This window comes from Gilliamella sp. ESL0250 (genome assembly GCF_013345045.1).
Lineage (GTDB): Bacteria > Pseudomonadota > Gammaproteobacteria > Enterobacterales > Orbaceae > Gilliamella > Gilliamella apicola_H.
The window spans coordinates 1-57671 of sequence record NZ_JAAEDV010000011.1; the positions used below are offsets into that span (position 1 = coordinate 1).

The following is a 57671-nucleotide window of genomic DNA, read 5'->3' on the forward strand; positions in this document are numbered from 1 at the left end:
CTCGCTCAAAATTAACTAATCAAACAGCTAACTTTGCAAAAATTTACATAAAAGAAGCGGTGCAATGGATGCTTGATGATGGGCTGGCATCACGTATTGATGTTTCAGTAAAGCGAACCGATTTAACTGTTTTAGTTGCTACTATCAATATTTATAAAACAGATGGGAGTAATGAAGAATTTAGGTTTGACAACTTATGGAGTGATATTAATGTCTAGTGGATTTTCAAGACCAACATTACCGGATTTAATCACAACTATACGCAATGATTTGTATGCGCGCCTAGCTATTGATGATGAGTTGATTTCATTACGGCGTAATGACCCAGAGGTATACGGACGAGTTATAGCGGGGGCAACACATGTGTTATTAGGCTATATTGAAAATATGGCCAAAAATATTTTACCTGATCAAGCAGACGAAGCTTGGTTGATCCGACATGGAAATATGAAGCGTTGCTATAGAAAACAACCTACGCCTGCGGTTGGTTATATTCGATTTGATGAAGTGGCTGATGGCATTGTTATCAATAAAGATCAAAAAGTCAGGCGTCAAGTTGATCAGCGCATGTATACAGTTACCCAAACAACTACATCAGCAAATAATGTTTTAAGAGCACCTGTAGTATGTGACGAGGTAGGTAAAAAAGGGAATTGTGATGATGGTACCAGTATGTCACTGATCACCCCTGTTACTGGTCTATCATCAACTTGTTTTGCTGATTCTATTGAGTCAGGTGCTGATATTGAGGATTTAGAATCTTTTAGGAAACGAGTTATCGATAGATGGTATTACACACCTCAAAGCGGCGCAGATCAAGATTATGTACAGTGGGCAAAAGAGGTTCACGGTGTTACACGGGCTTGGTGTTATCGTCATTGGGCTGGGGCGGGTAGCGTTGGCGTGATGGTTGCAAATAGTGATCCGGTTAATCCCATTTTAGACAATACCACAATTCAACATGTCAAAAAACATATTGATCCGCTGGCACCGGTTGCTGGCTCTATGCTGATAGTGTTTTCACCAACACCCAAACCTATTAATTTTAAAATTATGGTCACACCTGATAACCCAAAAATTCGTTATCAAATAGAAGCCGAGTTAAAAGAATTTTTGTTACGCGAAGGGAGACCACAATCAACACTATTTAGATCACGTATTAGCGAAGTGATTAGTTCATCATTTGGCGAGTATGCCCATGAATTAGTTTACCCCGATAAAGATATATTTGTAGAAAAAAATCAGGTAGCGGTCTTCGGGGGTATTGAATGGATTTAGAAAAACAATACCGAAGCATGGTAGGGCACTTATTGCCTTACGGTCCAGCATGGGATAAATCAGAGCCAATCCTTTTATCGTTAGCATTAACACTATCAAAAACTCACGTTCGATTAGATGATTTAATGCAAGAAATCAATCCCAAAACGACGACAGAGCTGATAGATAGATATGAGCAAATTTGCGGATTACCGGATAGTTGTTACCCATCGGAGGTTCAAACGCTAACTACTCGGCGCAACCGTTTAGATTCTAAGATAAATTTGGTCGGTGGCATAAATAAAGCATTTTTTCTACAAGTCTTAAAAGCCAACGGCTATTTAGACGCCACGATTACAAACTATAACAATGATGTTTTTACCTGTGAATCAACATGCCAAGACTATTTATACGATGAAGAGTGGCGTTTTTATTGGATTGTAAACATACCTCACAATTATCAAATAACAGAAATGACCTGTAATGATGGATGCGATTCACATTTGAGAACGTGGGGGGATAAGCAAATCGAATGCATAATTGAAAAATTATGCCCATCACATACTTATGTAATTTTTAAATACGGAGCAATCAATGCATAGAATTGACACATCTACTGCCCAAAGAGATAAGTTTGGTCAAGGGAAAAATGGCTTTACTCGCGGTAATCCACAAACAGGCACGCCAGCAACGCAACTAGACTATCTATATTGTGATGCCATTCAGGAAGAAATTGCTAATGCGATTGAATCAGCAGGCATTAAACTTGATAAATCAAAGCATGACCAACTCGCCACAGCAATTAAGGAATTTGTCAAAAAAGGTAGCGTAAAGCTCAACTCATCAACTAACAGCTCATTAGAAACAGAAGCTGCAACGCCGTTGGCTGTTAAGAAAGCAAATGATCTAGCGACCACGGCACATAATATTGCCGAATTAGCAGTCCGACGTGGCAACGAATTTCCATTTCGCGGAAATCTGGGCGGCCGACATTTAAATAACATTGGTGCAACATCCCACGGCGTTTATTTTCAAAATTCATATAACGAAGCACTGATAGAACGCGGCTACCCTGTGCGTGATGCGGGCGCATTAACTGTTTTAAAAACAGATGGTGATGGTGAGAGTTGTGCACAAATATATACGTTATATAAATCGGGGAGGCAATTTATCAGAAACTACAGAGGCAACAGTCAAAATGGTTTTTGGGATAGTTGGGTTGAACAAATTACAACAGCAAATATCAATGATTATTTGCCAGTCGGCATCCCTCAACCATGGCCAACTACCACGCCGCCAGACGGCTGGCTAAAATGCAACGGTTGGAAATTTGATAAAAATAAATATCCGAAGCTAGCGCAAGTGTACCCGTCGGGTAATTTGCCAGATTTACGAGGTGAATTTATCAGAGGATGGGATGACGGCAAAGGTACAGATTCTGGGCGCGGAATATTGAGCTGGCAGGGAGATGCGATTAGAAATATTTGGGGTGAAATATCGCCGATTTCCGAAACTTTTGCATCAGAACCCATAGCTACTGGCGCATTTAAATATTTTGAAAAACATGCTGGTCACACGCCGACAAGCATCGACGTGGGAAGTGTTGGTGGTGTTGTATTTGATGCGTCAAATATAGTACCAACAGCCAACGAAAATAGAGTGCGCAGTATAGCGTTTTTATATATAGTTAAAGCAGAATAAAGGAGATTTATATAATGAAATATCAATTAACACCGAAAATAGCACAGTTTGACAAAGACGGTTTTGTAACAACTGAGGGCTGGGCATTAATTTATAACACAGACGTTATAACTGGCGAATTTATGAACGCAACATACGAATATGTTGCCGAGGGGATCGGTTTGCCCGATCATGTGTGTTTAGACGCTCCGAATTCAGTTGATGATGAGCACGCAATCGTTAGAGTCGGCGATACGTGGACATACCCCTCAGATCATCGCGGTAAAAAAATCTACTCAACAGAAAATGGCGCAGAATCAACAGTAACAGAAATCGGCGACATTCCGAATAATTACACGCTATTAAAACCGTCTAGCGAGTTTGACACATGGAATGGTGAGGCGTGGGTGTTAGATAAAAACAAACAGCATCAGCATTATATAGCTGTAGCAACAGCACAAAAAAAACAGCTATTAAGCGAAGCTACCACGCAGATTGATTACCTACAAGACGCAATTGATACAGAAATAGCAACAGACGAAGAAAAAGCATTGTATTCAGCGTGGAAAAAATACAGAGTTTTGCTAAATCGTATTGATGTCGAAACTGCGCCAGATATCAAATATCCAGAAAAACCACAATAACATCACGTCACAACACTATCAATCTTCAAACTTACAATACTCAACAGCGTCATGTAGCATCACAAAATCGGCGATATCATAGCTGTTGATGCTGTGGCATATTTGTGTCAACACCATTCTTTATATGAATTTAAGCTACTTTATATTGCGTCACAATTAAATATCGCAAGAGGTGCAACGCTTTGTTTTTAAATAAAATTACTTTTTAGCGTCCTGCCTGTCACGCAGGGGGTCGCGGGTTCGAGCCCCGTCCGTTCCGCCAATTCATTAAATCTTATCTAAATCTATTTATTACCAGTAAAAATAAATAAAGCAAGATTGTATAAATTTATTGTTGAAAATAGAATTACAGGGAAGATTACCCTGTAACGTTTTATGTTTTTTTCAACTATTCATTCTTATTCAAAAGGCTTTTCTTGATTTCTATCGCAAGGAGGGGGTTCCACATAGCACCCGTTGCACTCATAACAGCATCAGCACCACTTTTTATAAATTGATGATAATGTTCACTAGAACCAACTCCACCGACGCCCACTATAGCAAATTTTAGATCCATCTGTTTACGATATTTAGCTAAACGACTCACCATATCTAAGCCAGCCCAACGAATTGCGTCACCACAAATTCCACCTTCTTTTCTATTTTCACCTAAAGCCGGGTGACCTTTAGCATCAACGGGTTTAGCCGATAATGTGTTGATGGCGCTTAAACCGTCAATGATAGATCCGACACGAGTTAATAAAGAAATAATCTTTTCATCATCAGGAAAATACGCTAGTTTTAAAATAAGTGGACGATCAGGCACAGCAGTTTTAATAGCATTGACTACTCGTTCAACTTTATCTACATCAAAGCAAAGTAGTTTGCTTGCTCCTTCGTTTGGACAACTTAGATTTGCTTCAAGAATAGGTGCATTGGTTTCTTTAACTAATTTTGCCGCTAAAGCATAATCTTTTTCTATTTCTCCATTACCTTGTGTTCCTTGAAAACTACCTATAACACATTGTCCATTGCCAGCCGATTTTACAGCGTTAGCCATATCGGGTTGCCAAATATCAGGTGAAAATGAAGGCACGCCAAATGAGTTGGTAATTGATAATGGCTGATTATAATTGGTATCAGCTAATACTGTATCTAGATTGCATGATAATTTATCTTTAGGATGAACAGATAAAACATTAGGTAAAGGATGGCATTTATGTAGCTTAGTTCTGACCGTTTTATATACACATAAGTCAAATCCATAAGCAAAAGCAGCTTTAATATAGTTTGCATTTAATAGTGGACCTGCGGGCATACCGAATGGTAAATTGACCTCAACATTTAAGAATTTTGACATTGTTGTTGGGATTTGTTGTGCTTTATCGAGTTGTGCAAAAAGCCCAAAGGGTCCTTGAGCATAATTATCTTCGTAGCTTATACTTGGATTATAAAAAGGTGTTAAAGATTTCATACTCTCTCCTGATTATGCATGTCTTAAAGTAAATTGATTATTAATTTGAAATAGTAAAAAAACAGTTTTTTAACCAAAAAAAATCCTCCATGAAGGAGGATTTAAAAATAGGGCAAGTAGAGAATAAACAGACAATTTTGATTTTAATTTGTTAATGGGTATTCCAAACATTCTAATATTCTCTTTTTGTTAACTGTAAGGCATTGTAGCTGATCAAATTTAAAATTCAATATGAAAATTTAAAAAATATGTAACTAAATAAAAAGGTTATAATATTATTTTTTAGATTTATAGCTATACAGTAAACACTTCAAACACAGTCAATTATAAAAAATAAGTAAAGTCTTATTTTATTTATATCGATAATTTTCTAATCAATTAATAAATCAAGAAAAATTTTTGTCGAAAAAATGATACACCAACTATTAATGAAATTAATGTAAGTGGAGAATGACTATTGGTAATGTTATCATTATTGAAAACTAAAAAGATTAAATGTTAGGTATATAAAAATGCAAAATGAAAATATTTTTAAATCGTTAACGCTACCCAATGGTGTTGAATTAAAAAACCGTATAATGATGGCACCAATGACAACATGTTCTGGTTTTTATGATGGTTCTGTTACACATGACTTGATCGAATATTATCGTGTAAGATCTGGTGAAATAGGGGCTATTATTGTTGAATGTGGATTTGTCGATAATAAAGGCTTAGCTTTTCCTGGAGCGATTGGTTTAGATAGTGACGATAAAATTGAAGGATTAGCTAAAATTGCTCAAGCTATCAAAGACCAAGGCTCTAAAGCAATTATTCAAGTGTATCATGGCGGAAGAATGGTTGAACCTAAACTCATTGGTGGACAATCTCCTGTGGGGCCTAGTGCAATTGCAGCTCCGCGTCCTAATGCTGCTATGCCAATTGAATTGACTACTGATGAAGTGGATGAAATGATTGATAAGTTTGGTCAAGCCGTGCGTCGAGCTATTCAGGCTGGTTTTGACGGGGTAGAGATTCATGGTGCTAATACTTATTTAATTCAACAATTCTATTCTCCTAATTCAAATCAAAGGAAGGATAAATGGGGCGGAAGCCGTGATAATCGTACTCGATTCCCGCTTGCTATTTTAGATATCACCCATGATATGATTAAACAATATGCAACACCTGAATTTATTGTTGGTTATCGTTTTTCACCTGAAGAGCTAGAAGTTCCAGGCATTCGTTTTGATGATTCCATGTATTTACTTGAAAAATTAGCTGACAAAGGGCTTGATTATGTCCATTTTTCAATGGGAACGACACTTAGACCATCTATTGTTGATACACAAGATCCAACCCCACTAATTAAAAAATATGTATCTATGCGATCGGCTACATTAGCAAAAATTCCTGTTGTGGGTGTTGGTAATGTTATTAACCTAAATGATGTTAATGATGCAATCAATAATGGTTATGACTTAGTCGCCGTTGGACGAGCTTGTATTGCTTATCCTGATTGGATTAGCCGTATTAAGAAAGGTGAAAAACTAGAACTGTTTATCAATAGTGATAAACGTGAAGAACTTAATATTCCTGAACCTTTATGGCGTTTTTCTTTGGTTGAAAGTTTGATTCGTGATGTTAATCTTAATGCTAAAAAATTTAAACCAGGTAATTATCAAGAAACAGTCAACGACGAATCTTATGAATTTCTTATTAATGTTGAATTAGGTAAAGACTTTATTAAGGATATGGCATTAGTGAATGCTAAAGAGTTAGATAATGATATCCTAGATAATTTTACTGTTATAAAAAATAGAATTATTGATTCCAATAGTCCACATGTTGATACGATTTCGGGAGCAACTACGCAATGTGAAGCTTTTAAAAAAGCAGTCACTAAAGCGATGGCAAAATCTAACAAAGAGGCGATTATTGCCGAAGGTGGCGATCCTAATGACCAATCTTTCGATGTAGTTGTAGTTGGTAGTGGTGGGGCCGGGCTAGCGGCTGCTATTCAAGTGCATGATCTGGGCGCTAATGTAGTAATTGTTGAGCAAATGTCTGTCATTGGCGGTAATACCAATAAAGCCTCAGCTGGTATGAATGCAGCAGAAACTAAGTTCCAAAAACTTAAAGGTATCAAAGACAGTAAAAAACTTTTCTATCAAGAAACGATGATAGGTGGAAAAAATAAAAATAATCCAGAGTTATTACATTATTTTGTTGAAAATGCACCAGATGCGATCAATTGGTTAGATGATAATGGTATTGAACTAAGTGGTATTACAACAACTGGCGGTATGAGTATTGATCGAACACACCGCCCAGAAAGTGGTGCAGCGGTAGGTGGTTTCTTAATTAGTGGACTAGTCAGAAATATCAATAAGCGTGGTATCGAAGTCATGCTTGATACAGCAGTTACTGAAATTGTCACCGAAAACCATAAAGTTATTGGCGTTAAAGTTTCAGAAGAAGATGGTTCAACTCATATGATAAAAACCAAAGCAGTCATTATTGCAACCGGTGGATTTAGTGCTAATACTGCAATGGTTGAAAAATATCGCCCTGATCTTAAAGGATTTGTCACCACCAATCATAAAGGTGCCACCGGCTCTGGTATTATGATACTTGAAAAGCTTGGTGCTGGAACCGTTGATATGGGAGAAATTCAAATCCATCCAACAGTTGAACAAACTTCTTCTTATTTAATTTCAGAATCTATTCGTGGTGGGGGCGCGATACTTGTATCGCAAGAAGGCCAACGATTTGTTAATGAACTTGACACCCGGGACAATGTATCAGCTGAGATTATCAAACTACCGGAACACTATGCTTATATCCTATTTGATCAACAAGTACGTGATGAAAACAGATCAGTTGAAGAATATGTTGCAAATGAACTTGTTACCCAAGCAAATACGATTGAAGAATTAGCTCAAAAGTTATCGATTAATGACAACACATTAACTAAAACTGTAAAACGATACAATCAGTTTGCAGCAACTAAACACGATGAAGATTTTGGACGAACAACGGGTATGCGTCATCCGATAGAAAAAGGGCCTTTCTATGCAATAAAAATTGCACCTGGTGTTCATCATACCATGGGCGGTGTAACTATCAATATTCAAACGCAAGTCTTAGATACTAATAAAAATGTCATTCAAGGTGTGTTTGCCGCAGGTGAGGTAGTGGGTGGTGTACATGGAGCAAACCGTATAGGAGGTAATGCTGTTGCAGATATCATTATTTTTGGTATACAAGCGGGCAAAAATGCTGGTGATTATATCAAAAGTTAACTTGTTATAACTACTTGAGCTTGTTTAGTATGGTACGTCCTAGCTATGAATATACTCAAACTTTAATGGGAACAACGGTTTCATTAACGCTATTAGAGCCTAATGAAGCCGCTGCATACGCTGTTTTTGAAACTATAAAAATGCTTGAGGATAAATTAACCGTTAATAGGTCGTTATCAGAAGTTATGTCAATTAATTTAGCAGCTGGCCAATACCCTGTTACAGTAAGCCATTCTGTGTTTTCTTTGATTGAACAAGCTCAAAAAGTCAGCCTACATTTCAATAGTTGCTTTAATTTTGCCATTGGTCCATTAGTTAAGCTTTGGAAAATTGGCTTCCAAGATTATCAAGTACCATCTACCAAGTTAATAAAACAACAATTATTGTTAACTGATCCTAAAAATATTGAACTGGATGCAAAGACCCATTCCGTATTTTTAAAAAAATCTGGAATGGAAATTGATTTAGGTGCAATTGCTAAAGGATATATTGCTGATGTCGTCAAATTGATTTTACAACAATATCAAGTGTATCAAGGTATCATTAATTTAGGTGGTAACGTATTAACACTGGGTAAATCTTCACTTAATGAAGACGGCTATTGGCATGTGGGGCTAAGAAAACCATTTTCAACTAAAAATAAGCTGTCTGGGATTATTAAAGTTATAAATAAGTCGGTTGTAACATCGGGTATTTATGAGCGCTTTTTTATACAAAACAGTCATCTTTACCATCACATATTTAATCCCAAAACAGGCTATCCACTAGACAATGAATTAGAAAGCGTGACAATAATTTCAGATTCTTCATTGGAAGGCGATATTTATTCAACTGTCTTTTATGGATGGGGACTTGATAAAAGTAGAGAGTATTTAAAAAAACATCAAAAATTATCAGCTATATTCTTGTTAAAAAATAAAACAATAACATTAATCAATACTGATAATTTTATTTTTCAACAGCTTGATACTCAATACACAATCAGCACAGATTATAATTAAAACTGGCATCAAAAAAACGAATTTACATTGATTTTATTTAAGTTTTTATGCTTTATTTGAGATGTTTTGCTCGAAATTTGTTAAAATATTAATTCTTTTGATGCTTTTATACAAGACAATAAACTTGTGCAAATCATGGAATAATGAAGTGGGTATCATAGTGTAACAAAATTAAATATTAACTTATTAAATACTATTTAAATTAAAAAGGAAGATACTATGAATATAGTAAAAAAACCGCCAGTAAAATGGCTTCCACTCATAATTATTGCGGCAATCTCAACAATACTCTGGTTGTTTGTAACACCGCCAACTGGTATTAGCCAAGAAGGTTGGCAAACCAGTATTATTTTTGTTGCAACAATCGCCTGTATTGTGGCAGAAATAATGCCTATTGGCGCAATTGGTCTGTTTGCGATCACGATTTTTGCTGTATTAAGACCTTCTGGTGCTACAACTGCGACTGAATCTATAAAAATTTCGTTAAGCGAATTAAACAGCAGCCTTATTTGGCTGATTGTTATTGCTTTTATGATTGCTAGGGGCTTTATCAAAACAGGATTAAGTAAACGCATTGCTTATTATCTTGTTAAGATTTTGGGTAAAAATACATTGGGATTAGCTTATGGTTTATCTGTCACTGATATCGCGTTGGCGCCAGCTATTCCAAGTACCACAGCTCGAGCTGGAGGTGTCATATATCCAATAGCAGAAGCTTTAGCCATCAATTTTAACTCTAATCCAAAAGATGAATCAAGAAATCGCATTGGTACATTTTTAATGTTAACGATTAGTCATGTGAATGATATCACCTCTGCAATGTTCTTAACAGCATTTACCGGAAACTTATTAGCTGCTAAATTAGTTACAACATCACTAGGTATTACATTAGGCTGGGGACAATGGTTTATTGCAGCAATTGTGCCATGTTTAGTTTCATTTATTGTGATCCCTCTGGTTATTTATTTCTTAACTAATCCAGAACTAAAAAAAACACCAGAAGCACCAAAGTTAGCTGATGAAGAATTAACAAAAATGGGACCAATAACCATTAACGAAGTTGTTATGGGAGGAACTGTACTGCTATTATTAGTATTTTGGATTTTTGGTAAAAACTTTGGTATAGATTCAACGACTACAGCCTTTATTGGTTTGACTATATTGATCTTAACCGGAGTATTAAGCTGGGATGATATAAAAGGTGAAAAAGCTGCTTGGGACACATTAATTTGGTTTGCGGCATTATTAATGATGGCGGGCCAAGTGAATAAACTTGGCGTAACAAAATGGCTGGGCGATACAATAGGTAGCGCGGTGCAAGGTCATTTAGGTGAAAGCAGTTGGATATTTGTAATAATCGTTTTATGTGTTGCTTATGTTTATTTACATTACTTCTTTGCCAGTGGAAACGCGCATATTGCTGCATTATTTCCAGTTTTCTTATCGATTGCTATTGCGCTTGGTGTACCAACTTTGATTGCCATTTTTGCTTTAGTCATTTGTACTAATTATTTTGGGTCAATAACACAGTTTGCAAATGCTAGGAATCCACTATTATTTGCTGAGGGGTTTGTTCCTGTAAAAACTTGGTGGAAAGTTGGTTTTATTTGTAGTGTTGTAAATCTGCTCATTATATTTACTATCGGTATTTTATGGTGGAAGGTTATTGGCCTTGGTCAATTATAATTAAAAAACTATCTTACAAACTATTGTATATACCGCCACATTGATTGGCGGTATTTATCTGTATATCAATTTTTATTGCTAGCAAATTACAATTGATAGTTTCCAATCGTCAATCACTTCCCAATATTTTTGTTCTTGAGCTAAATCAAGTAATATCAGTTTATTATTTTCAACAAATTCTTGATTAATTTCTAAAGTGATTTTGGCTAGTTTATTTTCTAATAATTTTAATTGAAATGCCTGTAAATCAATGTCGGCATTCCGTTGATTATTTATGAGAATAGACAATCTTAGAATTTGCATCAATGATATTATATGTTTGTATTCAAACAGGCTAAAATAAGATAATTCATCAATATTGATCGATTTTCTATGGTAGCGAACAAGGGTAGATAAAAGTAATTGTTGTTCTTCATTGAATCCTGGCAGATTACTATTTTGCAAAATATAACTTGAATGTTTATGAATTGAAGAAAAGTTAATCTTTAAACCTACCTCATGGAGCTGAGCTGCCCAGTATAAAATAGATTCAAGATTGGGGGGAATAGTAATCGGTGCTTGCTTTTGCCATTGTGAAAATAAATATTTTGCAGTTTTAACAACTTGTTTTGCATGGCGTTGATCTATGTTGTAATGTTCTGAAAGTGATTGTGCGGTGTTTTTCCTAATATCTTGGTAATTAGGTCCATCAATCAACTCATAAAATACCCCCTCTCGTAATGCACATGGGCTAAATTGTAAAGTCTGTAAACCTAGCGCACTAAAAATACCACTAAATATAGCTAACCCGCTGACAAATACTTTTTTTCTTTCTTTGGACAAAGAGGGGTAATTAATATCGTTAAAGGTTTTAAATTCCAAAACATAACTAATTAAATCATCGAGCCTTTTAGGAGTGATAATGCCATCACTGACACCAAGATCTAACAAGATATGATAAATAGACTTAATGGTTCCAGACGTACCAAATGCAGCTGTAATATTCATTTTTTTAAGTCTACTGATCATGCTCTCTATTTGCTGTTCAGCGGCAAGTTTTGCTTGTTGAAATGATACTGCGTCAATTGTCTGCTCATAAAAAAACTGCTTGGTATAAGTTACACATCCCATGGGACGACTAGCAACAATTAAAGGGGTTAAATCATTCCCTTTGCCTATCGCAATTTCAGTAGATCCACCACCAATATCTATCACAAGTTTTGTATCGGTTGGTGATGTTGATTCTGCTGTCATGGTGCCTAAATAAATAAGACGAGCCTCTTCTTGGCCCGAAATAATTTCAATAGGAAAGGGAAACACTTTAGCCGCCGCCATTAAAAATTTATGTCTATTTTTGGCCACCCTTAAAGTATGTGTTGCGACAACACGAATATGTTCGGGAGGAAATCCATTTAATCGTTCGGCAAACAGCGCAAGGCACTCTACGCCTCGCATAATACTTGATTCAGTGAGTTCGTTATTGGCTTTAAGCCCTGTTGCGAGATGAATATTTATTTTATTTTTATAAATGATCTGTACGACACCATTAATGATACGAGCAATCACCATATGAAAACTATTTGAACCAAGATCAACTACCGCATATTCATTGAATCTATTCATGTTAGAGTCCTTTTTCAAAAGATTCTGACTGCTTCAAATAATCATAAATGGCATACTGGGCTCTGATTTTTTTCTTATTACCTCTTTGTACGTAATTGTTGGCTGCATCTTTATCAATAATACGAGCTTTTACATTATCGTTGCATTGTATATCAAATATATTGTGGATAGTTAACTTTATTATTGGATCGAAGATTTTCACGCCTACTTCAATCCGATTATCAATATTACGAGGCATCCAGTCGGCAGAGGAGATATAAGTATCTTTTTTCCCATCATTTTCAAAAATATAAACACGAGCATGCTCTAAGAACTGATCAACAATACTTGTAACAGTAATATTTTCACTTAAATTCCGAATCTGAGGTATTAATACACAAGTTCCTCTTACAACCATTCTAACTTTTACCCCGGCACAAGATGCACGATACAATTGATCTATCATATCTTTATCAGTTATTGCATTAAGTTTTAAATAAATGCCTGCTGCTTTACCAGCTTTGGCGTTACTTATTTCTCGTTCGATAAATTCATAAAATCGTAATCGTGTATTTTGTGGTGAAACAAGCAAATGGTTAAATGATACCGGTTTAAATGGATTTTCAATAAAATTAAATACTTTTTTGACTTCTTCGGTAATAGCAGGATCTGCTGTTAATAGTGAGAAGTCTGTATAAATGCGTGCAGTTCTTTCATTAAAGTTACCTGAACCAATATGGGCATAGCGAACTATTTCATCGTTTTCTTTACGATCGATCAAAAACAATTTCGCATGAATCTTGAGTTTTGGTTGTGAATAAATAACTTTAATACCACTGCTAATTAATCGTTTGGCCCATTTTATGTTTGCTTCTTCGTCAAACCGTGCTTGTAATTCGACGACAACAGTGACTTTTTTACCATTATTGGCCGCATTAATTGCAGCGTGAATAAAGCGCGAGTCTTTGGCTACTCGGTAAATATTCATTCGAATATGCGTAACAGATGGATCAAATGAAGCTTGCCTCATGATTTCTAAAACATGGCCAAAAGAGTAATAGGGGTAATAAAGTAAAACATCTCGATCTTTAATTGTATCAAACGAATTTCGAAATTGCTTAAATCGAGTGTAACTTAAGTTTGGTATTTTCTTATTTAATAAATTCTTTTGCCCAAGTTCAGGAAATTTAACAAGATCTTTAAAATTGGGATAGCGTCCACCAGGCATTGCGTCTTGTTCGGTTAACCGTAACTTATTAATCAACAATTCAAATAATGCTTTTGGCATATCTTTTTGATAAGTAAATCGTACTGGCTGTGCTGTTAAGCGTTGTTTTAAACCTTGAGACATAAGTTCAAGTAAACTATCTAATTCAGTATTCAACTCATATTCTGCATCTCGATTAATATTAATTGAATACGCATTTAATTCTTTGGCATCAAAAAACACTTTAAAAATATCTGATAAACAATATCGTAATATGTTGTCTAAAAAGATGATGCACTTATTTTTAGTTGAAACCTCTGACGGTAATAGTACAAAACGAGAAACATTATCAGTCGGGAGTTCTAGTAATGCATAACTGATATTATCCTCGCAAACTATTTCTACAGCCAAATAGGCATGATCATCTTTTAAAAATTGAATCAATTCTGTATGGCTATCAAGCAAAATAGGGGTAATATATTGCCTCAGATTTTGTTTATAATAATTCTTAATCCAATTTTCTTGATAAGCCGAAAGTTGTCTTTCGTTAATCAAAAAGATTTGATTTCTGGCCATTTCTAACAATAATTCATTATAAAGTTGATCAAACTGTAATTCCAATTGAATAACCTTTTGATTTACTTGTCGTAATAGATTTTTAGCATTAGATGAAGAATGCACTTGTTCTTGTTCAATAAGCACATATTTTTTTAAATTAGCAAACTGGACTTTATAAAATTCATCAAGATTACTGGAGTATATGCCTAAAAAACGTACTCTTTCGATAAGAGGATTGCTTTTATCTGCAGCCTCTTGTAAAACTCTCTGATTGAAAGATAACCAGCTGAGCTCTTTAGGTAAATATACTTTTTCTTCAATCATTATAGTTTTTCAAACTTTAGTAAAAAGATTCTATACAGAATAACTTAAGTAAAAAAAAAAGCTAGCAGATAGCTAGCTTTTTTATTTTATATCGATTAAAAATTTAAGATTTAAGATTTAAATACGGTGAACCGAAGTTGTGTTAGTGGTTCCACTTGGTACTAAAGCACCAGACACCATCACAATAATATCGCCTTGTTGTAAACCACATACTTTTACCGCCATCTCTTTACCTAAACGATAAAAATCATCAGTTGAATTGATTGAATCAATTAAAATTGGTTCTACACCTTTAGTAACAGCTAATTGATTAACTGTTTTTTGACTTGATGAAAGCGCTAAAATGCGGGCTCTTGGAAAATAATGACGAACTTCTCGAGCTGATTTACCACTACGTGTTGCAACAACGATTAATGGTGCATTTAAACGTTCAGCAATTTCCACAGCACCACAACAAACAGCCGCGGTTATACTTAATTTTTCTTCTTTAGTTGTTAGTTCTAAAGAAGCAGGAATAGTACCATCTGTACGTTTACAGATAGTCGCCATGACATTGACTGTTTCTAGTGGATATTTACCTTTAGCACTTTCGCCTGAAAGCATAACAGCATCAGTACCATCAATAATTGCATTTGCCACATCGCCAGCTTCAGCACGAGTAGGGCGCGGATTTTTGATCATTGAATCGAGCATTTGTGTTGCGGTTATAACTGGTTTAGAGGCTTTATTACATTTTTTGATCATCATTTTTTGAGCAAAAATAACTTCTTCAACGGCAATTTCAACACCTAAGTCACCGCGTGCAACCATAATACCGTCTGAAGCCTCAAGAATTTCATCAAAGTTATCTAAACCTTCTTGATTTTCAATTTTAGAGATAATTTTTATATCTTCGCCTCCATATGCTTTTAAGTGAGCGCGAATGTCTTCAACATCAGAACGTTTACGAATAAATGATGCTGCAATAAAATCAACCCCTTGTTCACAACCAAAAATAAGGTCGTTTTTATCTTTTTCTGCGAGTGCTGGTAATTTAATTGAAACGCCCGGTAAATTGATACCTTTATTTTCACCAAGCTCTCCGTTGTTTAAAACCGTACAGATAACTTCGTTACCTTTGATTTCTATCACGTCCATTGCAATTAAACCATCATCAACAAGTACACGATTACCCGGTTTCAGATCATGCGCAAAGCCATCATATGTAACTGCTACTCGTTCACTATTTCCAATAACATTCTTGTCTGTTGTAAAAGTAAATGTTTGACCAGCAATAAGTGATACATCATTACCACCTTCTAATTTAATGGTGCGGATTTCTGGCCCTTTGGTATCTAGCATGATCGCCGCTTTTAATCCAGTTTCTTGCATGACTTCTCGTAAGTTCTTAATACGGTTGCCATGTTCTTCATAATCACCATGAGAAAAGTTTAAACGCATAACATTCATGCCTGCGTTTAACAATTTTGCTAACATCTCTTTTGATTCAGATTTGGGTCCGATAGTACAAACAATTTTAGTCTTTTTCATAATAATATCTACTTTGTAATTTATTTAATGTTAATGTTTTGATTCTATTTAAAAACTCGATAAATCAACGTTATGCAAAAAAAACCAATGGCAGAGCATTGGTAGGGTTGGTTAAAAGGCTTCTATGTAGCTTTAAATAGCAACAAAAATCACATAAAGCATTTGAAGAGTATGATAATTTCATCAATAAGTTAAATCCTTTAAAAATTACCCTTATTATATTCTTAACAGTATTTTAAATAAAGTTTTTTATCCTAAATAAATTTTTTTGTTTATAAAATAATTCAATAGCAACATTCATAAATATATTTTTGCTAAAACGCGCACAAAAATAAAAAGTTTGAACTACATTAAATCTTTAAGTTGGTAAATGAGTTCATTTTTGTTGTTTTTCAAAGTTAATTGATTATTGGTTAAACTGATTTTTGCACCGTCAGTAATTAATTGTTGAATAACATGATCTAATTGATTTAATTGATCATCATTACAAAGCATTTTGGTCATTGCAACACCTGTACCTTTAATGTGGTTTTTATCTAAAATAACTCGACCTGAAAACTGGTTACACATTTTGCCTGTGATAGTCATTTTTTCACCGAATATAAGTTCAGCTTGCTCATCTAAAGAGATGTCCAGACCATTTGCATTAATTAATACGAAACGGTGATGCATAAGATCAGTATCTTGTATCTTACTCGATTCATAGCATCCAGACATAACTAGAGCAACAGTAAATAGCGAAATTAGCAATAATGTTTTTTTCATATGAACTCCTAATAACAGGTTAAATTTGCTATAATTAAACCTAATTATGACGTTAATTAAAAATATCTGACTCTCTATGTTATCTCAAAACCAATTAAAAAAACTTGATTCAATGACTTTCTTAGATAAGCACAAAATAATAAAATTTGCCCAGAAAAGTCAAACTATAACTAATATAGATTCAGCCATACAAAATGCTAAGTTACATTACCAAGCTAGAATAGATTCATTACCAAAGAGCATTGATTTTCCTGATAATTTACCTGTCGTTGAAAAAAAACAAACAATTTATGACGCAATTAAGCATCATCAAGTGGTCATAATCGCAGGTGAAACAGGTTCAGGAAAAACCACGCAAATTCCTAAAATCTGTCTAGAGTTGGGCTTAGGCGTAAAGGGATTTATAGGTCATACCCAACCAAGGAGGTTAGCTGCGCGTTCAGTGGCTAATCGTATTGCTGATGAGTTGAAAACAGAAATAGGGCAATTAGTTGGTTTCAAAGTCAGATTTTCTGATCATGTTAGTGAAACAACACTGATTAAATTAATGACTGATGGTATATTGCTTGCTGAAATTCAAAAAGATAAACTTTTATTACAATACGATACTATTATTATTGACGAAGCTCATGAACGTAGCTTAAACATTGATTTTATTTTAGGTTACCTTAAGCAATTATTACCTAAACGTCCAGACTTGAAGGTCATAATAACATCGGCAACGATTGATGTGGAGCGTTTTTCTAAACATTTCAATCAAGCACCGATTATTGAAGTATCTGGTCGCACCTATCCTGTTGAAGTTAGATATCGTCCTTCAATATTAGATGACGATGATAATTGCAACGATAAAAATAGTGATTTTCAATCCATCATAGATGCGATTGATGAACTTTCAGCTGAAAGCCATGGTGATATACTTATTTTTCTAACTGGTGAAAGAGAAATTAGAGATCTTGCCGATACACTTAATAAATTGGATCTTCGTCATACTGATATCTTACCATTATATGCAAGGCTATCAGCATCAGAACAAAATCGGATTTTCCAGTCGCACACTAAAAGGCGAATAATTCTAGCAACAAATGTGGCAGAAACATCGTTGACGGTGCCTGGAATTAAATATGTTATCGATACGGGTTTAGCTAGGATTAGTCGCTATAGTTATCGCACTAAAGTTCAACGTTTACCGATTGAACCGATATCTCAAGCTTCAGCCAACCAACGAAAAGGGCGCTGTGGACGAACCTCAGATGGAATCTGCATCCGGTTATATGATGAACAAGATTTTTTATCTCGTCCTGAATTTACCGATCCTGAAATTTTACGTACAAATTTAGCATCGGTGATATTACAGATGACCTCGTTAGGTTTAGGTGACATTGCAGCATTTCCTTTTGTTGAAGCCCCTGATGCAAAATATATTCGTGATGGCATTCGATTGTTAGAAGAACTTGGTGCAATATTTATTAAACATTATCGATATCATTTAACTGAAATAGGACGAATTTTAGCGCAATTACCCATCGATCCAAGATTGGCCAGAATGCTGGTTGAAGCAAGGCGATTGGGTTGTACTAAAGAAGTGATGATAATTACTGCAGCTTTGTCTATCCAAGATCCTAGAGAAAGACCTTTTGATAAACAACAAGCTTCGGATGAAAAACATCGTCGTTTTGTTGATAAGGAATCTGACTTTATATCTTTAATTAATTTATGGAATTATATTAAAGAACAACAAAATATATTATCCGGAAATCAATTTAGACGATTGTGTCAGAAAGAATTTTTAAACTACCTTCGGATTCGAGAATGGCAAGATGTTTATACACAAATTAGACAAACCATTAAACAATTAGCATTCCCTATAAATAGTAAAGCGGCAGATTATAATTCATTACATATTTCATTACTAAGCGGTTTATTATCCCATATCGGAATGAAAGAACTTGAAAAGCATGAGTATATTGGGGCACGAAATATTAAATTTGCAATTTTTCCTAATTCGGCACTTTTCAAAAATCAACCTAAATGGTGTATCGCTAGTGAACTAATTGAAACTAGCCGGCTATGGGGAAGAACAGCGGCTAAAATTGAAGCTGAATGGATTGAGCCCATAGCAAAACATTTGGTGAAATATAGTTATAACGAACCAAGGTGGACCAAAAAACAGGGTACAACTATTGCAAATGAAAAAGTGACATTATTTGGTTTACCTATTGTTGCTAGCCGAATAGTGAATTATAGTAAAATCGATCCTGTATTAAGTCGTTCTCTATTTATTCGTCATGCCTTGGTTGAAGGTGATTGGTTTACCAACCATCAGTTTTATAAAAAAAATAAAAAATTAATTAATGAGATTGAAGATCTTGAGCATAAATCTCGTCGGCAAGATATTTTAATAGATGATGATGAACTTTTTGATTTTTATGATAAGCGAATAGATAAATCAGTCGTGTCATCTAAACATTTTGATGCTTGGTGGAAACAAAAACAAAAATCAGATCCTGACTTTCTTAATGTTGAGAAAGAGATGTTGATCAAACAATCGGCACAACTGGTAAATTTAAATGACTTTCCTGATTTTTGGAATCAAGATAATTTGAAATTAGCACTGAGTTATCAATTTGATATCGGACACAAAAGTGACGGTGTCACAATAAAAATACCTCTTAATCTATTAAACCAAATCAAAAATAGGGGATTTGATTGGCAAGTACCTGGTTTTAGAAAAGATTTAATTATTGCATTAATTAAATCTTTACCTAAATCACTGCGCCGAAATTTTGTTCCAGCACCAAACTATGCTGATGCATTTTTGAGTAGAGGCATTTCAACGGATCAACCTTTACTTGAAAGTTTAGAAACTGAATTTCACAAAATGACAGGTGTAAAAATTACCCCCGAAGATTGGCAATTGGATCAAATTCCAGACTATTTGAAAATGACTTTTAGCATTGTTGATAGTAACAATAAAGAAATTGCTGCAAGTAAAGATCTGGTTTTACTAAAAGAACAACTCAAAAATGAACTTCAACAAGCATTGTCATCTTTAACAATTAAGAAAAAGGTTCAAATTGAACAAAATAATTTAACTGAGTGGAATTTCGGCTCTCTGCCTAGTATCTATGAAGAAAATCATAAAAATTATACGATTAAAGCTTATCCTGCAATCATTGATAATCAACATTCTGTAAGCATTAAGTTAGTCGATAATCAAGATGAGCAACAAAGACTTACAAAACTAGGGCTAAGACGCCTACTTATGCTCAATATACCATCGCCAATCAAGTATTTGCACGAAAAGTTACCGAATAAATCTAAATTAGGCTTATACTTCAATGCTTTTGGTACAGTACTGAGTTTAATTGATGATTGCATTGCTTGTGGTGTTGACTATTTGATTGAAAAAAATGGTAAAGTCATTCAAAGCCAAGATGATTATGAGGCATTATTGGATTATACTAAAAGTCATATTAATGATGTTGTGGTTAATATTGCCAAAGAAGTTGAGTCCATTTTGACTTTATTTTACAACATCAGTAAAAAGTTAAAGGGTCGTATTGATATATCATTAGCTTTTGCTTTATCTGATATAAAAAAGCAAATGGATCATCTTATTTATAAAGGTTTTGTTGCAAAATCGGGTTATAAACGACTGCCAGATATCAATCGTTATTTATTGGCGATTGAAAAAAGAATTGAAAAACTAATGTTGAATTTCACTAAAGATAGGCAATCGATGAACATAATTGAAGAGGTTGAAATTCTATATAAAAAATGGGTTAATAGTTTATCGGAAAATTCAAAATCACAAGAAAAAGTAACAAATATCCGTTGGATGATTGAAGAACTTAGAGTAAATCTATTTGCACAGCAGTTAGGTACTGCATATCCAATTTCAGCAAAACGTATTAAGCAACAAATCGACAAAGTAAAATCTGAGTTGTAACAGTTAATTGAATGAAGATATTTGTTCGATAAAAAATAGGGCGTTTATGCGCCCAATTATCTATATAAGTTTATCGATAAAGATCGACAAAAACTGTTATATTCGGGCCATTTGAATCATGAGCTACTCTAGCAATATGATAATACTTAGCACCGGCATCAATAGCTCGTTTACCTGCCTGATAAGAAATTTCCTGATCGGTAACATAATAACCTCTGAATTTAATTGTATCAAATGCCACCATTTTAGCTGCAGTTGCATCATTTAATTCTTGAATTTTTCGCCCGTCTGAAAGAGTGACAGTGTAACGATTAACACGTTGAGGTTCAGTCGCAACCGTGGTAACTTCAGATGCATGGATACTGGTTGCTGCAGAAGTTTTCGTTTTATTAGTAGGTTCATTAATAACTTTTACTTTATTATTAAATTTATCCGCATAAAATTTTTCATTAAACGCTGATGGAGAATAATATCCTGTTTTTTCAACTTGCATTGCGGCATCACCACCTTTAGCTAGGGCTTGTTGACCAGCTTCAGAATCATAAGGAATTGCATTTTCTGGTTGTAGTTTACGTTCAGGTGCATCCTTCTTAAATAAATAGGCGGCAACTTGTATATTACTACCTAATTCAGAACGTGAATCAATATAAAAGGCGTAAGCACCTTTTGCTGATGCTTCTTTAGCAATTGCTTGGTTCACATCATATTCATTAGGGAAATAACCACGAATACGCACAATATTGAAAGGCTCTAAACGTATGGCTTTAGATTTGGGATATTCATATACACCCTCGAATTTGCGGAAACTTTCTATTTGTTGTTCAGTTTGAGGTGCATCAGATTTATATAATCTAGCGTAGACAATGCGTAAAGTATCATTAGAAGGACTGATATTGGTAGTTGTTATAAAAAAAGATGCAGCACCTTCTTTATCTGCCGCTTTTGACATAGCCAAAACATAGTCATTATCAGTATAAAACGCTCCACGGATAGTTATGCTTTTAAATGATTGCAAATCTTTAGCTTGTTGCTCGGTTAGTTGTTGGGCAGCAAACGAAGAAAGAGGGGCGAGAGCCAAAGTTGCTACAATAAATGTTTTCTTTAAACTTGTCATATATTAAGACCTTACAATATAGTATTGCGATTATTTTAACATAAATAAATCTAGTTGCCTAAATCTATTAAAGCATTTAAGTTTTTAATAAATATATATTTTCCTCTAGCTGATAAAATATTTTGCTCCTGAAATTTTGATAAATTTCTACTAACTGTTTCAATCGTTAGGCCTAAATAGTTAGCAATATCAGCTCGACTCATCATCAGTTTAATATTTAATGAAGAATGTCCTCTTTTTTCATAACGTTGATAAAGCGAATATATGAATGTTGCTAATCGCTCATCCGCTTTTTTTTGTGAATAGCATAATACTAATTTTTGATAATTATAAATATCAGAACTCAGTAAATTAAATACCATGTCTCTAATGTTTTTTTGATTATCAACAAGTGACATTAATTCATCATAACGAAGCTCACAAACCTGCGTATTGCTAAGCGCTTGGATAGTATTGTTATATACTTTTGTCGAAATTGAATCTAAACCAACAATATCACCAGGTAAATAAAAACCATTAATTTGTTGGTGATTATCTGCCGTTGTAACAAAGGTTTTAAATGCACCTGCATAAATAATATAGAATTTGGTAAATGGTGTATTAGCTTTAACTACAATTTCGTCTTTGCTATAAGATACTTTGCGATTTAAAATACTATCTATCTTATTGTTGAGCATCATGGGAATACAAAGAGAGCCTATACTACATAATTCACATGGAACAGAATAACTTTTTGAACGTAGTGTCTTAAAAATATTTTGCATATTAACCAAAAGAAATAATCATAATTTATTAGATTATCATATTTTATAATAAAACAACAATTGCTCACTAATAAATAATATTTTTCATTATATTAATTAAATATTATTTAACATAATATACATTATTTTAACGCATTGATTTTATTGGTTTTATTGTTTATATGTTATTAATTTGTAGATTAATCATAGGGTTAGCGGGTTTGGTGGCTTAATTTAAATTGACGGCATAATTTTATGGTTTACATCCACAGAATTCACGTACGTTTATCGTGGTGCGCATAATGTATATTATGTTAAATAACATACATTATTGCGAACTTTCCGCTACTACTTTTAGATACTTTAATTTTTTGTCATAAAAATAACATCGCTACCAGGAAGAGGCATTTTTAGAATGTGTTTTTTGATTTTACCCCAAACTTGCATTTCACAAGCTTTACAATTAAACTTTAATAGTAATTCTTCATTATTTTGAATCAATTTTATTGGTGTAACTTTGGTTTTAACTCCCTGAATCCCTTTTGCTTGTTTTGGACACAAATTAAAAGCAAATCGTAAGCAATGTTTCGTTATCATTAATGGTGCATCATCTTTAACTTCATGAGCTTCATAGGCACTTTCGATTAACTCAACGCCATGTTGTGTATAAAATTCTCTTGCTTTATGATTATAAACGTTGGCTAAAAAGCTTAAATGATTTTCAGGATAAATTGGAGCTGGCTTCTGCTCAGGTTTACGTTTTTCGGGATGATAATTCGCTAATCTTGTGGCAGTCAATTTATCAATAGCATCCCGTCTAAATTGGTTTAATTGGCTACTTGGAATGAAATAAATTTTCGATAGATTTACATCAAAATCAGTTAAATAATATATAGATTGACCTAGTTTAGATAAATTATCTCTAATATTTAATAATGATTTATTTGGTTGTTCTGCAAGATCGAATGAGCCAGTTAGTTTTAATTTAACACAAATCCCCTCTTCGCTTTTTGCTTTTAGCTCAATACCATTTTCGATATCATATAGTTCAAATGACACACCAATTCTGCGGTTACTTGATTCTTTTAATAAATTTTGTTGCCACACGTGATCAAGATTTCGATTAACCACATAAGGTAATTTAACTGAAAAAAGTAGTTTAGGAATTTCATTTGGGTAAATTCGGTATTGATTGACCGAAAGTTTTTCTACCTTATTGGCTCTGAATCCAAAAATCTCTCGTTTTATCAGTACATTTAAACCATCTTTTTCTCGGATTTAATATCGATGGTTTTAGGCGTAATTCTGATTATCTCTCCAACTTGCAAACCAATAAATTTAGGTGAATTGAAAGCGCCTATATTTGGTTTTCTTCCGTGCAGAAAATAATCTGTACTTCCTCGATGAAATGTTCGGTTAGGATCAGGTGTAAAAAAGTGTTCTGTTCGACCGCTTGAAGCAGGTTGTAAATCTGATGATTGAGTTAAAATATTATCTATTTTTTGACGATAAAAAGCGGTAATATTTTTGACATAACTTAAATCTTTGTAACGTCCTTCTATTTTGAAAGATCTCACACCGGCTTGAATTAATTCGTTCAAATTATCCGATTGATTATTATCTTTCATTGATAATAAATGTTTTTCGTAAGCAACAATACGGCCTTGATCATCTTTTAAGGTAAAAGGAAGCCGACAAGCTTGGGAACAATCTCCCCGATTCGCACTACGCCCTGTTTGTGCATGAGAGATATAACACTGTCCCGAAAATGCCACACAAAGTGCACCATGTATAAAAAACTCTATTTTTGCATCAATCTGCTCATTAATTTTGCTTATCTCAGCTAAATTAAGTTCACGAGCCAATACTATTTGTGAAAAACCAACATCAGACAAGAATTTGGCTTTTTCAGGTGTTCTAATATCCATTTGAGTGCTAGCATGTAAATCTATGGATGGAATATCCATATTTAAAATACCCATATCTTGCACAATTAACGCATCAATACCCGCATCATAAAACTGTCATATAAGTTGTCTTGCTGGTTCAAGTTCGTTATCGTGAAGAATGGTATTTAAGGTTACAAACACTTTTGCATAATAACGATGAGCAAATTCAACTAACTGAGCAATATCGCTAACGGAATTACCTGCATTATGCCTAGCACCAAAGCTCGGTCCACCAATATACACGGCATCTGCGCCATGTAAAATGGCTTGCTGAGCAATTTCAATATTTTTAGCGGGGCTAAGTAATTCTAATTTATTATTGGCACTATGATATAGCATGATGAACTCTTAAAAAATGTAAATTTTTGATAGTTTAATCTTTATTTGACAAGCATTATTGTTAATTCCCTAATGCTTGTCAAAAAGTTTCAGGTAAGTATACGTTTGCGTATAAATATTGTTATAGCTTAGCTAACGTTAACTTTGGTAAGTATTGTTCCGTAAGGCTTCTATACGTTTTTCTAAGGGAGGATGAGACATAAATAATTCTGAAAATTTCGCTTTTTTAGCACCATTAATACAAAATGCTAAAATTGAAGTATCTTCGTTTGGCTCATAGCTAGTTTTGAGTTTTTCTAAAGCGGCAATCATTTTTGTGCTTCCAACCAATTTAGCCGAACCAGCATCAGCGTGAAACTCTCGATAACGAGAAAACCACATTGCGATAAGACTAGCTAAAATACCAAAGACCGTTTCAAATACCATAACTATTATAAAATATGTTAATTGTGATAAGCCGCGATTGCGATCATCTAGTGCTTGAGCTACAACAGATGCTAAAGTTCGTGAAATAAAAATAACAAAAGTATTCAGTACACCTTGTAATAAAGTCATTGTAACCATATCACCGTTTGCGACATGACTCATTTCATGGCCAATCACTGCTTCAGCTTCATCTTGGGTCATCGTATTTAATAAACCTGAACTTACCGCAACAAGAGAGCTATTTTTAGTTGCACCAGTCGCAAAAGCATTAACGTCTTGAGCATCATAAATAGCAACATCTGGCATTTTTATATTAAGTTCTGTTGATAAGCGACGAACAATATCAATTAACCATTGTTCTTGACTATTACTAGGTTGAGTTATGATTTGTCCCCCTACTGACCGCAAAGCCATTCGCTTAGACAATAGAAGGGATATAAAAGATCCTCCAAAACCAAAGATTGCTGCAAAAATAAGTAATCCTAAGGTACTATGTGAATCAACACCTAAAATACTTAGAATAATTCCAAATACTAACATAACCGCTAAGTTAGTTAGAATAAATAATCCAACTCGCATCATAATTTTTCTCTTTTTATATATTACATGTATTTCAAATTCTTAATGATTAAATTAAATTGCAATATCATGAATTTTAATTAATAACACACTGCTTATGATCGCAAAAATACAGCCTAGATACAACTATCAATATAAGTATATTTTGAGGAATATGCGATATTTGCTTGTTTGTTAAACATAAAGCAAATTAAATATTTTATAACATAATGAAGTAAATAACCGATGAGAAAGTACTGGAGGAGACTCTATCAGCCACATCCCACACACATACTTTTTACTTTGGCTGCTTCCTTCCGGACCTGACCTGATGAGCAAAAAAATGTTGCAAGAGGACCCATAGAGCCTCCATTGGAGGTATTATTATGCTTTATTTAAGAAACTAATACAACTATTTTTATCAAAAATTACTACGCCCTTCTAATATATTCAATAAAAGAAAGGCATTATATTGCAAAAGTAGGATCAAAACTTAGCAACTAGATAACTAAATTTTTTTCTACACGCTCTCTAAATTTAATTCCAGGTCTAAATGTAACAACTCGACGAGCAGAGATATCCACACTTTCGCCTGTCTTTGGATTACGTCCTGGACGTGAATTCTTATCACGTACTGCAAAATTACCAAATCCAGATAATTTTACGGGCTCTCCTTTTTCTAAAGCCACTCGGATCTCTTCAAAAAAGAGTTCAACAAGGACTTTAGCTTCTTGACGATCAATGTTAAATTTTTCGGCAAGACGATCTGCAATATCAGCTTTAGTTAATGTCATAGTTATTATTCTCTTAATAGGGCTTCAAAACGATTTTGTAAAGCAGTGACGCACTTACTTACAATGTTTGTTATATCTTCTTCTTCAAGTGTACGCGATTTATCTTGCAAAATCAAACTGATAGCAAGACTTTTTTGATCTTCCTTGATATTTTCGCCTTGATAAACATCAAACAGATTAACTTTTATAAGTTGCTCACCACCAGTTTGCTTACACTCAGAAATAATATCTGCTACTGGAATTGTATTTGATACAACAATAGCTATATCCCGTTTGTTCGATGGATACTTTGATAAATCTTGAGCAACAGGTACTTTCTTGCTACCAATTTTAGCTAAATTTATTTCAAAAACAAGCGTTTTACTATTTAAAGATAATTTTTTTTCAATTTCTGGATGTAAGACACCAAAATAGCCTACTATATCATCATTTAAATAAATATCTGCACTCTGTCCTGGATGTAAGGTAGTAAGCTGCGATTTCTTAAATTGCACTTTATCCGCACAGCCTAAAAGTGAAAAAATTGACTCAATATCACCTTTAAGATCGTAGAAATCCACGTGCTTTTTAGGAAGCTGCCAGTGTTCTTCGTACAAACTACCTGTAACGATACCAGATAACATCAGTTCTTGGTGTACACCTAATTCACATTTTTCATCTGGTATAAAACGTAGACCTGTTTCAAATAACCGTATACGTGCTTGCTGACGATTTTGGTTGTATAATACCGCGTCTAATAACCCAGACCATAGTGATAAACGCATGACTGACATTTCACTTGAAATCGGGTTAGGTAGCTTGATTCCAGGCTGTTCAGGATGAAGAATTTGCTGAACTTTTGGATCAACAAAGCTATATGTAACAGCTTCTTGATACCCTTTATCAACCAATAAGTCTTTTACTCTTCGTAATGATATTTGACTTTCTGGTTTTGGTCTCATTACTGATTCAATCTTCAGGTTAGCATTTGGGATATTGTTATATCCGTAGATTCGAGCTATTTCTTCAACTAGATCTTCTTCAATTTGTAAATCAAAACGCCAACTTGGTGATTTTACAACCCACACATTCTCTTTGTATTCAACTTCACAACCGAGTCTAACTAAAATATCAGTGATCTTTTGTGTTTCGATTGTATAACCAATAATACGATCAATTTTATTGCGACGTAACTGGATAATTGCTTGTACAGGAAGTTCTTCTTTATGTGTTACATCAATAATTGGACCAGCTTCACCACCACAGATATCAATTAATAATTTGCTAGCTCGTTCCATTGCTACAAATTGTAGAGATGGGTCGACTCCACGCTCATAACGGTGTGACGCTTCTGTATGTAAACCATATTCACGAGCTTTACCTGTTATTGCTAATGGATTAAAAAACGCAGATTCAAGAAACACATCTTTAGTCGATTGCGTTACGCCTGATTTTTCACCCCCCATGATTCCTGCTAATGCTAAGATTTTTTGGTGATCAGCAATAACTAAGGTTTTATCATTAAGTTTAACTTCATTACCATTAAGTAAAACAAGTTTCTCCTCTTTTTGGGCATAACGAACAACAATCCCCTTCTCTATTTCAGCCAAATCGAACGCATGCATTGGATGACCAAGTTCTAATAATACATAGTTGGTAATATCAACGATTGCATCAATAGAGCGGATTCCACCACGGCGTAGTTTTTCTTTCATCCATAATGGCGTTGGGGCATTAACGTTGATGCCTTTAATTACACGACCTAAATAACGTGGTGCTGCTTTCGGTTCATCTATCTGGATTGGTAATGTATCATTAATTGTTGCAGATACACTATCAACTTTTAGTTCTTTCATAGCAATATTGTTAACTGCGGAAATATCTCTGGCAATGCCAACAGTTCCAAAACAATCCGCTCGATTTGGTGTAACACTAATATCTATTATAACGTCATTAAGGTTTAAATATTCACGAATATCCATGCCTAAAGGTGCATCATCTGGCAACTCAATGATCCCATTATGATCATCCGAAATTCCCAATTCAGAATAAGAACAAAGCATTCCTTCCGAAGGTTCACCTCGTAATTTAGCCGCTTTAATTTTAAAATCGCCAGGTAATACTGCCCCCACTGTTGCACAAGCAACAGTTAAACCTTGACGGCAATTTGGCGCACCACAAACAATATCAAGTAATTCGGCTTTACCTATATCAACTTTTGTTACACGAAGTTTATCCGCATTCGGATGTTGCATACATTCAACAACTTTACCGACAACTACTCCAGTAAAATCGCCCGCTACTTTTTCGACATCCTCGACTTCTAAACCAGCCATTGTCAATTGATTGGCAAGCGTTTCGCTACTAATTTCTGGATTGATCCATTCACGTAGCCAATTTTCACTAAATTTCATGTTTTGATCTCCAGAATTAATTAAATTGCTTTAAGAAACGTAAGTCATTTTCAAAAAAAGAACGCAAATCAGTGACACCGTAACGTAGCATGGTTAATCGCTCTATACCCATACCAAAAGCAAAACCACTATAGATTTCATGATCAATGCCTACATTACGTAATACATTAGGATGTACCATTCCACAACCTAACACTTCTAACCATTTACCGTTTTTAGCTTTAATATCAACTTCAGCTGAAGGTTCTGTAAATGGGAAATAGGCTGGTCTAAAACGAATTTCCATATTATCTTCAAAAAAACAATGAAGAAAATCGTGTAATAACCCTTTTAAATGTGTAAAACTGATATCCTTATCAACCAGTAAGCCTTCCATTTGGTGGAACATAGGCGTATGAGTCTGATCATAATCATTGCGATAAGTTCTACCTGGTGCAATGATTCGGATTGGGGGTTTTTGGTTTTCCATGGTGCGAATTTGCACAGTTGACGTCTGTGTTCTTAATAATCGTTTTGCATCAAACCAAAATGTATCGTGATCAGCACGCGCAGGATGATGAGCCGGAATATTCAGTGCATCAAAATTATGGTAGTCATCTTCAATTTCTGGACCTGTTTCAACAACAAAACCCAACTCACCAAAAAAATCAACTAATCGATTAATTGTTTTTGTGACTGGATGTAATCCACCTAATTCAAGTGTTTTACCTGGCAAAGTGATATCTATTGTTTCGTTTGCCAGCTTTGCATCAAGAGCCTGACGCTCTAAAAGATTGCGCTTTTGATTTAATATTTCAATGACTTCTTGTTTTGCCTCATTGATTTTTTGACCGACAGCCGGACGCTCATCGGCAGGAACATCGCGTAATGAAGCCATTTGCATTGTAAAATAGCCTTTTTTACCAAAATATTCCACACGAATTTGTTCGATCGTATTAATGTCATTAGCACTTTCAATAGCGGATTTGGCATTATTAACCAGTTCAACTAATTGAGACATACAGTTCTCCTGCTTATTGTTCATTGCATAAAAAAAGCCTCTTTTGAGGCTTTTATAATCATTTTTCGTTTTTTCTTTGCCTCAGGAATTTATATTGCAACAGAAACCAAAAAAGAAACGAAAAATAACTATCTTCATAATTAATTTACTCTTCAAAAATATCAAAATTAGAATGATAAAAGCCGAGATAACTCGGCTTTTATCAAGTCATTATAGCGCTGCTTTTGCTTTTTCAACTAATGCAGCAAATGCATTTTTGTCAAATACAGCAATGTCAGCAAGGATCTTACGATCAATTTCTATTGATGCTTTCTTTAAACCATTGATAAAACGGCTATAAGAAAGACCACATTGACGAGCTGCAGCATTAATACGAACAATCCATAATTGACGGAATTGGCGTTTACGTTGACGACGGTCACGGTAAGCATATTGTCCAGCTTTAATTACAGCTTGGAAAGCAACACGATATACACGTGAACGAGCTCCATAATAACCTTTTGCTTGTTTTAAAATTTTCTTGTGACGTGCACGAGCAATAACACCACGTTTAACACGAGCCATAAACTATATCCTCTAAATAATTAACCAAAATTAAGCGTATGGAACACACGCAGTAACTAAACCTAAATCGCCTTTTGACACAGTCGTCAAACCACGTAAATGACGTTTACGTTTAGTTGATTTTTTAGTTAGGATATGGCTTTTGTTAGCTTGCTTATGCTTAAAGCCACCAGAAGCTGTTTTTTTAAAGCGCTTTGCTGCGCCTTTTACAGTTTTAATTTTAGGCATTTTATTAATTTCCACTTCGCATTGTTAATAAAAATAAAATAATGGTGTAATTTTCAATAAATCGAAAACTAGCTTGTCAAACCATTATTTCTTCTTCGGCGCAAGTACCATAATCATTTGCCGACCTTCAATCTTAGTTGGATAAGACTCAATGATCGCCAAATCAGCTAAGTCTTCTTTAATGCGATCAAGCATTTCAGAACCTAACTGTTGGTGAGCCATTTCACGACCACGAAAACGTAATGTGACTTTAGCTTTATCGCCATCTTCAAGAAAGCGAATCAGGCTGCGGAGTTTTACCTGATAGTCGCCTTCGTCTGTACCAGGTCGGAACTTAATTTCCTTAACCTGAACAACCTTTTGCTTTTTCTTCTGCTCTTTTGTTGCTTTACTCTTTTCATAGAGGAACTTGCCATAATCCATAATTCGACAAACAGGTGGCTCTGCATTAGGGCTTATTTCAACTAAATCTAAAGTTGCCTCTTCAGCTTGTTTTAAAGCTTCATCTAAGCTTACTATACCGAGCTGCTCACCATCGACGCCGGTTAATCTCACCTCACGAGCGGTAATTTCATCGTTAATCTTATGTGCTCGTGTTGACTGAATTCGTTTACTGACTTTAATATCTCATTCCTCCAAATTAATTTGTCATTAATTCATTTGTTCTAATGAACGACTATGAATTTCGTTAAGCAACAATTCTATAACATGTTTCACTTCAAAGCTACCAAGATCTTTACCTTGGCGAGTTCGAACTGAAATTGTTCCTGATTCCATTTCTTTGTCTCCACAAACAAACATATAAGGAACACGTTTAAGAGTATGCTCGCGAATTTTAAACCCTATTTTCTCATTTCTCAAGTCCGCTTTTGCTCTAATGCCAACTTTTTGTAGTTGCGCGGTTAATTGTTTTGCATATTCAGCTTGATTATCGGTAATATTAATTACTGCAACTTGCAATGGAGCAAGCCATGTAGGAAAAAATCCTGCGCAGTTTTCTGTTAAGATTCCCATAAAGCGCTCCATTGAACCTAAAATAGCTCTATGAATCATAACGGGAACATGACGTTCGTTGTCTTCACCAACATAAGTTGCATCTAAACGTTCTGGTAGCATAAAGTCTAATTGAACAGTACCACATTGCCATGCACGTCCTAGACAGTCATGTAGAGTAAACTCGATTTTTGGTCCATAAAAGGCACCCTCACCTGGTAGGTATTCAAAATCAATGCCGTTTTCAGTTAAACATTCGGCCAAATCTTTTTCTGCAAGATCCCATGTTTCATCTTTACCGATTCGTTTTTCTGGACGAGTGGATAACTTAACAGTAATATCTGTAAAACCGAAAGTACTATAAGTATCATAAACCATTTTGATACAACTATTAACTTCACTGCGAATTTGACTTTCAGTACAAAAAATATGTGCATCATCTTGGGTGAAACCTCGAACACGCATCAAACCGTGTAAAGATCCAGATGGCTCATTTCGATGACAGCTACCAAATTCCGCCATACGTAATGGTAAATCACGATAAGATTTTAAACCTTGATTAAAAATCTGTACGTGCCCTGGACAGTTCATTGGCTTAATACAATATTCACGATTTTCAGATGAAGTGACAAACATTAACTCTTTATAATTACCCCAATGCCCTGTTTTTTCCCACAAAACACGATCCATCATAAACGGACCTTTGACTTCTTGATAATCGTACTCTTTTAATTTAGTGCGAACAAAAACCTCAAGTTCACGGAAGATAATCCATCCATCATTATGCCAAAATACCATACCGGGTGCTTCTTCTTGCATATGATAAAGATCAAGCTGTTTACCTATTTTACGGTGATCACGTTTAGCCGCTTCTTCTAAAAATTGTAAATAGCTATCAAGTTGTTTTTTATCTGCCCATGCTGTTCCATAAATGCGTTGTAACATTTTATTGTCACTATTACCACGCCAATAAGCACCTGCAACTTTTTGCAATTTAAAATGGTGGCAAAAACGCATATTAGGAACATGTGGTCCACGACACATATCAATATATTCTTCGTGGTGATAAAGTGCTGGTTTTGAATCTTTAGGGATATTCTCATCCAAGATAGCAATTTTATATGGTTCACGTCGCTCCCAAAATACTTCTCTAGCTCGTTCCCAACTAACGACTTCTTTTTTTACTTCATAATCTTTTTTAGCCAATTCATGCATGCGTTTTTCTAATGCATCAAGATCTTCCTGCGTTAATGAGTGATCTAAATCAACGTCATAATAAAAGCCATTATCAATTGTTGGACCGATTGCCATTTGTGTATCAGGCCATAATTGCTTAATCGCATGACCTAATAAATGCGCACAAGAATGGCGTATAATTTCAAGTCCATCTTCGTCTTTAGTAGTAATGATGGCTAATGTTGCATCTTGCTCAATGATATCAGAGGCATCTTTACGCTCACCATTTACACGTCCAGCTATACAAGCTTTTGCCAGCCCTGCACCAATACTTTGTGCAACTTCTAAAACGGTAACGGGTTTATCAAATTGGCGTTGACTTCCATCAGGAAGAGTAATAATTGGCATAATAAATCCTTATAACAGTGGTGCGCCACACGAAAGCGCACTTGCGTACATAAATAAATTGGTCGGATATACTACCACTTATCATCAAAATTTTAAATAGAAAGAATCAGTTTATATCAACATAAATAAATTCATAAAATAGAATAAACTGCTGGTTTACCTAAAATATTTTCACAAAAAATGAATAGCACTTTTCCCCTAATAACAGCTATAATTGCTAGCAATTGATATTTTATAATATAGACATACTTGTTATGAACATTTGGATTGATGCCGATGCATGCCCAAACCCAATTAAAGAGATTTTATATCGAGTAGCTAACCGGAAAGCAATTAATGTTGTATTAATTGCTAATCAGCGGCTATATCCCCCCTCCTCGCCTTATATTAAAAGCTTGCAAGTTGAAAAAGGATTTGATGTTGCAGACAATAAAATTATTGAGTTGGTTAAAAAAAATGATTTAGTCATTACGTCTGACATTCCACTTGCATCAGAGATTTTAAATAAAGGTGCTTTAGTCCTCACACCACGAGGAGAACAATACACACTTGATACAATTAAAGAACGATTAACTATGCGAGATTTTATGGAAACGATGCGAGCTAGCGGAATACAGTCTAAAGGTCCTTCTCCTTTTTCAAACAGAGATAGAGAAAAGTTTGCTAATCAGCTTGATATTCTAATATGTAGGATCGTTTAAACTTTTGTTTTCTATCTTTTGAATCTTCGAATATTTACTCATCATGCTACATCTTTATAAATGTCTGTATTACTTTCTCGTCTTTTCCATATGTTTGTTGGTAAATAGAGTTCGTGAATTTTTGATTAATGCGAGGGTTAATATGTAAATACTCCAAACTTAGTACAAGATTCAAGTAGAAAATCATGCTACTTGTTTTAGTGTTTTATACTCAATCGGTGTCATGTTATTTAATGCCTCATGCGGTCTTTCGGTATTATAAATCGTTAACCATTCTTCGGTTATTCTCCTTGCTTGTGCTAAGTTGTTAAAAAGATATAAATCGAGTACTTCAGTACGATAGGTACGATTAAATCGTTCAATATAGCCATTTTGATAAGGGCTACCGGGCTCTATATAATCAATGGCTATATCATGGGATTTAGCCCAGTTTATAAAGGTTTTTCCTGTAAATTCTGGTCCATTATCGACTCGTATTTTTAATGGATAGCCATGATATTTGGCCAGTTTATCTAAGTAACGGGTAATTCTCCCTGCCGGTAAGCTTACTGCAATATCAATGCCTAGCGCCTCACGATTAAAGTCATCGATGACATTGAATGTCCTAAAGCGACGTTGATTACCACTACTGTCACTCATAAAATCCATTGACCAACATTCACCTTGTTTATTGGGTACTAATAACCTTTCCGGGCTTCGTGGAGGAATGCGTTGTTTACGCTTTACCCTCAGATTAAGCTTTAATTCACAATACACCCGTTTATGATTCCATTTATAGCCGAGCTTTCTGATACGATTAAAACATTTGGGAAAGCCCCAGCGTAAATGCCGGTCTGTGATAGCATTCAACACCGAAACAATCACCGAATCATCCAGTAACTTAGGTTGATAATAGTAAGCACAACGGCTTAAGCCAACAATGGCACAACTCATAGCAATAGTAACAGAATGATTTTGTTGTAGTTGCTGTGCCCACGTTTTACGTGCCTTTGTGGGCACTAAAGCTTTTTTATGATTTCTTCCTGAAGCTGGGATTTTAAGCTCAGTTCGGCAAACATCTGTTTAAGCTTACGGTTTTCAGCCTCCAGCTCCTTTAAGCGTTTGATGTCCGAAGTTTCCATTCCGCCGTATTTTTCCCGCCATTTATAGAAAGTTGAATTCCCCATGCCATATTTACGACAGAGCTCCTTGACAGGAATACCGGCTTCAGCTTCTTTTAAAATAGCGACGATTTGATGTTCAGTCATTTTTTTCATAACTAAATCCCCTTTACTTTTATCATAGAGAATTTTCTACTTTTTTGCTGTACTATTTTAGGGGATAGTTATAAATAAGGTTCTAACCAATAGATACTACCAATTCTGAATTAATTACGAAACGGTATAGAATCCTGAATATTTTTTACAAAAATATAGTCATAAAATATGAATAGTAGTGTAAATGCAAATGCTCCATCGTGAGCACAAAACTGACGTAGAAAATAACTCAACCTGTTTTGACAATGCCATAAAAGATGGTTTTATAACGTTCCTTCTTACGGGTACGAGGGCGAATAACTTCAATCTGACTTTCTTTAGCGCATGATAAGTTATAAATAGTCGGACGACTGACCACAAAGTGTTTTGTCAATCGGTAACGGTTATTTTTCTTTATGATAGAGACCCATATCATTCACCTTTGATACGGCGATGTATATTCATTACAATTTTTTTAAATTACAGTAAACAACGCGAGTAATTCCTACGCCAAGATACAAATTATCAAAATAAGCATGGGTTACTGACAAATATCAGTAAGATTAGATTTTTAAAAATAGCTCTCTACTTTTAAATGGTTTTGATCCTACATAAGGTTTTAACGCCATTCTGGTAAACCGTTTAGCCGCTTTTAACGTACAGTCATTATTAAATTGACGTTTTCCCAAAGCTAAAACTTGCTCCCCTGTAAAGCTTGTACTATTTTGTAATAAACTACTAATAAAACCTTTTTCGCTTTGGTATTGATAATGCATCGATTTAACAATATCATCACCAGTTACACAGCAATGAAAATAATCAATGTGATACCCTAAATTTTCTAATAACGATAATTCAAAAGCTCGCAGCACATTTTCAGCAGGAATTTGTTGGGCTAATTGTTGCAAGCTTGCTAAATAATCATCAAAAAGAGTTGGCATTTCTGTTTCTGCAACTAAAACTCGATGTAATAGCTCATTTAAATAAAATGCGCTATATAAGAAAACAGATACTAACGGTAATGCCAGCGACATAGCTTCAACTTGCCGCAATGTTTTTATTTCACCTTGACCTGAATATTGTACAATGAGCGGAGTAAAAGGTTGCAACATGCCTTTCAATGCTGAACTTTTTCTCCTAGCCCCTTTGGCTAACACCGTTATTTTTCCGACATTTTCAACGAATAAATCAACTAATAAACTACTTTCAGTGTAAAAACGAGTATGTAGTATAAATGCTCTTTGCCAACCTTTCATTAAAATGCCTTTAAATTATATTTTTGATTAATAATTACACACAAAACAAAAAGAAATAAATTTTTCAAATTTTCACCTGAAATCTAGCTCAAATTCCGCTATAATCAATACAAACAATAGGATTATAGGATAAATAAAAGAGAAGCTATGGATCTTTTTTCAATAATTTTGCTACTAGTATTAATTGTATCACTTTCTGGTGTCGTTATTAAAATGTTACCAATACAAATTCCATTGCCACTAATGCAAATATTGTTAGGTTGTATACTGGCTGCCTTTGGTGTTTATGTAAAATTCGACCCAGAATTATTTCTTGTTTTATTCATTCCACCATTACTGTTTGCTGATGGGCGTAAAACATCGGTAAAAGACTTTGTGCACAATGTCAGAGAAATTGTTGGACTAGCGCTAGTTTTAGTTGTAATAACAATTGTCGCTGTTGGTTATTTACTTTATTGGATGTTACCAAAAGGAGTTGAATTAGCAGCAACATTTGCACTAGCTGCAGTTTTATCGCCAACAGATGCTGTAGCATTAAGTGGAATTGTGGGAAAAGGACGCATTGAAAAAGAGAAAATGGAGATCATCGAAGGTGAAGCATTGATGAATGATGCTTCAGGTTTGGTATCTTTAAAATTTGCTATTGCTATTGCAGTTGGTGATGCAGTATTTAACATCTTTGATGTGAGTATGCAATTTTTTATAGTTGCGCTTGGTGGCTTGGCTATTGGCGTTTTATTTACTTGGCTATATGCACGTATTTTACGTAAAATAAATCAGCTGACTCACAATGACCCTGCAATTCAAATTGTATTATTATTCTTACTCCCATTTGCCGCTTACATTATTGCCGAGGAATGTCATTGTTCTGGTATTTTAGCAGCAGTAAGTGCAGGTATGACAGTTAATCATTCTGGTATGATGCGAAATGCACCATTAACTGCGCGTTTGCAATCAGATAGCACATGGTCAATGCTAACATTCGTTTTTAATGGATTCGTATTCGTTTTATTAGGTATTCAGTTACCAAGCATTTTGAACAATACTTTCGCCGAAAACCAGATTGATACCTCAATTGAAGTATGGCAATTATGTTTAATTGTTTTATTTGTTTTTGCGGTATTAATGGGAACGCGATTCGCCTGGTTGTGGTCAATGAAACATCTACCAGCTATGCCATTTGGCACAAAACGCCCTCTTGCATTTAGAGAATACTCAACAAGAGATCTTTTAATTTCGACATTTGCTGGTGTTAGAGGAGCGATTACTCTAGCTGGTGTGTTATCTATTCCAATGACAATTGGTGGTCGTTATCAACTTGTTTTTATTGCAACAGGTATAATTTTAATTTCATTGATTGCAGCAGTTATCATATTACCTATTTTGTTACGAGGTAGTGTTATTTTAGATAATTCAGAACAAGCTAATGAAATTTTAACTGTAAAGGGTCATATGGCAGAAGAAGCAATTGTTAGCTTGGAAAAAATGCAAAACAATTTGCTACAAGAAACAACTGAAGATAGTATGGATCAAGAAATAATACATGAAGTCGGTTCACGTGTTATTGGATCATTAAGACGTCGAACAGGTCTTAAAGGTTTAGAGAAAAAAGCACTTGAAGCAGAAAACCTAGAAAGACGCATGCGTCTGGTTGCAATTGGCGCAGAACGGACAGCTTTGTTACAAATGAAAATTCGTAACGAAGTAAGCGAAGAAGTTTTTGAACATTTAAATACCGACTTAGACATTTATGAAAAAATGATTTCTGGGGAAGCATAAATGATTGGAGCAAAAAGCCAAATTCTAAACAAGATTCATTCACAGTTTGTCAATAATGGGCCCCATATTTTGGGGCTTACCTTACGATGCATTCCTTTTAATGTCAAAAAGCAAGCCATAGAACAATTATTACAGCTACAATTTGAACATTCCCTAGAAGATGGCGATCTTGATTTTTTAGAAAATCGTTGGCTTAAAATAGAAGTTACTGATTTAGGGCTTATCTGGTTTGTAAGTTTGATCGAAAATAAATTAGTTGTAAGCCGAGAAGAAATTGCTGATGTGAGCTTTATCGGTAATGCTAATGATTTAATTATGATAGCGACTAGACGTCAAGATCCCGATACCCTATTCTTCCAGCGTCGCTTGATTGTTGAAGGTGACACTGAATTAGGACTATATGTTAAAAATTTAATGGATTCTATTGAGTTAGAAGCTATGCCAAAATTTTTAAGACTAACACTTGAAAAATTAGCAAATATTATTGAAAGTGCGCCAGCTCATTAATTCACATGTTAACATAACGTGACGGATAATATATTAGTTTATTGCTGATTTATTATCTAAGAATACTTCTGACTGGTTGAAGATTAATTTTTTTCATTTACTTAAAAGTGACCGTGTCGCGTTTTAAGGTGTTTTGTTAATAGATACATTTGAGAATTAATTATACAAGTTATTCTATATAACAAATTGTAAAAACACAGTTAATTGGTATATTGTCGTGGTTTTATTTCACAGTGTTGATACATATTTTTTCCTCTACATTTGTGGAGGTTTTTTCATTCTATCTGAAAGAAATCCAAACGCAATTGTTCCTTTTTGTGATATTCTTACATATTAATCGTCTATTAATTATGATAAACCTGTAGAAAATATTATCTAATATGGATTTTAATTTTGTATCACTTAGTTCCATCTATTTTCTACACTCTGTTCCCACTTGCAAGTGAATGAATAAAAAATATTTAAATAATTAAAAAATTAGCAAAAAATAATTGTAGTCAATTGGATTTCAATAAATAAGAGAACAATTACGAGCAAAGTTACACAATGAAAAACGACCAAGAACAGTCTACTTTTTACTTTCATGATTATGAAACTTTTGGAACTCATCCAGCATTAGATCGTCCCGCACAATTTGCTGGAGTTCGAACTGATAAGGATTTTAATATTATTGAAGAACCTCTAGTTATATATTGTCATCAATCCCCAGATTATCTACCCAATCCTGAAGCCGTATTAATAACGGGAATTACCCCTCAAGAAGCTAATCAAAAAGGTGTTTGTGAAGCAGAATTTACTCGCCTAATTCATCAAGCTTTTAGTGAACCGAATACATGTATTCTTGGCTATAACAATATTCGTTTTGATGATGAAGTTACTCGTAATATTTTATATCGTAATTTTTATGATCCTTACGCCTATAGTTGGAAAAATGGAAATTCCAGATGGGATCTGCTTGATGTAGTGCGAGCTTGTTATGCACTAAGACCAGAAGGAATTAATTGGCCAACAAATGATACAGGCTTACCAAGTTTTCGTTTGGAGCATTTAACAAAAGTGAACAATATTAAGCATGAACATGCACATGATGCGATGTCTGATGTTTATGCGACTATTGCAATGGCTAAATTAATAAAAGCAAAGCAGCCTAAATTATTTGATTATTTTTTCCAATTACGTAAAAAAAATAGAGTTGCTGAACTTATTGATGTGGTTAATATCACGCCACTAGTTCACGTATCGGGCATGTTAGGTAGTCACCGTGGAAATCTATCTGTAGTTGCACCTATAACTTGGCATCCGGTACAAAATAATGCCGCTATTATTTGTGATTTAACTGGAGATATTGATCTCTTAATTGAACTACCAGTCGAGCAAATAAAAGAAAAATTGTACACAAAAACTGAAGATCTCCAACTGGGCGAAGCACGAATACCTTTAAAATTGGTTCATACTAATAAATGCCCTATTATTGCACCATTAAAAACTTTATTACCTGAAAACGCCGAACGGTTTAACATTGATATAAAACAATGCTTAATCAATCAACAAAAACTATTACAAAATCAAAAATTATTACAAGATAAAATGCAGGCGTTATTTAATATCGATGATAATAATCCTATTAATACTATTAATTCTGATGTTGATGCTCAAATTTACGGGAAATTTTTTAATAATCAAGATAAGTTACGCTGTGATACTGTGCGAACAACCCCTGTTCATTTATTAGATAGTTTATCAATAACATTTGATGATCCGCGTTTAGCAACACTATTTTTTCGATACAAAGCACGAAATTATCCACAAACATTGACAGAACATGAACAGATTATCTGGAAAGATTATTGCCGTGATAAACTTCATGTTCAAAAAATCCAAGATTACTTATTAACATTGGAACAATATGCAGAAACTTATATTCAACAGTCAGAGAAACTTGCAATCATTAAACAACTTTATCATTATTGCCATTATTTAGTTGGTAATTAATTTTGACGGGCGTATTATATATGCAAATAAACCTACTTTCACACTAACTATAGGCATAATAATCATAATTTAAAATTAAGATTAAATTTACGTTATGAAACATTTTCTAGCTAAGCACGCCACCATCAAACATCGATTATATTCTTTGTACTATACACTTTTCAGTTATGGTCGAGGATTGGCCATATTAACTCTCTGTCTATCGTGCGGTGATATTATTTCTAAAATATTACCTATAATGATTCCTGGCAGTATTATCGGTTTGTTAATTCTATTCTTCTTACTTGCCTTTCAACTAATTCCCACCTGTTGGATCAAAAATAGCTGTAATCTATTCATGCGTTACATGACATTACTTTTCATTCCTGCTGCAATGGGAATAATGGATAATTATTCACTTTTATTGCAAAATTGGATACCGATAATATTTGGCTGTGTTGGTGGATCATTCATCGTATTACTTGTAACTGCTTTTTTAACGGAACAATGTCATAAGGTCGTGCCAAAAAGAAAAGATGAGGACTATCAACCATGATATTGATGCTACCATTAACGCTTTGTGTTTTTCTCGTTATTCGGAAAATAGCTTTTAAAATAAAAAATCCGTTATTTAACCCTTTAGTGATTTCGGTCATAGTTTTAATTCCAATACTACTCATCACCAACACAAGCTATATACAATACGTTGATAACGTGCAAATCATTAATGATTTATTGCCTTATTCTGTTGTTGCCCTCGCCTATCCTTTATATGAACTTATTCCACAAATTAAAGCACGTTGGAAGTCAATTATGATTATTACTTTTATCGCTTCACTTTCTTCAATGATAACTGGTGTTTGTATTGTATTTTGGCTAGGTGGAAATACTGAAATTGCTGCATCGGTTTTACCGAAATCGGTGACCACAGCTATTGCTGTAACAATTGCGGATAATCAAGGAGGAATACCATCTATCGCTGCACTTTGTGTGATACTAGTTGGTACGCTAGGTGGCATATTTGGGCATCAAATATTGAATTTGGTAAAAATAAAATCAGCACCAGCGAGAGGATTATCAATTGGTGCGATCTCACATGCTGTTGGAACCGCTCGTTGTATCGAAGTTGATTATAATGAAGGTGCATATAGTTCATTATCCTTGGTTTTATGTGGCATCATGACATCATTGACAGCACCATTTTTATTTCCAATAATGGTATTTATTTTTAACTGGTTTTAGCATGAAATTAAAAAAGCTTATTGCTTATATAGCTAGTTTCTGTTTGGTTTCAATAATGGCAATTGCCAGTTTAGATTATTGGATCAGCTATAAAACAGCCCCTTATATTTATCATGATGAAAACCAATTGCCCTATCGAGCAATTGGTGTTGTGCTTGGTACTTCAAAGTATGTTCGAGGTGGTGGCTTAAATGATTTTTACCGTAATCGCATTAATGGAGCAATTGATCTTTATTGGCAAAACAAAGTTGATTATCTATTACTAAGTGGTGATAACGCCCTTTTGAGTTACAACGAACCTATTACTATGAAGAAAGATTTGATAAAAGCAGGTATTCCTAGTAATTCAATTGTTTTAGATTATGCTGGATTCCGAACTTTTGATTCTGTTATTCGAGCCAATAAAGTATTTGATGCAAATGATTTTACGATTATTACTCAAGAGTTTCATTGCGAACGAGCGATTTTTATTGCTCTAGCACAAGATATACAAGCACAATGTTTTGCTGTTCCTTCCCCTAAAAGTATGAAGTTAGTCAGAATTCGTGAAATGTTTGCTCGAGTTGGTGCTTTTATTGATCTTTATGTTCTGAAAAAAGAACCTAAATATCTTGGTCCTATAATTCCCATCCTCTCTAATGCCCAGTAGTCATCCTTAGGGATAAAATTACGTCAAAAAGTTTCAGAAAAGCATACGTTTTAGTATAAAAAGAAAACAAAAAACTAATAGTCTAATAAATTAGATTGCATTATTATGCAAAAAAATGTAATATTTAATCAATTATCGCTTAAAAAAATGTATAACTAACAATGAATATTGAATTAAACCATATTAACTGTTTTTATGGTAAGCACCAGGCCTTAAATGATGTTTCTCTCTGCTATCCGCTTGGTGAGACCATTGTATTACTTGGTCAGAGTGGGGCTGGAAAAAGCTCTTTATTAAAAGTTTTTAATTTACTTGAAATACCGACATCAGGACAGATGACTATTGCCAATTCACATTTTGATTTTTCTAAAAAAATCAGTGAATCAACAATTCGTCATCTTCGTAAAAATGTAGGAATGGTGTTTCAAAACTACAATTTATGGCCACATTTGACGGTGCTAGAAAACTTGATTGAAGCACCTTGCCAAATATTAAAGTTATCTAAAAAAGAAGCTAGCGATAAAGCGATGGCTATTTTAAACAGATTACAAATTGATGATATGGCAAAGCGTTATCCTCTTCATCTTTCGGGCGGTCAACAGCAACGTGTCGCTATTGCTAGAGCATTAATGATGGAACCTCAAATATTATTATTTGATGAGCCAACAGCAGCATTAGATCCAGCGATTACATCACAAATAGCTGAAATTATTAATGAACTTTCTGAAACGGGAATTACACAAATTATTGTTACACATGAAGTCGATTTTGCTCGTAAAGTTGCTTCACAAGTCATTTATATGGAGCACGGTAAGATTATTGAGCAAGGACAACTGGAGTGTTTTGCTCATCCTCAAACTGAAGAGTTTAAAGCTTATTTGTCACATTAATTAAAATAAATTTAGGTGGATATATGAAAAAAACGTTACTAGCCATTTTTCTTGCAGGAACAGCGTTTGTAGCTCAAGCAACAGATACTTTAACAATCGGCACAGAAGCAACTTATGCGCCTTTTGAATTTACTAATGAAAAAAATGAAATCATTGGTTTCGATATTGATGTGATTAATAAAATTTGTGATGAGATAAAAGTCTCATGCAAAATTGTCAATCAATCATTTGATGGCTTAATTCCAAGCTTAAGAACTCGTCGAATTGACGCTGCTATAGCTGGAATTGATATTACGCCAGAACGTCAAAAGCAAGTTGATTTTACCAACATTTATTATGATGATAGCTCAATTCAATTCATTACATTAAAAGATACATTAACTGACCTTCAGCAATTAAAAGGTAAAACTGTTGGCATTCAAAAAGGGACAACTTATCCAAAATATCTGAATGAAAAATTCCCAGATATTAAACAAGTCAGTTACGATAGTTATCAATTTGCTTTTTTAGATTTAAAAGCTAAACGAATTGATGCAATCGTATCAAGCTCAATTGTCGCTGGTGAATGGCTAGGTAAAGATTCTGATATTGTACCATTAAGTGATAAAATCACTGATCATGAATTTTTTGGTGAAGGTTTAGGTATTGCAGTTCGTAAAGGCAATGATCAATTACTAAATCAATTTAACCAAGCTCTGGATAAACTCAAAGCAAATGGTGAATTAGATGCTATTTATAAAAAATGGTTTAATAAATAATTATTAAACAGTAAAACTCGACTTCGCTATGATCTCGCCGCATACTTTGCGGCGAGTTTATTTTTTACTTTAACAACGGTTTTTTTATGTCAGACTTTCTAACAAATGGAACAAACTGGATCCTACCTTTGATGGATGGATATATCTTGCCACTAACGCAAGCTACATCAATTACATTATCATTAGCATTGGTATCGTTAATTATAGGTATGTTTTTTGCCTTTATTTTTACGCTATTAGAATCGGCTCCATTCAAACCAGTTGCATGGTTAATGTCTCTGTTTAATTTAACGATTCGAGCTTTACCTGAACTATTAATTGTCGTCGCCATTTATAATGGGTTACCCTTATTACTCATATTATTAAATGATGGATTTACAATTAATTTTTACTTCGCCTCATTAACAATACAACTCGATATTCAAAATTTTAATATTAACCCTTTTTTATGTGGTGTAGCTGCACTTTCACTATTATATGCAGTCTATGCGTCACAAACGCTTCGCGGTGCATTCAAGGCAATTCCCAACGGACAAAGACAAGCTGCCCAAGTACTTGGACTTAGTAAATCACGCACATTCTTCCGTATTATAATGCCACAAATGTGGCGTCATGCCTTACCTGGATTAAGTAATCAGTGGTTAATTTTGTTAAAAGATACCGCACTGGTTTCGACCATCACAATTAATGATTTAATGATGCAAACTAAAACCATTATTGCTCGAACAAACCAACCTTTTTTATGGTATATCATCGCAATGATTATTTATCTCATTATCTCTATTTTAAGCAAAAAAGTAATATCGCGAATTGAAAAACGTTCAACTTATTTTGAACAACCAACATCAGCAAAAAGTTAATAAGGTCGTATTATGTCTGATAATTTTGTTTATTACCTTAAAATCATACTACAAGGTCTACCTAATACTTTAAGCTTAGGTATTTTGGGAATTCTATCGGCTGGATTACTGGCAATCGTCTTAGCATGTTTATTATCATTAAATTCAAATGTATTAACTAAAGTTATTCGTACTTATATTATTCTATTTACGGGTTCACCACTGCTTGTCCAACTATTTTTAATTTATTACGGACCTTCGCAATTTAGTGATACGTTAAGTAAAATGCCTGTCCTTTATGAACTTATTTCATCATCTTGGTTTTGTGCATACTTAGCCTTAACACTCAATAGTGCAGCTTATACAACACAAATTTTTTATGGTGCACTAAAATCTTTACCTCAAGGACAATGGCAAGCTTGTCAAGCGCTTGGTATGAATAAAAAACAAACATTAAAAGTTATCGTGCCATATGCATTAAAGCGGGCTCTTTCAACTTATTCAAATGAAGTCGTTTTCGTGATTAAAGGCACGGCCTTAGTATCAATGATTCAAGTGATGGATATTATGGGATATAGCAATCAATTAAATGGTGATTACTATGATTTTTCTATTTTTGTGGTTGCAGGGCTAATATACCTCTTGATAAATGGATTACTGAGCACCATTATGAGAGTTATAGAGAAAAAAGCCCTCACATTCGAAAACTAATATGAACCAATTTGATTCAACATCCTTTTTGAAAACAGTCCCACATAAACCGGGAATTTATCAGATGTTTAATGATAAAGAAACGATTATTTATGTGGGCAAAGCCAAAGATCTCAATAATCGCTTAAAAAGCTATTTTAATAGCAGTAAAAAAACACTAAAAACAGATATGCTTGTTAGCCATATCCATCGTGTTGAATTTACGATTACCAATACTGAAACTGAAGCCCTACTACTTGAACAAACATACATCAAAAAACATCAACCACGATATAATGTGCTTTTAAAGGATGACAAAAGCTACCCGTTTATAAAACTAAGCAAAGAGAGGCATCCTCAACTATCCCTTTATCGTGGAGCAATTAATCGTAAAAAAGATGAATTTTTTGGTCCCTACCCTAGTGGTTATGCAGTAAAACAGATATTAACACTATTGCAAAAAACGTTTCCAATAAGACAGTGTTTAAATACAACCTATCGAAATCGAACTCGTCCCTGTCTGCAATATCAAATTAAACGTTGCTTAGGTCCTTGTGTGCCAGGTTTAGTCAGTGATGAAGACTATCTAGAGCAAGTTAACTATGTTAGGTTATTTTTATCCGGTCAATCAGACCAAATACTACAAAAAATAACCGAAGATATGCAAAAAGCCAGTAAAGAGCTCAATTTTGAAAAGGCTGCGGTTTTGCGTGATCAACTACAAGCAATAAAACATATTAATGAAAAGCAAGCTATATATAATAATAATGATAATCTTGATGTCATTGGTTTCCATTATGAATCAGGCTTGGCTTGTATATATGTCTTATTTATTCGAAATGGCCAAACCTTTGGACATCGCTCTTATTTTCCTAAAGTACCATCAAATACCGAACTAGAAGAAGTTATTGAAACCTTCTTGGGACAATTTTATTTGCAAGGCAATCAAAATAGAAATATTCCTAAAAAGATTTTACTTAATTTTTCGTTGTCTGATAAACAACCAATGGAAGAGACACTGTCACTTATTGCTGATCATCAAGTTAAACTGGTTGATGAACCCAAAGGTGATAATCTTAAATTACTCAATATCGCAACCGTGAATGCTCAAACTGGGGTTAAAAATAAACTACTAGCAAACTCAACTATTAAACAACGTTACGATGCATTGAAAGCCTTTTTGGGGATTGACAAAATTAATCGAATGGAATGTTTTGATATCAGCCATTTTATGGGTAAAAATACCATTGCATCTTGTGTCGTTTTTGATGATAAGGGACCGGTTAAATCTGAGTTTCGACGCTACAATATTACCGGAATTACACCTGGTGACGATTATGCAGCAATGGAACAAGTATTAACTCGCCGTTACAGTAAAAAAGAGCTACCAACTGAAAAAGTGCCTGATATTATTTTTATAGATGGCGGTAAAGGACAACTTAACCAAGCTCTACAAGTATTTGAACAATTGGATGTTAATTGGAACAAAAATCACCCTATTTTAATTGGTGTAGCTAAAGGCGCTGAGCGCAAAGAAGGATTAGAAACACTATTTTTTGAAGCTCATGGCACGGGATATTACCTTGATGACCATTCCCCTGCACTATTGCTTATTCAACAAATTAGAAATGCATCACATGATCATGCTATCGTAGGTCAGCGTAAAAAAGGGACAAAGCAACTTACTGACAGTGCATTAGAGCATATTGAAGGTATTGGTGCCAAAAGACGTCAAGCGTTACTCAAACATTTTGGCGGATTAAGAGAGTTAAAAAGTGCCAGTATTGACGAAATAGCTCAAGTGCAAGGTATATCAAAATCATTAGCTGAAAAAATTTATCTAAATTTACAACAATAACACATTGAAAAAATAACATATTTCAGGCAACATAACCATTAAGAAAAGACTGTTTTTTATCAATCTCTAATGCATTGATTAATAAAATAAAAAAAAGAGTTTATGTCACATGAAAATTAATTTTCCAACAGCCTTAACACTATTTCGAGTTATTTTAATCCCTTTTTTTGTGTTGGCATTTTATTTGTTTCCCTATAAATGGTCTGGTTTTTTTTCTGCATTGATTTTTTTAATTGCTGCCGTGACTGATGTATTAGATGGTTATCTTGCCCGTCGCTTAGGTCAAACAACTAAGTTTGGCGCATTTTTAGATCCAGTCGCCGACAAAATCATGGTAACAATTGCACTAGTTTTAATTACCCAATATTACCAAGCATGGTGGATCTCAATTCCAGCAATTATTATCGTTTCGCGCGAAATTATAGTATCGGCCTTACGCGAATGGATGGCTGAAATCGGCAAACGCAACAATGTAGCCGTTTCGTCAATTGGTAAAATCAAAACGATAGCACAAATGACAGCGCTAACTTGGCTACTTTGGCGCCCTTGTGACATTGTTATTTACGCAGGTCTTGCAGCGTTGTTTATTGCAACAGTATTAACGCTATTATCAATGTTACAATATTTATGGATAGCACATAGCGATTTATTAGAAGAAGAATAACTTTTGATTAATATTTCCATCTTAACATCTTTTTATATGAGTAGTTTTGTTCAAAAAGTTCGTATAAACAAAATTACTCATCCCCTTTCAAATTCAAAATACTGCATTCAAAGTGATAATCAGTCAAACATTGAACAATTAAACGATTAATTTAAAATTTTTATTGACTGAAATCATAAGATCGGTAAAATGCACTGCATTCAAAGCGAATTACTTCCTAGTAATCAGTTTTGAGCCCGGGTGGTGAAATCGGTAGACACAAGGGATTTAAAATCCCTCGGCCTTTTTGGCCGTGCGAGTTCAAGTCTCGCCCCGGGCACCACTTCTTATCTATGCGGGAATAGCTCAGTTGGTAGAGCACGACCTTGCCAAGGTCGGGGTCGCGAGTTCGAACCTCGTTTCCCGCTCCAATTCATTAGCTGTTTTTCATATACTGAAGTGTATCCAAACATACCCACAGGACTTAAATTTAATACAATTTTTAGTACACTTTGAGTTCGAGCTAGTACACTTTTATCGTTTTAAACGAACATCTTATTTTATATAATAATTCTGCCTTTTAGTTTGATTTCTAAAGGAGAGTTTTATTATGGCTTTAGCTGAATTAGCCGTTCGTAAGCCAAACCAACTCATGGTTTATCCTCTGTATGATATTCCACTGTAAAAATGACTGGAGGATGCGGTTGTGCCCGAATAGGATTTTGATAGCGATTAATGCCTTGCTTTATCGTATTTATGTCTTACATTAATCTTTTATAATCAAAATAATAACGATGGCGTTCGGTGACAGGTTTACTCACTTGCACGTTAATACGATTTTCAATTATCGTTAACTGCCTTGTAATATCATTACTCAGTTTGTTCTCACTGTGCAAGTGCCACTAACTAGCACTAGCCATAATGCAAATTTTGGGTGTTTTTTTGATTACCATGTGGACATTTCTCATTGTTGAAAAATGCTGTTATGATGATCTTATCGAGGATGATTTAAAAGCTAAATGGGATAAAGAAAATATATTAAGAGTAAACATATTAATGCTTAAATATCTTTACTTTAATTTTGTATATTCATGAAACTATTTATTAGTGAGTATCAAATGCGAAAACTCAATTAAATATGTTAAAGTTCGCTATAAAATTATTTTTTTGCTACTGCTTGAATCCAGAGTTTCTTATTTTTGAAATCAATTTTAACTATATTTTTACTTAGAAAATCAAATCCGATCAATCCATCAGACTGGAACTCAGCAGGAAGGGAGTCCAATATAACAGCTTTGATATTATCATTAGCAACATTATTGACAAATTTATAATCACTTTCATCATCATTTATTTTAATCGTTTTAGGTGACAGGGATTGCTCTTTTATGACTGACATAGTGGCTCCACTATCTAAAATCATTTTATAACCTTTTATACCATCAGACATCTCAATAACTAAACCTTCATCATTGAGATGAAAGGGAATTGGAATCCATTTTTTATCTAAGTCAGCAGAAATATCCGTTTTATCCGATACTATTATTTTACTTTCAGGATAATTAATAGTTAACACATAACCATCAAACAAACCTAGTCCAATTACTAGGTGTTCCATATTTTCATTCTCGTTATTATTAGAGTTATCGCTAGAAAAACTTAATCCCCAACTGTTATATTCTACGACTTCCACACATTTAAAAATAAAGGAATTTAATTTTAAATTATTGATAATAAATGATCTAACCTCTGTAACATTACCAGATAAATCAATACTTCTTATTTTTTGTAAATTTTCAGATTTATTTGGGATTTTATTAATTAAATCTATTGGTGGGTGTGTTTGTTCTGTGGTTGCATTGGTAATTAAAGAAAAGTCGCTTGCAAGCAGCGTATAATGGGTAATAAAAATGCCCTCATTTAAAACTAAACGAGGGCATCAATACCTAGTTTTTATTTATTAAGCAACACCAGGAATGGTGAAATCCATAATAAGTAATAAAGTTGGTAAAATAAAGATAGATAGAACCGTTGATGCAAAGAAAATGCTTGATGCTTGTTCTTGCTCAACATTCCAATTATAAGCCAAAATAACTGCTGTTGATGCCGTTGGCATTGCCAATAGGAATACTAGCTCTTCTGCTTCCATCCCTGTGATACCAAATAGATATACGGCAATAAGTGCAACAATTGGTGTAATAAAACTTTTCAATACAATATTGATCAATAATGGTTTAGATAATTTCAATTTAACGCCATGAATACCAACACCTACCGCAATAAGCGAAATAAAGTTACAGGCATTTGACATAATATCAAAAGTGTTAAATACAAAATGAGGTAACCATTGGGTTCCATCGGTGACACTAACAATTAGCCCTAAAATCACGGCTAAAAACATCGGTTTCATGAGCGAATTTTTTACCGCACTAAAAATCATATCGCCGGTGACTTTACCGCCAGATAATTTAGTATCACAAAGTTCTAATAAAAAGATTGTCATTGGGATCAATGATAATGCGACAACAAAATTAGCAATCGCGACCGAAATGGTAGAAGCTGCCCCAAGCATCAACGTTAAAAAAGGCACCCCCATTCCGCCCATATTTGGAAAACAGCAAAGCATTGCATTCATTGCTGTTGATTTTAACTCTTTATGCAAAATGTATTTATTGGTTAAAAAGCAAATTATCCATAAAAATGACATAGTGCAGAAAAAGGCAATCATCCAAATACCATTAAATATTTGTGATGGTTTGGCATGAGACGTATGCACAAAAAGCAATGCAGGAAAAACAAAGTTTGATACAAGTCCTGATAATAATTTTTTAGAATCTTTTGAAAAAATTCCTTGTTGTACACATAACCAACCAAGAAAAATTAACAAAAAGACCGGAAGACAAGAACTAACAACTTGCCCAACTGCTGACCAGATTAAATTCATTTTTTAAAACTCCTAAAATAATATTACTTGAAATACAAATTCGGTAATGGGTCGGTAACTTTGGACTAGATTTTTTATTTATGACCGAGCAAAAATAAGGGATAACAAAATCGAATATACACTATTAACTACAAAACTATATTTGCAAAACTACATTCCACCTTGTTTAAAACTTGATATAACTTAACGCTATTTTGTTTTTAGCGTATTAAAATAAAGACATTATTAATATAACAACTCTTGGTATATTTAAACGTCAAATATCGTAACTTGGAAAGTATTATACTTATTCTTCTCAACCTTGTGTAAATCAAGAAAGGTCAACTAACTTAAAAACACCAAAAACATTAAAATTTTTTTTGATAAAAATCAACAAACATAAATTTTACCTATAAAAAACAAATATAATTTAAACTAATAAAGCAATTGTCAAATTATGGTAAAAATCAATATGCGATCGAATTAACCTAAATAGTAATTTTTTTATGCGATCTTTTCGGTCATAAAAACATCATCAATATAGATAATAAGTTGACTAATCTATATATTTAATTTACTACTTAAAAATCATGTTACTAGAAACTATATATATGGCAGTGAATAAATAATTCAAGATACTGTGAAATATGTTTTAAATTAATTAATAAAATTTTAATACAATGTAAATCATTTATGTAGCATTGTAAAATCGGTAATACAAATTGTATCAATTTAATTAGGAGAGACTATTTTATCAATTACCACAATATAAAATATGCCACTCAACTATCAGTCTAAATATATCAATAATGATTGTATATCTAATAATTACAGCAAAGGGACGCAATGATTTTTACTCTATTTCTATTTTTTTACACTGATTTTTATTGAATCAAAAATTCTACACTGTATATTTATACATATGCCGTATTTTATCACGAATCTTGTAACGTGGTGTAAATTTGCACGTTGATTTTTAGGAGAATTTTCTTGAGTAAATATTGTCTTGTAATTGGTACCGCTGATGCTACTATCAAAAATCACTTATCTTTGGTTGATATCCCAGTCAGAGCAGGATTCCCCTCACCAGCCGATGATTATTTAGAAACGAAACTTGATTTAACCGAACATTTAGTAAAACACCCTAGCGCAACATATTATATTAAAGTGGCAGGCGACTCTATGATTGGCTATGGTATTTTTAATGGTGATCTGTTAATTGTTGACCGAGCTTTAGAACCGAAAATTGATGATATTGTGATCGCAGCTGTTGATGGTGAACTTACTTGTAAATGTTTGGGAACAATTGAAGATCAACCTTATTTATTGTCGGGTAATGAGCTTTTTCAGCCTATATCTTTGACTGGAAAAGAGGTACACATTTGGGGTATTGTAATACACACCATTCATTCATTACGAAAACGAGCGCATGTATGATTGGGTTGATTGATTGTAATAATTTTTATGTTTCATGCGAACGCGTGTTTAATCCTAAATTAGAAGGAAAACCAATCGGTATCTTATCAAATAATGATGGTTGTGTTATTGCTCGTTCCCATGAATTAAAGCAACTTGTTCCTATGGGAATGCCTGCTTATCAAATTCCCTCTAAAATTCGTCAGCAAATTACTCTACTAAGCTCCAATTACGAACTTTATGGCGATATGAGCCAGCGTGTCTTTGATACTGTACGAAATTATACGTCAAATATTGAACTCTATTCTATTGATGAAGCATTTATTCAATTAAATGGATTTACCGATGTAATATCTTATTGCCTAAAATTAAAAGGGATCATAAAGCGTGATACAGGGATACCTGTCAGTATTAGCATCGCACCGACTCGAACTTTAGCAAAGTTAGCTAATCACATAGCCAAAAAGCAAGCTATTTATCAAAATGTTTATTGTTTACCCACAGAGCAAAAATCGCTCACAAAAATATTAAAAACATTTGCTATCCATGATATTTGGGGCATAGGTCGACATACTGCTAAAAAATTACAAAATTTAGGAATTTATACAGCCTGGGATTTAAAACAAGCAAATCTAACACAGATTAAACAAAAATTTTCGGTAGTATTAGAACGAACCGTGTTGGAATTACAAGGCACTAGCTGTATTGAATTAGATGATCTATCTTTCCCTAAAAAGAACATTATGATCTCGCGTAGTTTTGGCAAACTAACCAGTGAATTATTTGATTTGCAAGAAGCAATCCGCATAAATGCAAGTCGTGCAGCCGAAAAACTAAGGCAACAACAATCAGTAACTAATGCTGTTCTTGTTTTTTTAAAAACAAATCAATTTTGTACAAACACATCACAATATCATCCCTCCATTGTGATACCCCTTGCTTTTCCAACAAACGATTCGCGATTAATTATTCAAGCTGCGCAAAAGGGTTTACAGGTAATTTATCGGCAAGATTTTTCATTTATAAAATCAGGCGTTATGTTACTGGATTTAAAAGCTAAAAATAGTTATTCCCAACCTGACTTTTTCATTACTGAACCAGCACATTTATTGCAGCGTAAAAGTGACATGTTGATGAAGACAATTGATTCAATTAATCAAAAAATGGGAAAAAACACAATTCAGTTAGGAGGAATCCAAAAATCAGCACCATGGCAAATAAAGCGAGAGTTACTAAGCCAGCGATATACCACTCGTTGGGATGAATTGCCATTGGTTAAATAGCTGATTTACTTTACCGATTATAAAAACTAAATCCAGTTCAACAAAATTATCAGCTTGAGCAAAAAATATTGCATATATTTAAAAGTACAATAAATAGTAACTGTGACTAAAAATATAATAGTACTAATTTTGCAATAAAATATGGGATATTATGATCCCATATTCACAATTGAACTACGAAACCGCCTTAAAGCAATTAAAAAGAACACGGTACCAATTGCCAATAACCATGCGAACGAAGTCCAAACCATACTTAAGCCAGCACCTCGATACAATATTGCCTGCCCTAATTCAACAAAATGGGTTGTTGGAGCAAACATCATAATATTTTGCACAATTTCTGGCATGCTTTCGCGCGGAGTACTCCCCCCAGATAGCATTTGTAACGGTAACAAAATTAAAATAAGTAACATTGCGAATTGCGCAGTAGATTTTGCTACTGTTGCCATAAAGATGCCAAGTGACGTTGTCACAAAAAGATGTAGCGCTGCACCAATTAAAAATAAAGTTACCGAACCTGCAATTGGGACATTTAGCCAACTATGAACAACAAGTAACAACGCTACCCAAGTTGATATTAATACCACAAGCCCCATTGACCATACTTTGGATATCATAATTTCCAAAGAGGTAACAGGCATGGCAAGAAGATGGTCAATCGTACCATGTTCGCGCTCTTTCATTAAGGCGGCACCCGTTAATATAATAGATAATGTTGTCACAATATTGATAATTTCCATGACCGAACCAAACCAAGATCGCGTTAAATTAGGGTTAAAAGCAGTATGCACTTGTATATTAACAGGCAAATTTGTTACCTTACTGTAACGGTTGACATATTCAGTCACTTCACCAGTAATAATTTGCGTTATGTAACCATTTCCGACAAACGCTTGCCCCATTCTGGTTGCATCAATATTGAGTTGAATTTCTGGACTTTGATTATTTAGCACATCACGCTGAAAATTAGGCGGAATATTTAAAGCAAACGTATAATTATCCGTATCCATACCATGATCGACATCATTCATTGAATATAATTTAACAGGAGTATTAAACATTGGCGGATAAAAGGCTGTAATAATTTGTCTTGATAAGGGGGAGTTATCTTCGTCAACAACTGCAATCGAGGCATGATGTAACGAGTCAGAAGTGGCCGTTGCAGCAATATAAATATCAAAGGTAAAGCAATAGGCAATTAATAGCAACATGATAGGATCACGCAATAACCCCCATAACTCTTTAATCCCTAAGCGATAAATATTAATTAAACTTTGCATAATATCTATCCTTCTTGCTTTTTAAGAAGAAAAATACTGGCACCCAACACAATAGGGATTGTGACCAATAAAGCAAATATTGAATTATGCAGATCGATAAAATCAAGCGCTTTATTAAACACACCACGAGCAATAATTAGCATATGCGTTGTTGGATAAACCTCGCCAATATAACGGCCACCGCCTTCTAGAGATGCGACAGGGTTGAGCAATCCTGAAAATTGAATTGCCGGTAACATTGTCCCTACGCAAGTTAAAAAGATAACGGCAATTTGGCTACGGGTGACAGTCGAAGCCAACAAACCAAAACCAGTTGAAATAATACAGTAAGCAAATGCAGCTAGGCACAAAGTAAACAAGCTTCCTTTTACAGGCACACCAAAAATGGTGATTGCCATAAATAACAATAATAAAAAGCTAAACATAGAAATAATGATATAAGGCACTTGTTTGCCTAGCAAAAATTCAGCTTTAGTTACTGGTGTTACATATAAATTGATAATCGAACCCATCTCTTTTTCACGTACGACCGATAAAGCTGCCAGCATTGATGGAATCATTAATAATAAAATAGGTATTACCGCCGGTACCATGGAAGGTAAGCTTTTGATATCAGGATTATAACGGTATCTTGTTTCTATATTTGCCAAGCTAGTTGAGGATTTTCCTGTTACTTCTTTTACTTTTTCACTTAACCAAGCAAGATGCATGCCTTGCACATAGCCTTTGATTGTTTCGGCACGTAGTGGCATTGCCCCATCAATCCAAATGGCAATATCAACGGGATCGCCTCGTTGTATGTCACGACCAAAATTTGGTGGAATTTCAATCGCTAAAGCAATGTCATTACTGCGTAACCGCGCATCCATATCGTTATAATCAGTGATAGGTGCCCTTTCAATAAAATAACGTTTAGAGCCCGACAAATTTAGAGTATAATTTTGGCTGATTACACTTTGATCGCGATCAAGCACAGCAAAACGCAGATCCTCAACATCCATCGTAATGCCATATCCCATAACCAACATTAAAATTGCTGAGCCTAATAACGCTAATAATGCTCGCAAAGGATCGCGAGATAATTCAAGAGTCTCACGCCATAGACAACCTATCATACGGGTAAGGCTAAATCCTTGAAGGTGATTGTTTGGTAATGTTTTTGTTGCTTGATTGAGTATTTCTTTTGGTGGTTCAACAGCGTGTTCTTCTGCATTACTATCATCAGCCCCTGCATCAACAAGATAGTTAATAAAGGCCTCTTCTAGTGTTTTAGCATTTTTGGAGCTGATAATGTTATCTGGCGTATCGCTTGCTAATACTTTACCCGCATGCATTAATGAAATTCTATCGCATCTTGCGGCCTCATTCATAAAGTGAGTTGTGATGAACACCGTTACTTTATCTTTTCTAGAAAGTTCGATAATTAAACGCCAAAAATCATCACGAGCAATGGGGTCAACACCTGATGTTGGTTCATCAAGGATAAGAATTTGCGGATTATGCACAACGGCAACTGACAATGAAAGCCGTTGCTTTACCCCTAAAGGCAAACTATCGGGCAGATTTTCTGTGTCTTGTTCTAAACCAAAACGTTTCAGTAATTCTTCAACACGAGTGGAAATTTTACTTTCTTCAATACCAAACAGACGCGCATGTAGAACTAGATTTTGTTTGACCGTTAACTCACTATATAAAGAAAATGCTTGAGACATATATCCTAAATGACGCCTAACATTAATATCACTGGCATCAACCGGTTTACCAAATAACCACGCCTCACCTGATGAAATCGGTAATAAACCCGTTAACATTTTCATGGTGGTTGATTTACCACAGCCATTTGAGCCTAAAAAGCCAAATATTTCACCTTGTTTAATTGAAAAATTAACATGATCAACTGCAATAAAATTACCGAATTGTTTCGTTAAATCTTTTGCTTCTATAGCAATTTGTAAATCTTTATTAAGATCTAAAGGTGGAATTTCGACAGTTTGATAACCTTGTCTAGCGCTTTCTGGCATGAGCTGAATAAATGCATCATCTAAATTATCTTTTGCTGTCTTAGCTAGTAAGGATTTTGGTGTGCCAGTTTCAAGAATTTTACCGCCATACATCGCAACTAACCAATCAAAGTTTTGGGCTTC

47 protein-coding genes, 2 tRNA genes, 1 other RNA gene and 1 pseudogene (1 of these 51 running past the window's edge) are annotated in these 57671 nt (G+C 34.3%); 26 read left to right on the forward strand and 25 right to left on the reverse strand.

Features of this window, described 5'->3' with window-relative positions:
• From GYY69_RS09125 to GYY69_RS09150, 5 genes are all read left to right on the forward strand, one after another.
• On the forward strand, positions 1-218 hold a 218-nt coding region (locus GYY69_RS09125), incomplete at its 5' end, for a phage GP46 family protein (RefSeq protein WP_174797393.1).
• On the forward strand, positions 211-1278 hold the full coding sequence (locus GYY69_RS09130) for a baseplate J/gp47 family protein (RefSeq protein WP_202984986.1): 1068 nt from the start codon (positions 211-213) through the stop codon (positions 1276-1278). The genes GYY69_RS09125 and GYY69_RS09130, both read left to right, overlap by 8 nt.
• Positions 1269-1859 carry a YmfQ family protein gene (locus tag GYY69_RS09135; RefSeq protein WP_174797395.1) on the forward strand — a complete coding sequence of 197 codons (591 nt, stop codon included), beginning with the start codon at positions 1269-1271 and terminating at the stop codon, positions 1857-1859. Before GYY69_RS09130 ends, GYY69_RS09135 begins: the two co-directional genes overlap by 10 nt.
• Positions 1852-2958 carry a tail fiber protein gene (locus GYY69_RS09145; protein WP_180214692.1) on the forward strand — a complete coding sequence of 369 codons (1107 nt, stop codon included), beginning with the start codon at positions 1852-1854 and terminating at the stop codon, positions 2956-2958. Before GYY69_RS09135 ends, GYY69_RS09145 begins: the two co-directional genes overlap by 8 nt.
• Before the next feature lie 14 nt (positions 2959-2972).
• The gene (locus tag GYY69_RS09150; RefSeq protein WP_174797396.1) at positions 2973-3581 is read left to right on the forward strand and encodes a tail fiber assembly protein; all 609 of its coding nucleotides are present in this window, start codon (positions 2973-2975) and stop codon (positions 3579-3581) included.
• A gap of 388 nt (positions 3582-3969) precedes the next feature.
• On the opposite strand, the gene GYY69_RS09155 is transcribed toward GYY69_RS09150, so the two are convergent.
• The gene (locus tag GYY69_RS09155; protein ID WP_174797397.1) at positions 3970-5034 is read right to left on the reverse strand and encodes a dihydroorotate oxidase; all 1065 of its coding nucleotides are present in this window, start codon (positions 5032-5034) and stop codon (positions 3970-3972) included.
• A 512-nt stretch (positions 5035-5546) separates the two neighbouring features.
• On the opposite strand from GYY69_RS09155, the gene GYY69_RS09160 reads away from it, so the two are divergent.
• The 3 genes from GYY69_RS09160 to GYY69_RS09170 all read left to right on the forward strand — a co-directional run bounded on the left by GYY69_RS09160 (position 5547) and on the right by GYY69_RS09170 (position 11005).
• Entirely contained in the window at positions 5547-8318 is a 2772-nt protein-coding gene (locus GYY69_RS09160; RefSeq protein WP_174797398.1) for a flavocytochrome c, read from the forward strand.
• A gap of 29 nt (positions 8319-8347) precedes the next feature.
• Positions 8348-9319: an FAD:protein FMN transferase gene (locus tag GYY69_RS09165; RefSeq protein WP_174797399.1), complete on the forward strand. Its 972-nt coding sequence runs from the start codon at positions 8348-8350 to the stop codon at positions 9317-9319.
• A gap of 219 nt (positions 9320-9538) precedes the next feature.
• Complete coding sequence (locus tag GYY69_RS09170; RefSeq protein ID WP_174797400.1) at positions 9539-11005, forward strand: DASS family sodium-coupled anion symporter; 1467 nt, start codon at positions 9539-9541, stop codon at positions 11003-11005.
• 78 nt (positions 11006-11083) lie between these two features.
• On the opposite strand, the gene GYY69_RS09175 is transcribed toward GYY69_RS09170, so the two are convergent.
• The 4 genes from GYY69_RS09175 to GYY69_RS09190 form a co-directional block, all read right to left on the reverse strand.
• Positions 11084-12607: a Ppx/GppA phosphatase family protein gene (locus GYY69_RS09175; protein ID WP_174797401.1), complete on the reverse strand. Its 1524-nt coding sequence runs from the start codon at positions 12605-12607 to the stop codon at positions 11084-11086.
• A 1-nt stretch (position 12608) separates the two neighbouring features.
• Positions 12609-14675, reverse strand: a complete 2067-nt coding sequence (gene ppk1 / locus GYY69_RS09180; protein WP_174797402.1) for a polyphosphate kinase 1 — start codon at positions 14673-14675, stop codon at positions 12609-12611.
• A 117-nt stretch (positions 14676-14792) separates the two neighbouring features.
• Positions 14793-16205, reverse strand: a complete 1413-nt coding sequence (gene pykF / locus GYY69_RS09185; protein ID WP_174797403.1) for a pyruvate kinase PykF — start codon at positions 16203-16205, stop codon at positions 14793-14795.
• A 345-nt stretch (positions 16206-16550) separates the two neighbouring features.
• Positions 16551-16970 (reverse strand): META domain-containing protein, encoded by a 420-nt coding sequence (locus GYY69_RS09190; RefSeq protein ID WP_174797404.1) that lies wholly within the window; start codon positions 16968-16970, stop codon positions 16551-16553.
• A gap of 76 nt (positions 16971-17046) precedes the next feature.
• On the opposite strand from GYY69_RS09190, the gene hrpA reads away from it, so the two are divergent.
• Positions 17047-20922, forward strand: a complete 3876-nt coding sequence (hrpA, locus tag GYY69_RS09195) for an ATP-dependent RNA helicase HrpA (protein ID WP_174797405.1) — start codon at positions 17047-17049, stop codon at positions 20920-20922.
• Between the two features lie 70 nt (positions 20923-20992).
• Here hrpA and GYY69_RS09200 read toward each other — a convergent pair whose 3' ends face one another.
• From GYY69_RS09200 to thrS, 12 genes and pseudogenes are all read right to left on the reverse strand, one after another.
• Positions 20993-22036 carry a YdgH/BhsA/McbA-like domain containing protein gene (locus GYY69_RS09200; RefSeq protein WP_174797406.1) on the reverse strand — a complete coding sequence of 348 codons (1044 nt, stop codon included), beginning with the start codon at positions 22034-22036 and terminating at the stop codon, positions 20993-20995.
• Between the two features lie 50 nt (positions 22037-22086).
• Positions 22087-22800 carry a helix-turn-helix domain-containing protein gene (locus GYY69_RS09205; protein WP_174797407.1) on the reverse strand — a complete coding sequence of 238 codons (714 nt, stop codon included), beginning with the start codon at positions 22798-22800 and terminating at the stop codon, positions 22087-22089.
• A 342-nt stretch (positions 22801-23142) separates the two neighbouring features.
• A pseudogene (locus GYY69_RS13140) lies at positions 23143-25067 on the reverse strand (peptidase U32 family protein).
• Between the two features lie 138 nt (positions 25068-25205).
• On the reverse strand, positions 25206-26075 hold the full coding sequence (gene htpX, locus GYY69_RS09215) for a protease HtpX (RefSeq protein ID WP_174797408.1): 870 nt from the start codon (positions 26073-26075) through the stop codon (positions 25206-25208).
• Between the two features lie 243 nt (positions 26076-26318).
• Positions 26319-26414, reverse strand: an RNA gene (gene ffs, locus GYY69_RS09220) — signal recognition particle sRNA small type.
• 137 nt (positions 26415-26551) lie between these two features.
• On the reverse strand, positions 26552-26845 hold the full coding sequence (locus tag GYY69_RS09225; RefSeq protein ID WP_065637551.1) for an integration host factor subunit alpha: 294 nt from the start codon (positions 26843-26845) through the stop codon (positions 26552-26554).
• Positions 26846-26850: 5 nt separating this feature from the next.
• Positions 26851-29238 carry a phenylalanine--tRNA ligase subunit beta gene (gene pheT, locus GYY69_RS09230; protein ID WP_174797409.1) on the reverse strand — a complete coding sequence of 796 codons (2388 nt, stop codon included), beginning with the start codon at positions 29236-29238 and terminating at the stop codon, positions 26851-26853.
• A gap of 16 nt (positions 29239-29254) precedes the next feature.
• Complete coding sequence (gene pheS, locus GYY69_RS09235) at positions 29255-30238, reverse strand: phenylalanine--tRNA ligase subunit alpha (protein WP_174797410.1); 984 nt, start codon at positions 30236-30238, stop codon at positions 29255-29257.
• A 210-nt stretch (positions 30239-30448) separates the two neighbouring features.
• On the reverse strand, positions 30449-30802 hold the full coding sequence (gene rplT / locus GYY69_RS09240) for a 50S ribosomal protein L20 (RefSeq protein WP_024496189.1): 354 nt from the start codon (positions 30800-30802) through the stop codon (positions 30449-30451).
• A 30-nt stretch (positions 30803-30832) separates the two neighbouring features.
• The gene (gene rpmI, locus GYY69_RS09245; RefSeq protein WP_034945602.1) at positions 30833-31030 is read right to left on the reverse strand and encodes a 50S ribosomal protein L35; all 198 of its coding nucleotides are present in this window, start codon (positions 31028-31030) and stop codon (positions 30833-30835) included.
• A gap of 84 nt (positions 31031-31114) precedes the next feature.
• Positions 31115-31654: a translation initiation factor IF-3 gene (infC, locus tag GYY69_RS09250; protein WP_065587350.1), complete on the reverse strand. Its 540-nt coding sequence runs from the start codon at positions 31652-31654 to the stop codon at positions 31115-31117.
• A gap of 27 nt (positions 31655-31681) precedes the next feature.
• On the reverse strand, positions 31682-33607 hold the full coding sequence (thrS, locus tag GYY69_RS09255; RefSeq protein WP_174797411.1) for a threonine--tRNA ligase: 1926 nt from the start codon (positions 33605-33607) through the stop codon (positions 31682-31684).
• Between the two features lie 254 nt (positions 33608-33861).
• Between thrS and GYY69_RS09260 the strand changes: the two genes are divergently transcribed.
• On the forward strand, positions 33862-34308 hold the full coding sequence (locus GYY69_RS09260; RefSeq protein WP_174797412.1) for a YaiI/YqxD family protein: 447 nt from the start codon (positions 33862-33864) through the stop codon (positions 34306-34308).
• Between the two features lie 183 nt (positions 34309-34491).
• On the opposite strand, the gene GYY69_RS09265 is transcribed toward GYY69_RS09260, so the two are convergent.
• The 3 genes from GYY69_RS09265 to recO all read right to left on the reverse strand — a co-directional run bounded on the left by GYY69_RS09265 (position 34492) and on the right by recO (position 36799).
• A protein-coding gene (locus GYY69_RS09265; RefSeq protein WP_446718896.1) for an IS3 family transposase occupies positions 34492-35564 on the reverse strand; the annotation gives its coding sequence in 2 pieces (ribosomal slippage) (positions 34492-35318 and positions 35318-35564; 1074 coding nt in all).
• A gap of 229 nt (positions 35565-35793) precedes the next feature.
• Entirely contained in the window at positions 35794-35979 is a 186-nt protein-coding gene (locus GYY69_RS09270) for a hypothetical protein (protein ID WP_174797413.1), read from the reverse strand.
• A 127-nt stretch (positions 35980-36106) separates the two neighbouring features.
• Positions 36107-36799, reverse strand: coding sequence for a DNA repair protein RecO (recO, locus tag GYY69_RS09275; RefSeq protein WP_174797414.1), 693 nt, complete (start codon positions 36797-36799; stop codon positions 36107-36109).
• Between the two features lie 147 nt (positions 36800-36946).
• On the opposite strand from recO, the gene GYY69_RS09280 reads away from it, so the two are divergent.
• The 14 genes from GYY69_RS09280 (at position 36947) to GYY69_RS09345 (ending at position 49056) form a co-directional block, all read left to right on the forward strand.
• Entirely contained in the window at positions 36947-38578 is a 1632-nt protein-coding gene (locus tag GYY69_RS09280) for a Na+/H+ antiporter (protein ID WP_174797415.1), read from the forward strand.
• A 21-nt stretch (positions 38579-38599) separates the two neighbouring features.
• Entirely contained in the window at positions 38600-39085 is a 486-nt protein-coding gene (gene ubiT / locus GYY69_RS09285) for a ubiquinone anaerobic biosynthesis accessory factor UbiT (protein ID WP_174797472.1), read from the forward strand.
• A 546-nt stretch (positions 39086-39631) separates the two neighbouring features.
• Positions 39632-41077, forward strand: coding sequence for an exodeoxyribonuclease I (gene sbcB / locus GYY69_RS09290; RefSeq protein ID WP_174797416.1), 1446 nt, complete (start codon positions 39632-39634; stop codon positions 41075-41077).
• A 94-nt stretch (positions 41078-41171) separates the two neighbouring features.
• The gene (locus tag GYY69_RS09295; RefSeq protein WP_238786549.1) at positions 41172-41612 is read left to right on the forward strand and encodes a CidA/LrgA family protein; all 441 of its coding nucleotides are present in this window, start codon (positions 41172-41174) and stop codon (positions 41610-41612) included.
• A complete protein-coding gene (locus GYY69_RS09300; RefSeq protein ID WP_174797418.1) occupies positions 41609-42298 on the forward strand; it encodes a CidB/LrgB family autolysis modulator in 690 nt (229 codons plus the stop codon). Before GYY69_RS09295 ends, GYY69_RS09300 begins: the two co-directional genes overlap by 4 nt.
• Before the next feature lies 1 nt (position 42299).
• Positions 42300-42947: an ElyC/SanA/YdcF family protein gene (locus GYY69_RS09305; protein WP_174797419.1), complete on the forward strand. Its 648-nt coding sequence runs from the start codon at positions 42300-42302 to the stop codon at positions 42945-42947.
• Between the two features lie 161 nt (positions 42948-43108).
• Positions 43109-43837: an arginine ABC transporter ATP-binding protein ArtP gene (artP, locus tag GYY69_RS09310; protein ID WP_174797420.1), complete on the forward strand. Its 729-nt coding sequence runs from the start codon at positions 43109-43111 to the stop codon at positions 43835-43837.
• Between the two features lie 23 nt (positions 43838-43860).
• On the forward strand, positions 43861-44595 hold the full coding sequence (locus GYY69_RS09315) for a transporter substrate-binding domain-containing protein (RefSeq protein WP_174797421.1): 735 nt from the start codon (positions 43861-43863) through the stop codon (positions 44593-44595).
• 131 nt (positions 44596-44726) lie between these two features.
• Positions 44727-45455 (forward strand): arginine ABC transporter permease ArtQ, encoded by a 729-nt coding sequence (artQ, locus tag GYY69_RS09320; RefSeq protein WP_174797473.1) that lies wholly within the window; start codon positions 44727-44729, stop codon positions 45453-45455.
• Between the two features lie 12 nt (positions 45456-45467).
• A complete protein-coding gene (gene artM / locus GYY69_RS09325) occupies positions 45468-46145 on the forward strand; it encodes an arginine ABC transporter permease ArtM (RefSeq protein WP_174797422.1) in 678 nt (225 codons plus the stop codon).
• A 1-nt stretch (position 46146) separates the two neighbouring features.
• Positions 46147-47982 (forward strand): excinuclease ABC subunit UvrC, encoded by a 1836-nt coding sequence (gene uvrC, locus GYY69_RS09330; protein WP_174797423.1) that lies wholly within the window; start codon positions 46147-46149, stop codon positions 47980-47982.
• Between the two features lie 109 nt (positions 47983-48091).
• A complete protein-coding gene (gene pgsA, locus GYY69_RS09335) occupies positions 48092-48646 on the forward strand; it encodes a CDP-diacylglycerol--glycerol-3-phosphate 3-phosphatidyltransferase (protein ID WP_174786729.1) in 555 nt (184 codons plus the stop codon).
• A gap of 234 nt (positions 48647-48880) precedes the next feature.
• Positions 48881-48968, forward strand: a tRNA-Leu gene (locus tag GYY69_RS09340).
• A gap of 12 nt (positions 48969-48980) precedes the next feature.
• Positions 48981-49056: transfer RNA gene (locus GYY69_RS09345), tRNA-Gly, on the forward strand.
• Positions 49057-49275: 219 nt separating this feature from the next.
• Here GYY69_RS09345 and GYY69_RS13145 read toward each other — a convergent pair.
• The 3 genes from GYY69_RS13145 to GYY69_RS09355 form a co-directional block, all read right to left on the reverse strand.
• Complete coding sequence (locus tag GYY69_RS13145; RefSeq protein WP_446718897.1) at positions 49276-49383, reverse strand: hypothetical protein; 108 nt, start codon at positions 49381-49383, stop codon at positions 49276-49278.
• A 401-nt stretch (positions 49384-49784) separates the two neighbouring features.
• Entirely contained in the window at positions 49785-50243 is a 459-nt protein-coding gene (locus GYY69_RS09350) for a hypothetical protein (protein ID WP_174797424.1), read from the reverse strand.
• 342 nt (positions 50244-50585) lie between these two features.
• Positions 50586-51569 carry an AEC family transporter gene (locus GYY69_RS09355; protein WP_065637570.1) on the reverse strand — a complete coding sequence of 328 codons (984 nt, stop codon included), beginning with the start codon at positions 51567-51569 and terminating at the stop codon, positions 50586-50588.
• Positions 51570-52538: 969 nt separating this feature from the next.
• Here GYY69_RS09355 and GYY69_RS09360 point away from each other — a divergent pair.
• Positions 52539-52985, forward strand: coding sequence for a LexA family protein (locus tag GYY69_RS09360; RefSeq protein ID WP_202984988.1), 447 nt, complete (start codon positions 52539-52541; stop codon positions 52983-52985).
• Positions 52982-54247, forward strand: coding sequence for a Y-family DNA polymerase (locus tag GYY69_RS09365; RefSeq protein WP_174797425.1), 1266 nt, complete (start codon positions 52982-52984; stop codon positions 54245-54247). The genes GYY69_RS09360 and GYY69_RS09365 overlap by 4 nt, the downstream gene beginning before the upstream one ends.
• Positions 54248-54396: 149 nt before the next feature.
• On the opposite strand, the gene GYY69_RS09370 is transcribed toward GYY69_RS09365, so the two are convergent.
• Positions 54397-55527 (reverse strand): ABC transporter permease, encoded by a 1131-nt coding sequence (locus tag GYY69_RS09370; RefSeq protein ID WP_174797426.1) that lies wholly within the window; start codon positions 55525-55527, stop codon positions 54397-54399.
• Positions 55528-55532: 5 nt separating this feature from the next.
• Positions 55533-57671, reverse strand: the 3' portion of a protein-coding gene (gene rbbA, locus GYY69_RS09375) for a ribosome-associated ATPase/putative transporter RbbA (protein WP_174797427.1). 660 nt of this gene lie beyond the right edge of the window; only the last 2139 of its 2799 coding nucleotides appear in the window; the start codon falls outside the window, past its right edge; its stop codon occupies positions 55533-55535.

Coding starts and splice junctions, on each gene's coding strand:
- GYY69_RS09190 (WP_174797404.1), bottom strand. CDS start 16,970: ATGAAAAAAACATTATTGCTAATTTCGCTATTTACTGTTGCTCTAGTT.
- GYY69_RS09155 (WP_174797397.1), bottom strand. CDS start 5,034: ATGAAATCTTTAACACCTTTTTATAATCCAAGTATAAGCTACGAAGAT.
- GYY69_RS09225 (WP_065637551.1), bottom strand. CDS start 26,845: ATGACATTAACTAAAGCTGATATTGCAGATCGTCTTGCCGAAAAATTT.
- GYY69_RS09160 (WP_174797398.1), top strand. CDS start 5,547: ATGCAAAATGAAAATATTTTTAAATCGTTAACGCTACCCAATGGTGTT.
- GYY69_RS09170 (WP_174797400.1), top strand. CDS start 9,539: ATGAATATAGTAAAAAAACCGCCAGTAAAATGGCTTCCACTCATAATT.
- pgsA (WP_174786729.1), top strand. CDS start 48,092: ATGAAAATTAATTTTCCAACAGCCTTAACACTATTTCGAGTTATTTTA.
- rpmI (WP_034945602.1), bottom strand. CDS start 31,030: ATGCCTAAAATTAAAACTGTAAAAGGCGCAGCAAAGCGCTTTAAAAAA.
- ppk1 (WP_174797402.1), bottom strand. CDS start 14,675: ATGATTGAAGAAAAAGTATATTTACCTAAAGAGCTCAGCTGGTTATCT.
- uvrC (WP_174797423.1), top strand. CDS start 46,147: ATGAACCAATTTGATTCAACATCCTTTTTGAAAACAGTCCCACATAAA.
- GYY69_RS09270 (WP_174797413.1), bottom strand. CDS start 35,979: ATGATATGGGTCTCTATCATAAAGAAAAATAACCGTTACCGATTGACA.
- GYY69_RS09300 (WP_174797418.1), top strand. CDS start 41,609: ATGATATTGATGCTACCATTAACGCTTTGTGTTTTTCTCGTTATTCGG.
- artM (WP_174797422.1), top strand. CDS start 45,468: ATGTCTGATAATTTTGTTTATTACCTTAAAATCATACTACAAGGTCTA.
- GYY69_RS09305 (WP_174797419.1), top strand. CDS start 42,300: ATGAAATTAAAAAAGCTTATTGCTTATATAGCTAGTTTCTGTTTGGTT.
- GYY69_RS09145 (WP_180214692.1), top strand. CDS start 1,852: ATGCATAGAATTGACACATCTACTGCCCAAAGAGATAAGTTTGGTCAA.
- GYY69_RS09200 (WP_174797406.1), bottom strand. CDS start 22,036: ATGACAAGTTTAAAGAAAACATTTATTGTAGCAACTTTGGCTCTCGCC.
- recO (WP_174797414.1), bottom strand. CDS start 36,799: ATGAAAGGTTGGCAAAGAGCATTTATACTACATACTCGTTTTTACACT.
- GYY69_RS09130 (WP_202984986.1), top strand. CDS start 211: ATGTCTAGTGGATTTTCAAGACCAACATTACCGGATTTAATCACAACT.
- thrS (WP_174797411.1), bottom strand. CDS start 33,607: ATGCCAATTATTACTCTTCCTGATGGAAGTCAACGCCAATTTGATAAA.
- GYY69_RS09315 (WP_174797421.1), top strand. CDS start 43,861: ATGAAAAAAACGTTACTAGCCATTTTTCTTGCAGGAACAGCGTTTGTA.
- GYY69_RS09175 (WP_174797401.1), bottom strand. CDS start 12,607: ATGAATAGATTCAATGAATATGCGGTAGTTGATCTTGGTTCAAATAGT.
- GYY69_RS09135 (WP_174797395.1), top strand. CDS start 1,269: ATGGATTTAGAAAAACAATACCGAAGCATGGTAGGGCACTTATTGCCT.
- GYY69_RS09205 (WP_174797407.1), bottom strand. CDS start 22,800: ATGCAAAATATTTTTAAGACACTACGTTCAAAAAGTTATTCTGTTCCA.
- GYY69_RS09370 (WP_174797426.1), bottom strand. CDS start 55,527: ATGCAAAGTTTAATTAATATTTATCGCTTAGGGATTAAAGAGTTATGG.
- GYY69_RS09260 (WP_174797412.1), top strand. CDS start 33,862: ATGAACATTTGGATTGATGCCGATGCATGCCCAAACCCAATTAAAGAG.
- pheS (WP_174797410.1), bottom strand. CDS start 30,238: ATGTCTCAATTAGTTGAACTGGTTAATAATGCCAAATCCGCTATTGAA.
- htpX (WP_174797408.1), bottom strand. CDS start 26,075: ATGATGCGAGTTGGATTATTTATTCTAACTAACTTAGCGGTTATGTTA.
- rplT (WP_024496189.1), bottom strand. CDS start 30,802: ATGGCTCGTGTTAAACGTGGTGTTATTGCTCGTGCACGTCACAAGAAA.
- artP (WP_174797420.1), top strand. CDS start 43,109: ATGAATATTGAATTAAACCATATTAACTGTTTTTATGGTAAGCACCAG.
- sbcB (WP_174797416.1), top strand. CDS start 39,632: ATGAAAAACGACCAAGAACAGTCTACTTTTTACTTTCATGATTATGAA.
- artQ (WP_174797473.1), top strand. CDS start 44,727: ATGGATGGATATATCTTGCCACTAACGCAAGCTACATCAATTACATTA.
- pheT (WP_174797409.1), bottom strand. CDS start 29,238: ATGAAATTTAGTGAAAATTGGCTACGTGAATGGATCAATCCAGAAATT.
- GYY69_RS09365 (WP_174797425.1), top strand. CDS start 52,982: ATGATTGGGTTGATTGATTGTAATAATTTTTATGTTTCATGCGAACGC.
- GYY69_RS09295 (WP_238786549.1), top strand. CDS start 41,172: ATGAAACATTTTCTAGCTAAGCACGCCACCATCAAACATCGATTATAT.
- hrpA (WP_174797405.1), top strand. CDS start 17,047: ATGTTATCTCAAAACCAATTAAAAAAACTTGATTCAATGACTTTCTTA.
- GYY69_RS09165 (WP_174797399.1), top strand. CDS start 8,348: ATGGTACGTCCTAGCTATGAATATACTCAAACTTTAATGGGAACAACG.
- GYY69_RS09280 (WP_174797415.1), top strand. CDS start 36,947: ATGGATCTTTTTTCAATAATTTTGCTACTAGTATTAATTGTATCACTT.
- pykF (WP_174797403.1), bottom strand. CDS start 16,205: ATGAAAAAGACTAAAATTGTTTGTACTATCGGACCCAAATCTGAATCA.
- GYY69_RS09355 (WP_065637570.1), bottom strand. CDS start 51,569: ATGAATTTAATCTGGTCAGCAGTTGGGCAAGTTGTTAGTTCTTGTCTT.
- GYY69_RS09150 (WP_174797396.1), top strand. CDS start 2,973: ATGAAATATCAATTAACACCGAAAATAGCACAGTTTGACAAAGACGGT.
- GYY69_RS09350 (WP_174797424.1), bottom strand. CDS start 50,243: ATGGAACACCTAGTAATTGGACTAGGTTTGTTTGATGGTTATGTGTTA.